Annotated in this window: 56 protein-coding genes, 5 tRNA genes and 1 pseudogene (2 of these 62 only partly in view); 25 read left to right on the forward strand and 37 right to left on the reverse strand. The window is 68.0% G+C overall.

Annotation, left to right across the window (positions count from 1 at the left end; all coding sequences use genetic code 11):
- The 10 genes from EV137_RS32130 to EV137_RS41810 form a co-directional block, all read left to right on the forward strand.
- A tRNA-Leu gene (locus tag EV137_RS32130) sits at nt 1-42 on the forward strand (it extends 32 nt beyond the left edge of the window).
- A 72-nt stretch (nt 43-114) separates the two neighbouring features.
- Complete coding sequence (locus EV137_RS32135) at nt 115-561, forward strand: HNH endonuclease (RefSeq protein WP_134131857.1); 447 nt, start codon at nt 115-117, stop codon at nt 559-561.
- Between the two features lie 33 nt (nt 562-594).
- Nucleotides 595-667: transfer RNA gene (locus EV137_RS40850), tRNA-Gln, on the forward strand.
- Nucleotides 668-679: 12 nt separating this feature from the next.
- Nucleotides 680-772, forward strand: a tRNA-Ser gene (locus tag EV137_RS40855).
- A gap of 1 nt (nt 773) precedes the next feature.
- The gene (locus EV137_RS32140; protein WP_238175680.1) at nt 774-1,997 is read left to right on the forward strand and encodes an RtcB family protein; all 1,224 of its coding nucleotides are present in this window, start codon (nt 774-776) and stop codon (nt 1,995-1,997) included.
- Nucleotides 1,998-2,037: 40 nt separating this feature from the next.
- Nucleotides 2,038-2,126, forward strand: a tRNA-Ser gene (locus EV137_RS32145).
- 134 nt (nt 2,127-2,260) lie between these two features.
- Nucleotides 2,261-3,088, forward strand: coding sequence for an alpha/beta fold hydrolase (locus tag EV137_RS32150; RefSeq protein ID WP_166680066.1), 828 nt, complete (start codon nt 2,261-2,263; stop codon nt 3,086-3,088).
- A gap of 62 nt (nt 3,089-3,150) precedes the next feature.
- The gene (locus EV137_RS42090) at nt 3,151-3,507 is read left to right on the forward strand and encodes a methyltransferase family protein (protein ID WP_375372043.1); all 357 of its coding nucleotides are present in this window, start codon (nt 3,151-3,153) and stop codon (nt 3,505-3,507) included.
- Nucleotides 3,508-3,590, forward strand: a tRNA-Tyr gene (locus EV137_RS32160).
- A gap of 111 nt (nt 3,591-3,701) precedes the next feature.
- Nucleotides 3,702-3,824 carry a hypothetical protein gene (locus tag EV137_RS41810; RefSeq protein WP_255512188.1) on the forward strand — a complete coding sequence of 41 codons (123 nt, stop codon included), beginning with the start codon at nt 3,702-3,704 and terminating at the stop codon, nt 3,822-3,824.
- A 177-nt stretch (nt 3,825-4,001) separates the two neighbouring features.
- Here the strand turns inward: EV137_RS41810 and EV137_RS32170 are convergent, their stop codons facing one another.
- The 8 genes from EV137_RS32170 to EV137_RS32205 form a co-directional block, all read right to left on the reverse strand.
- Complete coding sequence (locus EV137_RS32170) at nt 4,002-5,279, reverse strand: alpha-L-fucosidase (RefSeq protein WP_134131859.1); 1,278 nt, start codon at nt 5,277-5,279, stop codon at nt 4,002-4,004.
- A complete protein-coding gene (locus EV137_RS32175; RefSeq protein ID WP_238175681.1) occupies nt 5,276-6,634 on the reverse strand; it encodes an FAD-binding oxidoreductase in 1,359 nt (452 codons plus the stop codon). Before EV137_RS32175 ends, EV137_RS32170 begins: the two co-directional genes overlap by 4 nt.
- 4 nt (nt 6,635-6,638) lie before the next feature.
- Nucleotides 6,639-7,505 carry a U32 family peptidase gene (locus EV137_RS32180; protein ID WP_134012311.1) on the reverse strand — a complete coding sequence of 289 codons (867 nt, stop codon included), beginning with the start codon at nt 7,503-7,505 and terminating at the stop codon, nt 6,639-6,641.
- A complete protein-coding gene (locus tag EV137_RS32185) occupies nt 7,502-8,746 on the reverse strand; it encodes a nickel pincer cofactor-dependent isomerase, group 22 (RefSeq protein WP_238175682.1) in 1,245 nt (414 codons plus the stop codon). Before EV137_RS32185 ends, EV137_RS32180 begins: the two co-directional genes overlap by 4 nt.
- A 127-nt stretch (nt 8,747-8,873) precedes the next feature.
- Nucleotides 8,874-10,694 (reverse strand): IlvD/Edd family dehydratase, encoded by a 1,821-nt coding sequence (locus EV137_RS32190; RefSeq protein WP_134131862.1) that lies wholly within the window; start codon nt 10,692-10,694, stop codon nt 8,874-8,876.
- A complete protein-coding gene (locus EV137_RS32195) occupies nt 10,691-12,145 on the reverse strand; it encodes an aldehyde dehydrogenase (NADP(+)) (protein WP_134131863.1) in 1,455 nt (484 codons plus the stop codon). Before EV137_RS32195 ends, EV137_RS32190 begins: the two co-directional genes overlap by 4 nt.
- A complete protein-coding gene (locus tag EV137_RS32200; protein WP_238175683.1) occupies nt 12,142-12,948 on the reverse strand; it encodes a fumarylacetoacetate hydrolase family protein in 807 nt (268 codons plus the stop codon). Before EV137_RS32200 ends, EV137_RS32195 begins: the two co-directional genes overlap by 4 nt.
- 114 nt (nt 12,949-13,062) lie before the next feature.
- Nucleotides 13,063-15,777, reverse strand: coding sequence for a UxaA family hydrolase (locus EV137_RS32205; protein ID WP_238175684.1), 2,715 nt, complete (start codon nt 15,775-15,777; stop codon nt 13,063-13,065).
- Nucleotides 15,778-15,898: 121 nt separating this feature from the next.
- On the opposite strand from EV137_RS32205, the gene EV137_RS32210 reads away from it, so the two are divergent.
- Together EV137_RS32210 and EV137_RS32215 are read left to right on the forward strand one after the other, a co-directional pair.
- Nucleotides 15,899-16,579, forward strand: coding sequence for a GntR family transcriptional regulator (locus EV137_RS32210; protein ID WP_133785924.1), 681 nt, complete (start codon nt 15,899-15,901; stop codon nt 16,577-16,579).
- A complete protein-coding gene (locus EV137_RS32215) occupies nt 16,576-16,983 on the forward strand; it encodes a ParB N-terminal domain-containing protein (RefSeq protein WP_134131866.1) in 408 nt (135 codons plus the stop codon). The genes EV137_RS32210 and EV137_RS32215 overlap by 4 nt, the downstream gene beginning before the upstream one ends.
- Nucleotides 16,984-16,985: 2 nt before the next feature.
- On the opposite strand, the gene EV137_RS32220 is transcribed toward EV137_RS32215, so the two are convergent.
- The 16 genes from EV137_RS32220 to EV137_RS32295 form a co-directional block, all read right to left on the reverse strand.
- Nucleotides 16,986-17,324: a VOC family protein gene (locus EV137_RS32220; protein ID WP_134131867.1), complete on the reverse strand. Its 339-nt coding sequence runs from the start codon at nt 17,322-17,324 to the stop codon at nt 16,986-16,988.
- Between the two features lie 22 nt (nt 17,325-17,346).
- Nucleotides 17,347-18,543, reverse strand: coding sequence for a Gfo/Idh/MocA family protein (locus EV137_RS32225; RefSeq protein WP_134131868.1), 1,197 nt, complete (start codon nt 18,541-18,543; stop codon nt 17,347-17,349).
- A 157-nt stretch (nt 18,544-18,700) separates the two neighbouring features.
- Entirely contained in the window at nt 18,701-19,375 is a 675-nt protein-coding gene (locus EV137_RS32230; RefSeq protein WP_134131869.1) for a glycerophosphodiester phosphodiesterase, read from the reverse strand.
- The gene (locus tag EV137_RS32235) at nt 19,372-20,691 is read right to left on the reverse strand and encodes an ABC transporter substrate-binding protein (RefSeq protein ID WP_166680067.1); all 1,320 of its coding nucleotides are present in this window, start codon (nt 20,689-20,691) and stop codon (nt 19,372-19,374) included. Before EV137_RS32235 ends, EV137_RS32230 begins: the two co-directional genes overlap by 4 nt.
- A gap of 2 nt (nt 20,692-20,693) precedes the next feature.
- A complete protein-coding gene (locus EV137_RS32240) occupies nt 20,694-21,506 on the reverse strand; it encodes a carbohydrate ABC transporter permease (protein ID WP_130387921.1) in 813 nt (270 codons plus the stop codon).
- A complete protein-coding gene (locus EV137_RS32245) occupies nt 21,503-22,453 on the reverse strand; it encodes a carbohydrate ABC transporter permease (RefSeq protein ID WP_238175685.1) in 951 nt (316 codons plus the stop codon). The genes EV137_RS32240 and EV137_RS32245 overlap by 4 nt, the downstream gene beginning before the upstream one ends.
- A gap of 76 nt (nt 22,454-22,529) precedes the next feature.
- Nucleotides 22,530-23,324 carry an inositol monophosphatase family protein gene (locus EV137_RS32250; RefSeq protein ID WP_134131871.1) on the reverse strand — a complete coding sequence of 265 codons (795 nt, stop codon included), beginning with the start codon at nt 23,322-23,324 and terminating at the stop codon, nt 22,530-22,532.
- A gap of 77 nt (nt 23,325-23,401) precedes the next feature.
- The gene (locus EV137_RS32255; protein WP_133785931.1) at nt 23,402-24,097 is read right to left on the reverse strand and encodes an MgtC/SapB family protein; all 696 of its coding nucleotides are present in this window, start codon (nt 24,095-24,097) and stop codon (nt 23,402-23,404) included.
- Between the two features lie 20 nt (nt 24,098-24,117).
- Entirely contained in the window at nt 24,118-25,137 is a 1,020-nt protein-coding gene (locus EV137_RS32260; protein ID WP_134131872.1) for a 2-hydroxyacid dehydrogenase, read from the reverse strand.
- Nucleotides 25,134-26,594, reverse strand: a complete 1,461-nt coding sequence (locus EV137_RS32265) for an FGGY family carbohydrate kinase (protein WP_134131873.1) — start codon at nt 26,592-26,594, stop codon at nt 25,134-25,136. Before EV137_RS32265 ends, EV137_RS32260 begins: the two co-directional genes overlap by 4 nt.
- A gap of 25 nt (nt 26,595-26,619) precedes the next feature.
- The gene (locus EV137_RS32270) at nt 26,620-27,420 is read right to left on the reverse strand and encodes a DeoR/GlpR family DNA-binding transcription regulator (protein ID WP_131335817.1); all 801 of its coding nucleotides are present in this window, start codon (nt 27,418-27,420) and stop codon (nt 26,620-26,622) included.
- Nucleotides 27,417-28,034, reverse strand: a complete 618-nt coding sequence (locus EV137_RS32275; RefSeq protein WP_134131874.1) for a histidine phosphatase family protein — start codon at nt 28,032-28,034, stop codon at nt 27,417-27,419. The genes EV137_RS32270 and EV137_RS32275 overlap by 4 nt, the downstream gene beginning before the upstream one ends.
- The gene (locus EV137_RS32280) at nt 28,031-29,365 is read right to left on the reverse strand and encodes an FGGY-family carbohydrate kinase (RefSeq protein ID WP_134131875.1); all 1,335 of its coding nucleotides are present in this window, start codon (nt 29,363-29,365) and stop codon (nt 28,031-28,033) included. The genes EV137_RS32275 and EV137_RS32280 overlap by 4 nt, the downstream gene beginning before the upstream one ends.
- 135 nt (nt 29,366-29,500) lie before the next feature.
- Nucleotides 29,501-29,734, reverse strand: a complete 234-nt coding sequence (locus EV137_RS32285) for a hypothetical protein (protein WP_134012278.1) — start codon at nt 29,732-29,734, stop codon at nt 29,501-29,503.
- 308 nt (nt 29,735-30,042) lie between these two features.
- A complete protein-coding gene (locus EV137_RS41170) occupies nt 30,043-30,687 on the reverse strand; it encodes an excalibur calcium-binding domain-containing protein (RefSeq protein ID WP_238175686.1) in 645 nt (214 codons plus the stop codon).
- A gap of 69 nt (nt 30,688-30,756) precedes the next feature.
- A complete protein-coding gene (locus tag EV137_RS32295; RefSeq protein WP_238175687.1) occupies nt 30,757-31,005 on the reverse strand; it encodes a hypothetical protein in 249 nt (82 codons plus the stop codon).
- Nucleotides 31,006-31,152: 147 nt separating this feature from the next.
- On the opposite strand from EV137_RS32295, the gene EV137_RS32300 reads away from it, so the two are divergent.
- The gene (locus tag EV137_RS32300) at nt 31,153-32,565 is read left to right on the forward strand and encodes a family 43 glycosylhydrolase (RefSeq protein ID WP_134131876.1); all 1,413 of its coding nucleotides are present in this window, start codon (nt 31,153-31,155) and stop codon (nt 32,563-32,565) included.
- Here EV137_RS32300 and EV137_RS41175 read toward each other — a convergent pair.
- The 6 genes from EV137_RS41175 to EV137_RS32330 form a co-directional block, all read right to left on the reverse strand.
- Nucleotides 32,562-33,299: a hypothetical protein gene (locus EV137_RS41175; protein WP_202871214.1), complete on the reverse strand. Its 738-nt coding sequence runs from the start codon at nt 33,297-33,299 to the stop codon at nt 32,562-32,564. The genes EV137_RS32300 and EV137_RS41175 overlap by 4 nt on opposite strands.
- A gap of 75 nt (nt 33,300-33,374) precedes the next feature.
- Nucleotides 33,375-34,145, reverse strand: a complete 771-nt coding sequence (locus EV137_RS32310) for a hypothetical protein (protein WP_134131877.1) — start codon at nt 34,143-34,145, stop codon at nt 33,375-33,377.
- 29 nt (nt 34,146-34,174) lie between these two features.
- Complete coding sequence (locus EV137_RS32315) at nt 34,175-34,945, reverse strand: hypothetical protein (protein ID WP_134131878.1); 771 nt, start codon at nt 34,943-34,945, stop codon at nt 34,175-34,177.
- Between the two features lie 51 nt (nt 34,946-34,996).
- Nucleotides 34,997-35,818 (reverse strand): carbohydrate ABC transporter permease, encoded by an 822-nt coding sequence (locus EV137_RS32320; RefSeq protein WP_134131879.1) that lies wholly within the window; start codon nt 35,816-35,818, stop codon nt 34,997-34,999.
- Nucleotides 35,815-36,747, reverse strand: coding sequence for a carbohydrate ABC transporter permease (locus EV137_RS32325; protein WP_134131880.1), 933 nt, complete (start codon nt 36,745-36,747; stop codon nt 35,815-35,817). The genes EV137_RS32320 and EV137_RS32325 overlap by 4 nt, the downstream gene beginning before the upstream one ends.
- On the reverse strand, nt 36,744-38,039 hold the full coding sequence (locus EV137_RS32330) for an ABC transporter substrate-binding protein (RefSeq protein WP_134012268.1): 1,296 nt from the start codon (nt 38,037-38,039) through the stop codon (nt 36,744-36,746). The genes EV137_RS32325 and EV137_RS32330 overlap by 4 nt, the downstream gene beginning before the upstream one ends.
- Nucleotides 38,040-38,234: 195 nt before the next feature.
- On the opposite strand from EV137_RS32330, the gene EV137_RS32335 reads away from it, so the two are divergent.
- Both EV137_RS32335 and EV137_RS32340 read left to right on the forward strand, forming a co-directional pair.
- Nucleotides 38,235-38,957 carry a hypothetical protein gene (locus tag EV137_RS32335; protein WP_166680068.1) on the forward strand — a complete coding sequence of 241 codons (723 nt, stop codon included), beginning with the start codon at nt 38,235-38,237 and terminating at the stop codon, nt 38,955-38,957.
- An 85-nt stretch (nt 38,958-39,042) separates the two neighbouring features.
- Nucleotides 39,043-39,771, forward strand: a complete 729-nt coding sequence (locus EV137_RS32340) for a hypothetical protein (RefSeq protein ID WP_134131882.1) — start codon at nt 39,043-39,045, stop codon at nt 39,769-39,771.
- Here EV137_RS32340 and EV137_RS32345 read toward each other — a convergent pair.
- Nucleotides 39,768-40,496 carry an ArsR/SmtB family transcription factor gene (locus tag EV137_RS32345; RefSeq protein ID WP_134012262.1) on the reverse strand — a complete coding sequence of 243 codons (729 nt, stop codon included), beginning with the start codon at nt 40,494-40,496 and terminating at the stop codon, nt 39,768-39,770. The two genes, EV137_RS32340 and EV137_RS32345, sit on opposite strands and share 4 nt — an antisense overlap.
- Nucleotides 40,497-40,562: 66 nt before the next feature.
- Here EV137_RS32345 and EV137_RS32350 point away from each other — a divergent pair, with 66 nt between their 5' ends.
- Together EV137_RS32350 and EV137_RS32355 are read left to right on the forward strand one after the other, a co-directional pair.
- Nucleotides 40,563-41,705 carry an MFS transporter gene (locus EV137_RS32350; RefSeq protein ID WP_134131883.1) on the forward strand — a complete coding sequence of 381 codons (1,143 nt, stop codon included), beginning with the start codon at nt 40,563-40,565 and terminating at the stop codon, nt 41,703-41,705.
- Between the two features lie 2 nt (nt 41,706-41,707).
- Complete coding sequence (locus EV137_RS32355) at nt 41,708-42,487, forward strand: endonuclease/exonuclease/phosphatase family protein (protein WP_134012258.1); 780 nt, start codon at nt 41,708-41,710, stop codon at nt 42,485-42,487.
- On the opposite strand, the gene EV137_RS32360 is transcribed toward EV137_RS32355, so the two are convergent.
- Together EV137_RS32360 and EV137_RS32365 are read right to left on the reverse strand one after the other, a co-directional pair.
- Complete coding sequence (locus tag EV137_RS32360; RefSeq protein ID WP_134131884.1) at nt 42,461-43,318, reverse strand: alpha/beta fold hydrolase; 858 nt, start codon at nt 43,316-43,318, stop codon at nt 42,461-42,463. The two genes, EV137_RS32355 and EV137_RS32360, sit on opposite strands and share 27 nt — an antisense overlap.
- Before the next feature lie 154 nt (nt 43,319-43,472).
- The gene (locus EV137_RS32365; protein ID WP_166680069.1) at nt 43,473-44,996 is read right to left on the reverse strand and encodes a serine/threonine-protein kinase; all 1,524 of its coding nucleotides are present in this window, start codon (nt 44,994-44,996) and stop codon (nt 43,473-43,475) included.
- Nucleotides 44,997-45,090: 94 nt separating this feature from the next.
- Between EV137_RS32365 and EV137_RS32370 the strand changes: the two genes are divergently transcribed.
- The 5 genes and pseudogenes from EV137_RS32370 to EV137_RS32385 all read left to right on the forward strand — a co-directional run bounded on the left by EV137_RS32370 (nt 45,091) and on the right by EV137_RS32385 (nt 49,650).
- Nucleotides 45,091-45,651 carry an RNA polymerase sigma factor gene (locus EV137_RS32370; protein WP_133785948.1) on the forward strand — a complete coding sequence of 187 codons (561 nt, stop codon included), beginning with the start codon at nt 45,091-45,093 and terminating at the stop codon, nt 45,649-45,651.
- 47 nt (nt 45,652-45,698) lie between these two features.
- Nucleotides 45,699-46,703: a dihydroxyacetone kinase subunit DhaK gene (gene dhaK, locus EV137_RS32375; protein WP_134131886.1), complete on the forward strand. Its 1,005-nt coding sequence runs from the start codon at nt 45,699-45,701 to the stop codon at nt 46,701-46,703.
- A gap of 2 nt (nt 46,704-46,705) precedes the next feature.
- Nucleotides 46,706-47,326: a dihydroxyacetone kinase subunit DhaL gene (dhaL, locus tag EV137_RS32380; protein ID WP_134132013.1), complete on the forward strand. Its 621-nt coding sequence runs from the start codon at nt 46,706-46,708 to the stop codon at nt 47,324-47,326.
- Nucleotides 47,323-47,724: pseudogene (gene dhaM / locus EV137_RS41915) on the forward strand (dihydroxyacetone kinase phosphoryl donor subunit DhaM); the annotation flags it as partial. The gene dhaL and the pseudogene dhaM, both read left to right, overlap by 4 nt.
- A 54-nt stretch (nt 47,725-47,778) precedes the next feature.
- Nucleotides 47,779-49,650, forward strand: coding sequence for an HPr family phosphocarrier protein (locus EV137_RS32385; protein ID WP_311136392.1), 1,872 nt, complete (start codon nt 47,779-47,781; stop codon nt 49,648-49,650).
- On the opposite strand, the gene EV137_RS32390 is transcribed toward EV137_RS32385, so the two are convergent.
- From EV137_RS32390 to EV137_RS32400, 3 genes are read right to left on the reverse strand one after another with little or no spacing between them, the layout of a single operon-like run.
- Nucleotides 49,629-50,285 carry a cupin domain-containing protein gene (locus EV137_RS32390; RefSeq protein ID WP_134131888.1) on the reverse strand — a complete coding sequence of 219 codons (657 nt, stop codon included), beginning with the start codon at nt 50,283-50,285 and terminating at the stop codon, nt 49,629-49,631. The two genes, EV137_RS32385 and EV137_RS32390, sit on opposite strands and share 22 nt — an antisense overlap.
- Complete coding sequence (locus EV137_RS32395; protein ID WP_238175688.1) at nt 50,282-50,824, reverse strand: GNAT family N-acetyltransferase; 543 nt, start codon at nt 50,822-50,824, stop codon at nt 50,282-50,284. The genes EV137_RS32390 and EV137_RS32395 overlap by 4 nt, the downstream gene beginning before the upstream one ends.
- Before the next feature lie 15 nt (nt 50,825-50,839).
- Nucleotides 50,840-51,571, reverse strand: a complete 732-nt coding sequence (locus EV137_RS32400) for a MarR family transcriptional regulator (RefSeq protein ID WP_238175689.1) — start codon at nt 51,569-51,571, stop codon at nt 50,840-50,842.
- Between the two features lie 197 nt (nt 51,572-51,768).
- Between EV137_RS32400 and EV137_RS32405 the strand changes: the two genes are divergently transcribed.
- Together EV137_RS32405 and EV137_RS32410 are read left to right on the forward strand one after the other, a co-directional pair.
- Nucleotides 51,769-52,359: an RNA polymerase sigma factor gene (locus EV137_RS32405; protein WP_238175690.1), complete on the forward strand. Its 591-nt coding sequence runs from the start codon at nt 51,769-51,771 to the stop codon at nt 52,357-52,359.
- Nucleotides 52,346-53,179 carry a hypothetical protein gene (locus EV137_RS32410; RefSeq protein WP_134131891.1) on the forward strand — a complete coding sequence of 278 codons (834 nt, stop codon included), beginning with the start codon at nt 52,346-52,348 and terminating at the stop codon, nt 53,177-53,179. The genes EV137_RS32405 and EV137_RS32410 overlap by 14 nt, the downstream gene beginning before the upstream one ends.
- Here the strand turns inward: EV137_RS32410 and EV137_RS32415 are convergent.
- A complete protein-coding gene (locus EV137_RS32415; protein WP_134131892.1) occupies nt 53,172-55,577 on the reverse strand; it encodes a beta-L-arabinofuranosidase domain-containing protein in 2,406 nt (801 codons plus the stop codon). The genes EV137_RS32410 and EV137_RS32415 overlap by 8 nt on opposite strands.
- Before the next feature lie 199 nt (nt 55,578-55,776).
- Here EV137_RS32415 and EV137_RS32420 point away from each other — a divergent pair, with 199 nt between their 5' ends.
- On the forward strand, nt 55,777-56,019 hold the beginning of the coding sequence (locus EV137_RS32420; protein ID WP_134131893.1) for a LacI family DNA-binding transcriptional regulator. The gene runs 741 nt beyond the window's last position; only the first 243 of its 984 coding nucleotides appear in the window; it begins with the start codon at nt 55,777-55,779; its stop codon lies off the right edge, out of view.

The following is a 56,019-nucleotide window of genomic DNA, read 5'->3' on the forward strand; positions in this document are numbered from 1 at the left end:
CTTAGAACCAGGAGGTTCAGGGTTCGAATCCCTGGGGCCGCACGCACCGACCGACACCGAATTCGCCGACCTGCTGACCGCGGGTCGGGCACACTGGAAGGGAGGAGGAACCACATGAGCGGTGTGATCGTGCTGAACGCGTCGTACGAGCAGCTGCACGTCGTGTCGATCCCGCACGCCATCCGGATGCTCGTCCGGGAGGTCGCCGTCGTCGAGGAAGCGCACGACGGCGCCAGCATCGGACCGTTCCCCCTCCCCCGCGTCCTGCGTCTCGTCCGGTACGTCGTGATGAAGTGGCGCTACGCCTCCGGCCGGCTGCAGTACACGCGGGCCAGCGTACTGAAGCGCGACAAGTACACCTGCGCGTACTGCGGCAAGCTCGGCGCCACCACGATGGACCACGTGATCCCACGATCACGAGGCGGTCGAGGCGAGTGGCTGAACGCCGTCGCCGCGCACGCGGAGTGCAACGAGAAGAAGGGCTCGCGAACACCGGAAGAGGCCGGCATGCCGCTGCTGTGGCAGCCGTGGGTCCCTTCCCGTGCCGAGATAGCGCTCTGACGCGACACCCACCGGTGCCGCCGAGGAGCGCGATGCCAGGTGGGCGCCGGTGACCCACCCTCGGTTCTGACCCGAGGCCCCGCAGGTTCGAGCCCTGCCCTGGCAGCTGCACAACCCTGGTGAGATAAGCCGAGTGTCAGGCCTAGCGGCAGCCGTCTCGAAAACGGCAGGTCCTTCAACGGACGTCTGGGTTCGAGTCCCAGTCTCACCGCATGTACACGATCGAGGAGAGTGGGGAGATGAACGTGGAGCTTCCGGTTGAGCTGAGTGGGGCCAAGAGCTCCACGCTCATGTGGGCGCAGGAGTACGACGTCGACGCGAAGGCGCTGCAGCAGCTGCGGAACATTGCGGCGCTGCCGTGGGTGCACGGCGTCCGGGTGATGCCGGACGTGCACCTCGGTAAGGGCGCGACCGTCGGGTCTGTGATCGCGATGAACCAGGCGGTGTCGCCGGCCGCGGTCGGGGTCGACATCGGGTGTGGGATGGAAGGTGTCCTGACCTCGCTGACGGCCTCGGACCTTCCGGACGACCTGTCGGCGATCCGTTCGCGGATCGAGGCCGCCGTACCTGTGGGTTTCCGGGCCCACGAGGATCAGGTCGGCGTACGACGGCTCGGGCTGGACCCGCGTCCGTGGGACAAGCTGTGGGGCGAGTTCACGAGTCTGCACGACGGAGTGCAGGACCGCGAGCGCAAGGCCAAGCAACAGATGGGGTCGCTGGGCGGGGGCAACCACTTCATCGAGGTGTGCCTCGACGACGAGGACCGCGTGTGGCTGATGCTGCACTCCGGTAGCCGGAACATCGGCAAGGAGCTCGCGGAGCGGCACATGCGGATCGCCCGGGACCTGCCGCACAACGCGGATCTCCCGGACCGTGACCTGGCGGTGTTCCTGTCCGGTACGCCGGAGATGGACGCGTACCGTCGCGACCTCACCTGGGCCCAGGAGTACGCCGCCCGGAACCGGGCCGTCATGCTCGCGCTGGTGATGCAGGCGGTGCGGGAGTCGTTCGAGGTCGACGTACGGTTCGAGCAGCCGATCTCGTGCCACCACAACTACGTGGCCGAGGAGCACATCGACGGGCTCGACCTGCTCGTCACCCGCAAGGGTGCGATCCGGGCGGGGCGCGGGGACCTCGGGCTGATCCCGGGGTCGATGGGAACCGGTTCGTACGTCGTGCGCGGGCTCGGCTCGGAGCGCTCGTTCTACTCGGCCTCACACGGGGCAGGCCGGCGGATGAGCCGCAACGAGGCGAAGCGCCGGTTCACCGTCGACGATCTGGTCGCTCAGACGACCGGTGTCGAGTCCCGCAAGGACGCCGGCGTGATCGACGAGATTCCGGCCGCGTACAAGGACATCGACTCGGTCATCGCCGCCCAGTCCGACCTGGTCGAGGTCGTGGCTCATCTGAAGCAGGTCATCTGCGTCAAGGGCTGAACAGGTCCTGCCGTGGTCAGGGGACACGGCAGGGCCTGTTGGTGAGGTCCGCCTGTTGGCAGGGGCAGCGGTTTGCTAAACCGTCGGTCGGCTTCGGTCGGCTCGCGAGTTCGAATCTCGCTCTCACCGCTGGGCGGCCGGGAACGACCGGCCGCCCTGCCAAGCCGAGTCCAGCTGGTACGTGGTTGTTCGCAGTTCCGCGTGGAGCGGTTTGGGTAGTTCTTCCGAAGCGGATGTACGTCGCCGAGTCCTACGTTGACCTCATGATCGAGCGTGAGCGGCTGCTGAAAGGGCTGCCTGTGGACGAACGGCGGATCGACGTCAACGACGTGTCGACAGTCGTTCTCCAAGGCGGGGACGGTCCGCCGCTCGTTCTCCTGCACGGTGGTATCGAGTGTGGCGGGGCCTACTGGGCGCCGGTGATTCCACGGCTCGCGGAGCAGTACCAGCTCGTCGTACCTGATGTGCCGGGGCTCGGTCAGTCCGATCCGGTCGCTCGGTTGGACCAGGCGACGTTCGACGGCTGGCTGAATGCGCTGCTCGAGCTGACCTGCGATCAGCCGCCGGCCTTGATCGCGCACTCGCTGGTCGGGACGTTGGCCGCACGGTTCGCGGCGACTCATGGCGAGCAACTGCAGCGGTTGGTGCTGTACGGCGTACCGGGGGTTGGGCCGTACCGGATGCCGATCGGGCTGCAAGTGATCGCTGTCCGGTTCGCGCTGCGCCCCTCCGAGGCGAACATGGAGCGCTTCGAACGGTGGGCGTTCGCCGATCTCGATGCCGTACGACGTCGCGCCCCGGACTGGATGCACGCCTTCAGCACCTATACGCGGAGCCGCGCCCACGTGCCGCACGTCAAGCGGACGATGCGCTACCTGGTCACCACCTGCACCAAACAGGTCCATGACCAGATCGATGTCCCCACGACGCTGCTCTGGGGCGCGAAGGACCGATTCGTACCGCTGCGCCTCGCCGAGGAGGCAGGCGCCAGGCTTGGCTGGCCGTTACAGGTGATCGGCGACGCCGGGCACGTCCCGCACATCGAGCGGCCCGCCGCCTTTGTCGAGGAAGTCATACGGACACGCGGCTGACGAACATCCCGATCCCCGAAGCCAGCCTGGCCGGGATCGCGGTCGGCTTCGCGCTCGAGCAGGTGCGACCGTGGCGAGTCGGAAGACGACCTGCCGGATGGTCGCTCGTCGCCGCCGGAGGCTTGGTCATCGCGGGCTCGTTGCGAGCGGCACGTACCACCGATCTGTCCAGCCCGGACAGGCTCGTCACCAGCGGGCCGTACGCACTGAGCCGGAATCCGATGTACGTCGGATGGGCGCTCGCGCACCTGGGCATCGGACTGGCGACCGGGTCGGGGTGGACTTTGGCGACCCTGCCGGCCGTTGGCCTGTGGATCCACCGGGATGTTGTCCGGGAGGAAAACCGGCTGCAAGCGAGTTTCGGGGACGAGTACGAGCGCTACTCGGAAAGAGTCGGTCGCTATCTCCCCAGGCGATGAGCAGAAGCGCCGCCGTTGGAGAGGCGGGGCGGGCTGTAAACCCGTTGCCACGCGCTGAGCAGGTTCGAATCCTGCCTTCTGCACGCAGGACGAACAGATAGGACAAGAGAGGAGGACCGGCCATGGCCGACCTCAGGAACAGGAAACGAGTGCCTGGCGGCAGGACCGGTGCTCCGGTCCAGCAGGGGCACTCGATGCGACGCGTGCTGCTTGCCTGCGGGCATGTGCAGCGCGACCGGATCGCACACCGCGGGGATCACGTGTGGTGCGAGGCCGAATGCTCCGACTGGACCCGCGTGGTCTCGGTCCAGGAGTAGTGCACACAAGGACAGGTAGTGTCCGGCAACGACCTAGTGCACCTGAGCGTGAAGACGTTCGTGCGTACGGCGTCTCACCGGTGCACTACCTGTCCTTACGCACACATCCCCCTGGTGACGGAATCTCACCGGGCCCTCCGAAGGCTCGGCTCCTGGTTCGACTCCGGGCAGGGGGACTCAGGACAGCAGCGGGTCGAAGTGGACGGCCAGCGAGACAGCCGCCTCGGCTCGGGTGGCGAGAATCCGGACGCGTACGTCGTCAACGTGGATCGGCGTGCTCAACGGCAGCAGTCGGCGATGGCCGATCGTCGTACCGCGGGCGATCTCGGTCCACTCGTCGTCGACGAAACCGTCCACGGCGAACGATTCGACCTGCTGGCCGGCCGTGATGTCCTCGCGCAGGTCGAGCACGTTGACCTGCCCCGGCAGCGCGACCGCGGTGTCGTAGTACTCCCGCACCGCCGCACCAAATGCGGCCAACGCCTCCACATCAGGATCCGCGAACAACCCTCGCCGATCCGGCGGAATGTTCAGCAGCAGTACGGCGTTCCGCCCGACCGACTTGCGATAGATGTCCAGGAGCTCCGGCAGAGACTTCACCGACGCGTCCTCGGACGCGTGGTAGAACCACCCTGGCCGGATCGACACGTCGACTTCAGCCGGATACCACCGCAACTCGTCAGCCTGGGCCAACTCGTCAGGCCCAGCCACGGAAGCCGCCGTCTGTGCGGCCACCATCCGCCCGTCAACGAACGGCACGACGCTCCACTCCGTCTCCCGTGCGAACCCGTCCTCGTTGCCGACCCACCGCACATCCGGCCCACCGATCGCGATCGTCGCGTCCGGAGCGAGCCGCCGGATCAGGTCGAACCACGCGTCGTACGCATAGCTCTGCGCACTGCTGGTCGGATTGGCGCCGTCGAGCCAGACCTCGGCGATCGGCCCGTACGACGTGAGCAGTTCATGCAACTGCTGAAGGTAGAACCGGTTGTAGTCGTCCACGACGTACGAGAACTCACCGATCCGCGAGGCCACAGCGGGACTGCCGTTCCCGTAGTACCCGCCCGGCGCCTTCTCCTGATAGAGATCCGCCGGCGACAGATACACCCCGAACCCGAGCCCGCCCGCCTGGCAAGCGGCCGACAGCTCCGCGACGACATCGCCCCGATACGGCGACGCGGCAACGGTATGCGGCAGGTACTTGCTCGGCCACAAACAGAATCCGTCATGATGCTTGGCCGTCAGGATCACGCTCTTGAACCCGGCGGAGACCAACGCAGCAACCCATTGTGTGCAGTCCAGCGCCGAAGGATCGAACACCGCCGGATCGTCGACACCGGTCCCCCACTCGAGGTCGGTGAACGTGTTCGGCCCGAAGTGCACGAACGCGGTCAGCTCCTGCCGCTGCCACGCGACCTGTCGAGGCGACGGGCGGACTGCGGAGGCATCGATCACAGCAGCACCTTTCCAGGATTGAACAAATTCCCAGGATCGAACGCGGCCTTGATCCGCCTATGCAGGTCGAGCCCGATCGGCCCGAGCTCGGTCTCCAGCCAGCGCGCCTTCAACGTCCCGATCCCGTGCTCGCCGGTGATCGTCCCGCCGAGCCGCAGTCCCAGCTGCATCACCGCACCGAACGCCTCCAGCGCCCGCGCCTCGGCCGCCGCGTCGGCGGGGTCGAAGACCACGGTCGGGTGCATGTTTCCGTCACCTACATGCCCAGGGCAACAAATCAGTACGTCGTACTTCGCGCCGATCTCCGCGATCCCGCGCAGCAGCGTGACCAGCTGCGACCGCGGTACGGCGACGTCGTCGATCAGCGTCGTACCCAACGGCTCCAGCGCGGAGTTCACCAGCCGGCGCGCCTCGAGCAGCATGCGGGACTCTTCCGCGTCGGACGCCTCGGCGACGTCGACCGCGCCGTGTGCCGTGCAGATCTCCGCGATCCGCGCGACGTCGTCCGCAGCGCGCAATCCCCGGTCGGACTGCGCGAGCAGCATCGAGCCGACGTCTTCCGGGAGACCCATGTCCCGGTAGTCCTGGATCGCCCGCAGTGTCGGCTGATCCAGGAACTCGAGCAATGACGGACGCAGACCCGACGCCATCACGGCGGCAGCGGCCGCGATCCCGTCCTCGATGGAGAGGAAGGTCGCCGCCGCGGTCAACGCTGCCTCGGGCGCCGGGCGCAACGCGAGCGTCGCCTCGGTCACCACCCCGAGCGTGCCCTCGGACCCGACGATCAGCCGCGTGAGGTCGTATCCGGCGACGCCCTTCGCCGACCGCCGCCCGGTGCGCACCACCTCTCCGGACGCCAGCACGACTTCTAGTCCGCGCACGAAGTCCGCGGTCACGCCGTACTTCACGCAGCACAACCCGCCCGCGTTCGTCGCGATGTTCCCACCGATCGTGGACTGCTCCCAGGAGGAAGGATCCGGCGGGTAGAACAGCCCCTGCTCGAGGACAGCGCGCGACAACTGAGCATTCACCACGCCCGGCTGGACCACGGCAACCTGGTCCTCGGCCGAGACCTCCAGGATCTGCGTCATCCGCGTAGTCGACAGCAGCAAGCACCCGTCGATCGCGTTCGCCGCACCCGAAAGCCCCGTCCGCGCGCCCTGCGTCACGATCGGGACGCCGAGCTCACCGGCAGCCCGAACCACCTCGACGACCTCTGCGGTCGACGACGGACGCACGAGCGCCCGAGGCATTCCGGCCGTGCAGAACTTCGCGTGATCGTTGCGATGGCTGTCCAGTACGTCGGGATCGTCGACGACAGCGTCATCTCCGAGGACCGACCGCAGCCGGTCCACGAGCTCATCCCTCATCTTGCTCGGCGAGCAACCGCAGGATCAGTTCCGCCCGCCGGACACGCTCCCGTCCGAGGGCTTCCGCCGTACCGGCCAGATGCGCCCCGACCGGGTAGATGTTCGGTGCGTTCCGCAGGCCCATCTTCAGATAGACGGGCGCCGCGGTCCGGACGATCTCCGGTACGTCGTAGAAGCGGACGTGGCCGCCCTGGTCGTCGGGAACCTCGATGTACATGTCGATCGGCACAGTCGTCACCGACCGGATCTCCGCGAGCACCGGCACCGGAAGGTCCGTCGACACGTTCAAGCTGGTCGCGCCGAGCCGCTCGTACAGCCGGGCGGTCGGTGCGTTCGGCAACGGCATCAACACCGACGTCTTCAGCACCAGATCTGCCGGCAGTTCGCCCTCGATCTTCAACTGGCCCAGGATCTCGAGTACGCCGATGTCGCCGACCAGCAGGCTCCGTACGCCGAGCTCGACCGCGCGGAACGCGTCACACAACGACGCCGCCACCTGTTCGTTGCCCCGCGCAACACCACCGACCGCGGCCGACACCTTCGCCTGACCTCCGATGTCCCACGCGCCCCGCGGACCGAGAAACAGGCACACCTCGACTCCCGCGGAGGCGCCCAAAGACAGCATCTCCTCGATCTCGCCGTCGGTCAGCATCATCACGCCGCTGCCCTGCGACACCCGGTCGATCGTGATGCCGCGGGACTTGGCCTCCTCCAGTACCGCGGTCATCACCCGCGGCCCTTCACAGGAAGGGATCTCGACCTTGTACGGCGATCCGTCGGGGAAGGTACGGGTCGACGTCTCGCCCGGCCGGAAGCCGCGGTCGGCCAGCAGGGCACGTGCTTCGCGAAGGTTCATGTCTCGCTCCAAGGTCCGAGTCGACCGGCCTGCGTCAGGTCCCTCGCCGTACCGGTGATCTCCAGGTCGAACCGTTCGGCCGCCTCGGTCAGCAGGGCCGGTGTCACCATCAACTCGTTCGGTGACAGGGTGTCCTTGATCCGGGCCAGCCGAAGCTCCGACCAGTGCCGTCGTCCGCACATCGTCACGGCGGCGAGTACGGCGGCCTCGTCGTCCTCCATCACCATCGGCAACCGCGAACGGCGGGCACCGCCGGCGCCCGAGGTCAGCGCGTTCACGTAGCTCGCCCGCAGGTCGATCTGGTCCAGAAGCCGCGCCGGGATCACGTCCGCGAGGCCGAGTCCGGAGGCGTTGCCGTGCGAGGCCGGCGACAGCGAGTGCACGCTGATCGCGGCGATCGACGGCGACTCGAACTCCGGGATCCCGTGCACCCAGCACCGGCCGATCACGTTGGTGTCCATGCCGGCGCCGGACTTGTCCTTGCCCAGCTCGTCGACGACCAGGACGTCCAGCTCGTCGAACGGCAGTCGTCCGAGCAGGCTGGAAGCCCTTTGCAGCAAGGCGTTCTCGGCTGCCCCGGCGATCCCGTCGGACGCGAGCAGCTCGACCGAGGCGGTCTGCTCGCGCGCGTTCTCGAGAATCGCCAGGCCGCCGAGGATCTTGCCTTGTGCAACCACCATCCGGGCGGCGGCCTCGATGTTGGCGCCGAGCGACGGGATGCCGCCGGCGTGCAGGGAGGCCGCGCCGAGATGGTTACCGAGTCCGATCGCGAGGATCTTCGCGATCCCGCTCTCGATCGGGCCGCGGAAGTCGGTGTGCGGTTTGACCCGGTTCACGAGCAGTACGCCGTCGGCCTTGGCGGCGATCGCGTCGTGGTGGACCTCGGTGCCGTCCGGGAGCCTGCCGACGACGACGGTCTCCATTGTTGCCTCGATGGGGCAGCCAACGGTTTCCGGGGTGATTCCGAGGCCTTCGAGCATCTCCCGCTGGCCGTCGGCGGTCGCGCCGCCGTGTGATCCCATCGCGGGGATCACGAACGGCGCGGCGCCGGCGTCCCGGAGCCAGTCCACGGCCGCCTTCACCACCGGGACCAGATCGTGAATGCCCCGGCTGCCCGCGGTCACCGCTATCCGGGCATCCGGCACGATCCGTCCCCGGAGCGGTTCGAGCGCCGCACGCGCGTCGGCGTACGGGTCGGCCGACACCGGCAGATCCGAGAGGATCCGCCGGATCGGCGTCACCTGCGGGAGCGTCCCCGACGGCCTCAATCCCCGGACCGCTTCGAACGGACCCCAACCGCGCCTCGCTTCGCTCGGCGGGTTGGAGGAAGACGGGCTGGAGGAGGAAGGCGAAGGTGAGGTGGTCATATCAGTGACTCTGGCGGCCGACAGCGGAGCCGGTGCGGCCTACGAGGAAGTCGAGGTCGCAGCCTTGGTTGGCTTGGGTTACGTGGTCGACGTACAGCCTGGCCCATCCGCGGTCCGTCGGCGGCGCCGGCGGCTGCCAGTCGGCGCGTCGCTTCTCCAGCTCCTCGTCCGGTACGTCGAGATGCAGCCGCCGCGCCGGTACGTCGAGCTCGATCCAGTCCCCCGTCCGCACCAGCGCCAACGGCCCACCGACGGCAGCCTCCGGCGTGACATGCAGTACGACGGTGCCGTACGCCGTGCCGCTCATCCGCGCGTCCGAGATTCGCACCATGTCGTCGACGCCGATCTCGGCGAGCTTGCGCGGGATCGTCATGTTGCCGACCTCGGGCATCCCCGGGTACCCGCGCGGCCCGGCGTTCTGCAGCACCAGCACGGTGTCCTCGTCGACGTCGAGATCCGGGTCCTCGACCGCCTTGTCGTACTCCTCGATGCTGCTGAACACGAGCGCCTTGCCACGGTGCCGCGACAGCCGCTCGGACGCGGCCGATTGCTTGATGACCGCGCCGTCCGGGGCGAGATTCCCCTTCAGTACGGCGGTTCCCGCACCACTACCGAGCGGATCGCCGACCGGGCGAATCACGGCGTACGTCTCGCTGCCGGGAGCGCCACCGGGGTACGTCGCCTCGATCCGCTCCGCGTTCGCGACATTCTCGCCGATCGTCTTGCCGGTGACCGTGATCGCGTCGGTCTTGAGCAGCGGGAGGATCTCCTTGAGCACCGCGGGCAGACCGCCGGCGTAGTAGAAGTCCTCCATCAGGTACTTGCCCGACGGCTGCAGGTCGACCAGCCACGGGACGCCGCGCGCCCACTCGTCGATGTCGTCGAGCGTCACGTCGACGCCGACCCGGCCGGCGATCGCGAGCAGGTGGATGACGAAGTTCGTCGAGCCGCCGATCGCCGCGTTCGCGCGGACCGCGTTCGCGAAGGCGTCGCGGGTGAGGATGTCGCTGATCTTCAGGTCTTCCTTGACCATCTCGACGATCCGTTGCCCGGTCTTCTGCGCGATCACGTACCGGCGCGAGTCGACGGCTGGGATCGCCGCGCCGCCGGTCAGCTGCAGACCGAGTGACTCGGCCATACAGGCCATCGTCGACGCCGTGCCCATCGTCATGCAGTGCCCGTTGCTGCGGGACTGCCCGCCCTCGGCCGCCGCGAAGTCCTCGGCCGACATCCGGCCCGCGTTGAGGTCCTGCGTGAAGCGCCAGACCGCCGTACCGGAGCCGATGTCGCAGCCGCGGAACTTGCCGTTCAACATGGGACCGCCGGTGACGACCATGGTCGGCAGGTCGACGCTGGCGGCGCCCATGATGGAGCCGGGCGTCGTCTTGTCGCAGCCGGTCAGCAGGACGACGCCGTCGATCGGATTACCGCGCAGCGACTCCTCGACGTCCATGCTGAGCAGGTTGCGGAACAGCATCGCGGTCGGCCGCAGCAGCGTCTCGCCGAGCGACATCACCGGGAACTCCAGCGGGAACCCGCCGGCCTGCCAGACGCCGCGCTTCACCGAGTCGGCGAGCCGGCGCAGGTGCGCGTTGCACGGGGTGAGCTCGGACCAGGTGTTGCAGATCCCGATCACCGGGCGCCCGTCGAACGCCTCCTCGGAGAAGCCCTGCGACTTCATCCAGGACCGGTGGATGAAGCCGTTGCGGCCGTGCTCACCGAACCAGTGGTCGAAACTCCGCCGTCCGGTCGACGCGGGAGCCGATTCACCGGCGAGGACGTCGCCCTCGGCCGGGTCGTTGGTCGGAGGTACATCAGTCATCGCGACACCTCGTCCGTAGTCACGGTTCCGTTCACCCGGCGGGCGATCCCGGCCGGGTTCGAGTCCTTCAGTACGTCGGGCAGCACCGCATCAGGAGCGTCCTGGTACACAACCGGACGCTGGAACCGCCGCGCCGCCGTCACCCCGACACTGGTGTGGATCGAACCGACCGTCGACGGGAACGGCCCGCCGTGATGCTGGGCCCACGACACCGCGACCCCGGTCGGCCAGCCGTTCCACAGCACGCGCCCTGCACGGGCGGTCAGCAGCGGGAGCAGGTCGCGCGCGAGCTCGGCGTCGGAGTCTTCCGCGTGCAGCGTCGCGGTCAGGTTGCCGTCGAAAGCCTCGACCGCTGCGCGCAGCTCGTCGACCGAGGAGTACTCGACGACGATCGAGACCGGGCCGAAGCACTCCTCGAGGATCTCGCCGCGGCGGGCGAGCAGCTCGGTCACCGTGGTCTGCAGAAGGGTCGCGCCGCCGGAGGCCCAGACGCGTACGCCGTCGACCTTCTCCAGGCGGTCGAGACCGGAGCTGAACCCGTCCTTGATCCGATCGTTCAGCATCGGCGCCTCGGCGACGGCACCGGTCGCCTCGGACAGCTGCTCCTGCAAGCCGTGGCCGGACGGGAGGAAGAGCAGGCCGGGCTTGGTGCAGAACTGCCCGACGCCGAGGGTGAACGAACCGACGTACCCGCTCGCGATGTCCTTGCCGCGGGCATCGATCGCTGCTTGCGTGACGAAGACCGGGTTCAGGCTGCCGAGCTCGCCGTAGAACGGGATCGGCTCCGGCCGCGTCACCGCGATCTCGTGCAGTGCCTTGCCGGCGGGGACCGAACCGGTGAAGCCGGCGGCGGTGATCCGCGGGTCCTTGAGGGCCGTGACGCCGACGTCGAAGCCCGCGATCAGACCGAACGTCCCGTCCGGCGCACCGGCTGCCTTCAAGGCCTCGATCATCACCTCGGCGGTCCGGGCAGACAGCTCCGGGTGACCCGGGTGCGCCTTGACGATCACCGGGCAACCGGCCGCGAGCGCGGACGCGGTGTCACCGCCGCAGACGCTGAACGCGAACGGGAAGTTGCTGGCGGCAAACACCAGCACCGGTCCGAGCGGGACGAGGACGCGGCGGAGATCGGGGCGCGGGACCGGTTTGGCCTGCGGGTCCAAGGTGTCGATGACGACTTCCAGCAGCGAACCCTCTTCGAGCGCGTCCGCGAACATCCGCAGCTGTCCGGTGCTGCGGGCGACCTCGCCGGTCAGACGCGCCTGCGGCAGGGAGCTCTCACGCATCGCGATCGGCACCAGCTCGTCCGAGGCCGCGTCGAGCGCATCCGCGACGGCGCGGATCCACCCGGCCCGGACCGACGGCTCGGAGGCCCCGAAGGCGGGCGCGGCCGCAGCGGCGGCGGCGAGCGCCTGCTCCAGCTGAGCGGGGGTGGTGTCGGAGCCGGTCATCGGATTCCCTCCAGGTTGTCGGTTGCCAGGAACGCGAACGGTTCCCGGCCTGCGGCCACGGTATTCGTGAGGGTGCCGACCTCGTCGATGGTGATCGTGATGACGTCGCCCCCGGCGAGTGCGAAGTCCAGCTCGGGGACGATCCCGGTGCCGGTCGCGAGGATCACGCCGTCCGGGAAGTCGTTCGGCAGGAACAGTACGTCGATGAGGTCCTGGAGCTCGCGCACCAGCTTCTCGGTGGACGTCGTACCGCTGAACACCTCCTCGCCCGCACGACGGATCACCAGGTTGATCTCGAGCTTCTTGGGGTCCGGGACCTCCCAGACCGGCCGGATCCCCGACGCCAGCGCACAACCGCCGGCGAACAGCTTCGCCTGCGGCACGTACAGCGGGTTGACGCCTTCGATCGACCGCGAGCTCATGTCGTTGCAGACCGTGAACCCGACGATCTCACCGTGACTGTTGGCCACGACCGCAAGCTCCGGCTCAGGTACGTCGTGACCGGAGTCGGACCGGATCCCGACCGGCTCGCCGTCGACGACCACGCGCCAGGCGGGCGCCTTCTGGAACAGCTCGGGCCGGTCAGCGGTGTAGACCTTGTCGTAGACCGACTGCTCGCTGCTCTCCTCCATCCGGGCGCCGCGCGAGCGCTCGTACGTCACGCCCGCGCACCACACCTCGCCGCGACCGTCGATCGGCGGGAGAAACGTCAGCCCTTGGACCGGCAACGCCTCACCGGCCTTGTCGACCTCCGCCTGCAGCTCCTCGCGGGTGAGCCGGAGCAGTTCGGCGAAACTGTTCACCCCCGGCAGCGGAGCCACCGTCTCCCCGGTGCGTACACCGGGGACAGGACGACCGTCGACGGGAGACAGATAACGGACCAAGTGCATGGCAAGGCCTTCCCTTAACAGACACAGCTACATTGACGTACCGAGCAGACCACGGGTGATCTGGAAACCGACGTTGCCGGAGGCAACCGCCTTGGGGACGAGCCGGCGACTCGCGACCGCGGCGACGACGTCCAGCCCGATCCGCGCCTGTTCGGCGGCGTCACCGGTGGCCACCGCGTCCAGGTCGTCGCCGTACGTCGCAACCGTCTCCGGGTCGTTGCTGAACTCGACGACCGGGACGAACCGCTGCGCCGACAAGGTGCCGCCCGCGACATGCGCGAGGATCTGCTGAACGCCCGTCGCGCCGAAGCCGGTCGCGGTCTCCATCCAGTCCGTCCCCGGCATCCGCATCACGTGCCACCCCGGCTCCGCGAACCGCTGCCCGTGCGCGATCGTCGGGCCCACCGGGTCCGCCGAACCGAACGCCGCGGTACGGAATCCGTCGTGCGCCAGCAACGCGCCACGTGACGACAGTACGACGGATCCGCCGGAGCCGACGATCTCGCGGCCGATCAGCGCGAGCGCCTCGGCGGTTTCGACCGAGAACGGACCGCGTGCCTCCAACCCGATCGTCAGCGCGCCGAGATCACCGGACTGCGCGACCGGAGCGGGCAGGTCGAAGCTGCCGAACCACTCCTTGACCTTGTTGCCGACAGCGTCGAGACCGCCGTCCGCCTGGATGCTGGCCCAGCCGAAGCGGGACGGATCCTTGCCCGCCTCGACCAGCCGGGACCGGAAGTAGTCGTTGTGCGTCTTCTCGCAGCCGTGCTCGAGCAGCAGAGCCATCCGCGTGTTCGGGTGCAGGAGGTAGCCGAGCATGATCCGCGCGAACGTCTCCTCGGACGCGCCGCCGCTGCTGCCACAACCCTCGGTGTGCGGGAGGGCGACCATCCGGGTGACGGCGTCACCTGCCCACCTCTCCAGCTCTGCTTGTGCGGCGATCCGCAGCGCGATCATGCCCGAGCAGAGGCTGGTCGGCAGGATCAGGCCGACTGCCTCGGGCACCAACCGGTCGTCGACACGCAACAAGTCCGTGGGGGTCCGGCTCTCGGCGGTCAGGCCGCGGTGCGGGACCCCGTCGAGCGGCGCGTCGCGGTCCTCGGTCGGGAGGTCGGCGAGCTTGCGGCTCATCCGGCCGTCGGTGGTGATCGAGATGCCCTCGCGCGGGCCGGTCTGCTTCCAGTTCCGCCAGATCGACACCTGGCTGTGGCCGGCCCGTTCGCCCGCACTCTTCTCACCGGATGCGACGCGGACCACGAGATCGAAGGTCTCCGCGGTCAGGTCCGCCATCGACGTACCGGTCAGGTACTTGCCGGCGTCGACGTCCATCTCGGCCCGCAACCGCTCGTACCGCGCGCTCGTCGTGACGAACTTCAGCGTCGGGACGAACGGGAAGTTGGTGATCGATCCGTTGCCGGTGGTGAAGAAGATCAGGTTGCAGCCGCTGCCGATCTGGCCGGCCACCGACTCGAGGTCGTTGCCGGGGCTGTCCATGAAGATGTAGCCGTTGCCGGGCAGCGGCTCGCCGTAGTCGATGACGTGGTCCAGGCGGACCTCGCGCGGAAGTTTGCGGGCGGCGCCGATCGACTTCAGCACGATGTTGTAGAGCCCGCGGTACACGTTGCCGCCGGACGGGTTGCCCTCGGCCGTGTGCCCGTGCCAGCCGACACGTTCCTTGAACGACTTGATGGTGGCCAGGAAGCGCTTGGCGGTGGCGAGGTCGCGCACGTTCTTCAGCACGTACGGCTCGGCGCCGATCAGTTCGTCGGTCTCCGCGAGCACCGCCGTACCACCATGCCGGATAACCTCCGCGCTGACCTGGCCGGCGAGCGGGTTGGCCGAGATCCCGGAGAACGCGTCGGATCCGCCGCACTGCAGGGCGATCCTGAGGTCCGCGAGCGGGACCTCCTCGCGCTGCTGCGCGTCGACGACCGGCAGCCACGGCTCGATCAGCGCGCCGGCGGCCGTCAGGTCGTGCTCGAAGCCGCCTTTCCGGGTGAAGTACGCGTGCGGCACCTTGATCGACGGATAGCCGTTCTCGGCCAGGAAGTTCTTGATCGCCTCGCCGGAGACCACGTCCCCCTCGGTGTCGACGATCAGGACGGCGCCGACGTTCGGGTTGAGTGTGAAGCCGCCGAGCGTGGCGAGCAGGAAGTGCAGGTTGTTCGGGACCTCGTCCTCGCCGCCTTCGGTGTGCGCCACCGGTACGACGCCGTCGCCCGCGGCTGCGCCGTCGAAACGCCGGGCCAACTCCGTGACGAACCCACTGCTCCGCGAACTGGTTGCCAGCAGTACGACGTGATTCCGCGTCCCGGCCGGGCCCTGTTCACGGGGATAGCCGAGGAAGGTGCCGGGCTGCTCGACACTGGTCACCTGGGAGCCGAAGTGCAGCGCCGACTCGTCCAACTCGAACGGGTCGAGCGGCTCGTTGGTCGCACTCGGCACCTCGGGCAGGCCGTCCACACCGCGGGCAGTGACCGCGGCGAGGCTGGTCGGCGTACAGACGTAGTCGCCGGGGACCAGGTCACGGGAGGCGCGTGCGAACGGGGTGTTCCACGAGGTCAGCGCATCGCCGGTCGCGACCGGAACGACCACGAAGCGGTGCCCTTCGAGCACGGTGTGCGGCAGCGTGATCGTCGTACCGTCGAGCTCGACCTCGGTGCCGGCGTCCAGCCGCCGGGAGGCGATCGCGACGTTGTCGCCGGGCTCGGGCAGGACGCCGATCTGTTCGAACCTCACCATCGTTCGCGACCTTCCCATAGCTTGCTCTCACCCGAATCGTGCATGATGCATGATTACCAGTGTTACCCTGCCGAAACCGAACGGTGGGGTCAACCCCGCGACCAGATTCCGGAGACACCTCATGAGCGAGCCAGTGGCACCGGTGGACCGGCGGCTGCTCCGGCGGCAGATGCTCGCCGACGACGTGTACGAGGCCATCAAGACGATGCTGATGGACCACGTCATCCGGCCCGGGGCGCGGATCTCGATCGACGGGCTCGCGCGGGAGTTCCAGGTGTCGTCGACGCCGGTGCGGGAGGCGCTGGCCCGGCTGGAGTCGGAAGGGCTGGCGGTCAAGGAGCCGCTCAAGGGTTACCGCGCGACTCCGCTCCTCTCGCTCGAGGAGTTCGACGATCTGTACCGGTTCCGGCTCCTGCTCGAGCCTTGGGCGGCCCGGCGGGCGGCCGAGCTGATCTCCCCCGAGGGTGTGAAGCTCTTGCGCGCTGAGCTGGCGAACGCAGTCGAGCCGACTTCGATCGACTACGCCGGGTACAAGTCGCTGACCGTGCACGACAACCGGTTCCATTCGCTGATCGCGTCGCTGTCCGGGAGCGAACAGGTTCGATCGGCCTTCGAGCGGACCCACTGCCACCTGCACATCTTCCGGTTGCACTACGACCGCGACATCGGTCCCGAGGTCCTCACCGAACACCGCATGCTCGTCGAGGCGATCACCTCGGGCGATCCGGCCGCCGCCGAGTCCGCGATGACCCAGCACATCGAGAACTCGATGACGCTCCGGTTGCGCCGCATCTACGAATGACCCGGCGCCCTTTCCCGCTGACGGTGCCACCGGAACTCACGGCGTACATCCTCGACTTCCACTGGGACCTCGAACGGCTGCACGCCCTCGACCTACCGACGGTCGAGCTGCCGATCGGCGACCTGACCCACCATCTCGACCTACCGTTCTGGGCGCACGACGACCGGCCCTTTCAGGTCACGCCCCGCCAGGTCGCCGCGGATCCGGTCACGTACCAGGCGCAGTACGAACGCACCCTCGCCGCCGACCTCCGCCATCCCATCGACGTCGTCCACCGCCCCGACGACCGCATCACCATCCTGGACGGCGTGCACCGGCTGCTGCGGGCAGAACTTGAACACCATCCGACCATCAGCGCGCGAGTTCTGCAGTGGTCCGAGCTGGACCACATCGCCGTACCGTGACGTCACGCCACCGGCGCGCCGCCGTACGAGACCTCGTTGCCGTCCGGGTCGTAGAAGGTCGCATGCCGTACGCCGTTCTCGTACGTCTCCCGGTCGGCGGGCTCGAGGCCGCGCTCGGCGATCGCACCGAGCGCGGCGTCGAAGTCCTCGACGAACAACGTGTGCTGCGCGTGGCCGGCGTGCTCCGGAACGACCTCGATGTAGAGGTACCGGTGCTCGCCGATCTCCCACACCGCCTCGATGTCGTTGGGCAGGAAACTCGGCGGCGCCCCCAGCAACTTCTCGTACCAGGCGACCGCGATGTCGTAGTCCCGAACAGAAATCCCGGCGAACAGATCCATACCGGATCTTATCGGCAGGAGGTCACTCCGGGGCGTCGCCGTGGTCGGGGATCTCGAGCTGTACGCCGCCTTGCAGGGCGGACTGGTGCGCGTAGATGCCGGGGAGGGTGTAGCGGGCGGAGACCCACGCGTTGATCGGCGGCAGGGTCTTGTCGGCGACCGCGCGGACGAAGTCGTCGGCGAGGAAGTGGTGCGAGCCCTCGTGCCCGTTGTGCAGACCGTCGAACTCCTTCGGCAGCCGCGAGCGGTCGTGCACCGGGGACAGCCCGGACCGGAACGCGTCCCGCAGCGCGGGGTCGACGTTCGCCAGGTCGGCGTCGTCCCCGGAACCGCTCGGCTTCGTCTCCATCAAGTGGCTGACGTCCTCGACGCCTTGCTTGTTCTGCCACAGCGTCGTGGTGGCGAGCTGCTCGAAGCTGCCCTCGGTGCCGAACACCCGCAGCCGGGACTCGCGGATGTGCGACGGGTACCCGACCCGGCGCATCTCGTTCGTCCGCATGATCCCGCCGTCGGCGAGCTTGAACAGCGCGGTCGCATTCGAGAAGTCGTTGTCGAACTGGCTGATCTCCTTGTCGAAGACGCCGTCACCGCGGTCGTCCTTGACGCCGATCGCCGACACGTGGGTAGCGTGCTGACCGGTCACCGAGAGGACGTTGCCGACGGCATGCGTCGGGTAGAGCAGCGGCGGGAACGACGCGGTCTTCTTCCAGTCGTCGCCGCCGGAGTACTGGTACGCGGCGTAGAACCCGAGGTCCATGTCGTGGACGTAGTCGCCCTCGCTGTAGAACACCCGGCCGAACGCGCCCTCGGCGAGCTTCTGCCGGCAGTAGACCGAGGACGGGTAGTAGAAGCTGGTCTCACCCATCATGTAGGTGAGCCCGGTCTCCTTCACGAGCTCGATGATGCGCGCGATCTGGTCCGCCTCGATTGCCATCGGGACCGTGGAGTACACGTGCTTGCCGGCCTCGAGCGCCTTGATCGCCATCTCGCCGTGCAGCCACCGCTGCGTGAAGATCGCGACCGCGTCCACGTCCGACTCGAGCATCTCCTCGAACGACGCATGCGTCACCGTGATCCCTTGCTTGGCGGCCATCTCCGCGGTCCGTTCCGGGATGACGTCGGTCAGTCGCACGTCGGACACGTCCGGATGCGCGGACCACAACCGCAGGAACGAAGGGGCGAACTGTCCGGCTCCGGCCACACCGATGCTGATTCCCATACGGAAGAGCCAATCACACATTTATGTTCCACGGAAGAACAAATTCGCACGTCGAAACGTGTGACCCAGCCCACACCACCCACCCGCCCGAGGCACTTTGAGAACCCACCAACCATTCTCAGGGCGTCGAAACGGTTGGTGGGTTCTCAAAGTTGGGTCAGAGGTGCTGGAGGAGGTGGGGGTTGTCGGTGGTGATGCCGTCTGCGGCTAGGGCGGTGGCCTTGGTGAGGGTTTCGGAGTCGGGGACGGGCCAGGCGGTGACGGAGAGGCCGGCGGCGTGGAGGTCGGCGACGGCGTCGGGGGTGAGGCCGGCGATTCCGCAGAGGGACCAGGTCGCGCCGGCTGCGCGGGTGCGGGTGATGATCTCGGCGGTGTCCGGCGTACGGCCGAAGATGTGGCCGGTCGTCACGTCCGGGAACGCCTCGCGGACGGCGAGCAGGATCTCCGGGTGGAACGACGTCACCAGGGTCCGCTCGGCCAGCGCCCGGTCCGACTTCAGCGACTGGGCGAGCAGCGGTACGGCGGCCTCGGCCTTGACCTCTGCCTGGAACCGTACGTCGATCGCCGCGACCGTCTCGGTCCACGTCGGCACCTGTTCCCCGAGACCGGCATCCAACGCCCGCAGCTCCGCCAGCGTCAGCTCCTCGACCGCGCCCGATCCCGACGTGGTGCGGTCGACGGTGGCGTCGTGCATGATCACGAGCTCGCCGTCCGCGCTGACCCGCAGGTCGAGCTCGATCTCGTCGCAGCCGTCCGCGACCGCCCGCCGGAACGAGCGCAGCGTGTTCTCCGGTTCGGTCCCGAGTGCGCCCCGGTGGCCGGTGATGATCACAGAACTTTCTCCTCGTAGAGACGTTTGACCTCGTCGCCGATCACCTCGAGCCGGCGCGCGACGGAGGCGAACACCTTCTTCGGCTGCGCGTTGTCGGCGTAGATCTGCTGCAGCCCGGTGTAGATCTGCACGTTCGCGTTCCGCCCGTACAGCCGGATCGCGTCCTGCCGGCGCGCGTTCTCCAGCTGCGCGATCGCGACGCCGTAGTTCGGCTGCTCCGCGATCAGCTTCTTCAGCTCGGCGTCCTCGCGGGCCTTGTTCACCACCGGAAGGTAGCCGGTCTGCGTCGTCCACCAGGCCGAGTTCTCCGGCAGGGCGAGGAACTGCAGGAATGTCGCCGCGGCCTGTTTCCGCTCGGTCGAGATGTTCCGCAGCATCCCGATCCCGCCACCGCCGGTGGCGATCCCGGCCGCGACCTCCGACGGGATGAACCCGGCCCCGACCTTGAACTTCGCCTTGGACCCGATGGTCTTCATCGCACCGGTCGACTCCTGGATCACCCCGACCAGCCCGTTCGCGAAGTCCGTGCTCGGGCTGCTCGCCATGTACGCCGCCCCGAGCTCGTGCACCATCTCCCGCTGCCACTCACCGGCCGCGACCGCACCGGCCTCGTCGATGGTGACGTCGAGCCCCTTGGAGTACGCGCCGCCGAACTGCCACACATTGCCCTGGAACTGCCAGTCGCCGTCGATCTTGGCGAACGCGATCGTCCGCAACGACCGGCCGCCGGACTGCACCTTCGCGAGCTCGGGCACCCACGACCGCAGCTCGCTCCAGGTCCGCGGCACCCGGTCCGGCAGCCCGGCCTTCGCAAACGCGTCCCGGTTGTAGTACATGATCGGCGTACTGCGGGCGAACGGAACGGCCCAGCTCTGCCCCTTCACGACGTACTCCCCGAACAGCTTCTCCTGATACACGCCAGGACCGAAACCGTCGGTGAAGTAGCCGTTCAACGGTTCGAGCGCGTCGTTCAGGAAGAACCGTTCCCAGGTGACGTCCGACAGTACGGCGAGATCGGGCGCCTGCTTCGCGACCAGCGCGGCCGCGACCTTCTGCGCCACGTCGTCGTAGCTGCCCTGGAACTGCACCTCGACGTACACGTCGTGCTGCGAGTCGTTGAACTTGGCAACGAGCTTGTCGACCGCCTTCCCGTTCACGCCGCCGTACGGCGACCAGAACACGACCCGGGTGCGGTTGGCGTACTGCTTCGGCACGGACCCGGCCGGCTGCGAGTAGATCGCGTCGACGGAACGGTAGCCGCAGCCCGCCAGCGTGGCGCCGGCCGCGAGCCCCAGGAACATCCTGCGCTTGAGCATGCTCATCCCTTCAGAGCTCCGGCCGTGATCCCACCGACGATGTAGCGCTGGGCGATCAGGAAGATCAGCAGCATCGGTGCGAGCACCAGCAGCGTGCCGGCCATGATCGTTCCCCAGGCCGCGAGACCTTCCTCGTCCTTGAGGATCAGCAGCCCGACGGGCAGCGTCCGCATCGAGGCGGTGTTGGTGACGATCAGCGGCCAGACGAAGTTGTTCCATTCCTCGACGGCGGTGATCACCACGACCGTGATCAGCATCGGCCGCGACATCGGGAGAACGACGCGCCACAAGGTGCGCAGGTGTCCGGCGCCATCGACAGCGGCCGCGTCCGTCACCTCTGTGGGCAGGGTGAGGAAGTGCTGCCGCATCAGGAACGTCGCGAACGCGGACCCGATGCCGGGGATGATCAGGCCGGCGTAGGTGTTGATCCAGCCGAGGGTCGCCACGGTCAGGTAGTTCGGCAGCAACGTCACGTGGCCGGGCACCATCATCGCGCCGAGCACCGCGAAGAACAGGATCTTCTTGAACGGGAACCGCAGGTAGGCGAAGGCGTACGCCGTCAGCACGGCGTTCACCACCTTCAACGCGGTCCCGATCACGGTGATGATCGTGGAGTTCAGGAAGAACCGGTCGAACGGCGCGGCCTTCCACGCCAGGCTGAAGTTCTCCCAGGTCAGGTGCGGCCACCAGGCGGGCGGCCACTGGTAGATCTGAGTCGGCTGCTTGAACGCGGTGGACAGCAACCAGTACAGCGGTCCGAGGAACACGGCCGCCACACCGATCAGTACGACGTACTGGATCGCGCGTGTCTTCATCGGTAGTGCACCCGCCTCTCCATCACCCGGGCCTGCACCGTGGTGACGACCAGCAGGATGACGAACATGATGATCGACAGCGTCGCCGCGCGGCCCGCGTTGAACGCCTGGAAGCCTTCGTTGTAGATCGACCAGCTCAGCGTGGTGGTGGCATCACCAGGGCCGCCACCGGTCATCACCGCGATCACGTCGAACGCCTGGAAGGTGCCGATCACCGTGGTGATCAGCAGGAAGAAGGTGATCGGGGCAAGCAGCGGGAGCTTGATCGACCGGAACCGCGTCCAGGTCGACGCGCCGTCGATCGCGGCCGCCTCGTCGAGCTCCTTCGGCAGGCCCTGCAGGCCGGCCAGGTAGATCAGCGCGGCGAACCCGACGTTCTTCCACAGGTAGACGATGACCAGACCCGGCAGCGCCCAGTCGGAGTTGTTCATCCAGTCCGGCGGCTCGGCGCCGAACGGTTCGATCAGCGCCCGCATCAGGCCGTAGCCGGGGTCGAAGATGAACGCCCAGATGGTCGCGACCGCGGCACCGGACAGGATGTGCGGAGCGAACGCGATCGTCCGGACCGCGCCGCGGCCCTTCAGCGGCAGGTTGAACAGGAACGCCAGCGCCAGCCCGATCACCAGGCTGCCGACCACGATCAGACCGGTGAACACCACCGTGATCCACAGCGTCTTGTGGAACGCGGGGTCGGTCAGCGTCCGGCCGTAGTTGGCCAGGCCCACGAACTTCGGGCGGGCCGCGATCATGTTCCAGTCGGTCAGGCTGAGGAACGCGTTGTAGATGATCGGCCAGTACGCGAAGACCGCGATCACCAGCAGGTTCGGCGCGACCAGCAACGCGAACAGCCCGTACTCGCGCCGTCGCCGGCGCTTCCGCTGATCATTGCCGTCAGCAATCGTTCGTTCGTCCGGATGGGTCCGGGCCGGCAGGTCAACTATGCTCATCCACGTCCTCGCTTCGCTCCGGGCGCGGATGAGACACGAGCCGAGCTGTGCTTGATGATGACCTCGCTTCGCTCGGTCATGCCGACCTCCTCGTGAGTAACTCTTGTAGTGGGGCGGCCACCGAGGGGGCGGCGGCCAGAATGCCTTGGGGGAAAACGGGTCCGCGGACGACGACGGCGCCGACCTCGCGGGCGATCAGCGCACCGGCGGCGACGTCCCAGGGCTGGATCAGGTGCTCGTAGTACGCGTCCGCCGTACGGTCGGCGACCGAGCACAGGTCGAGCGCCGCCGATCCACCGCGGCGGATGTCGCGGACGACCGGCAGCAAGTCCTGCAGTAGCGCAGCCTGTTCGGCCCGGCGATCCGGGAGATACGAGAAGCCGGTAGCCACCAGAGCCGACTCCAGTGGAGTGTGTCGTAGCGACCCGAGGCGCTGATCGTCACGGAACGCGCCGGCATCGCGTACGGCGGACCACGTCGTACCGGTGCGCGGTTGGTGAACCACGCCGACGAGCGCACCGTTCTCGTCCTCGACGGCGATCGACACGCTCCAGTCGAGACGGCCGTAGAGGTAGTTGACCGTGCCGTCCAGGGGGTCGATCACCCACGTCAAACCGGTGCTCGAAACTCGCGAAGCACCTTCTTCACCGAGGAGTCCGTCACCCGGACGGGCCGCGGTCAGGCCGTCGACGATCAGCTTCTCGGACGCGCGGTCGGCCGCGCTGACGGGATCGTTGGCCGAGCTCTTGGTCTCGACACCGGCCGCGTCGATCGACAGACTCCGCTGACGGGCCAGAAGTTCCTCGCCCGCCGCGATCGCCAGCCGGACGGCCAGTTCGCGCAGGTCAACGAGGTTCGAAGCAGCGGGCATGCCGGTGAAATTATCACCGAACGATGGTTAGGTATAGAGAATCAGTGTGATTTTCTCACCGAAATCACATTCGTAGCTCAATCGTCATCGTCGTTGCGCAGCCGTACGCCGGTAACGCCGTCGAGGTCGTCCAGCGCGAGCACCAGGTTCTGCAGCGGCGCGCGCCCGGAGAACCGCATCGCCGCCCGTACCTGCGGGCGTGCGCCGTCCCGGTGCACCTCGGTCCCGAGCACCGACGCCTCGAATCCCATGGACGTAGCGGTTGCCAGGATCGCCCGCAGTACGCCGGCTCCGTCGTCGTACCGCACCGTGACGATCCGCCGGCGGTCCGGTGACGGCAGGAACCGGGCGAGCCGAGCGAACGGGCCGACGGCAACCAAGTGCAGCACGGTCGCCGCGAGCGCGAGGACCGGCATCCCGGCACCACAGGCCATGCCGATCGCGGCGGTCATCCAGATCGTGGCCGCCGTGGTCAGCCCGCGGACCACGTCCCGGCGCATGAAGATCACGCCGGCGCCGAGGAAGCCGACGCCGGACACGATCTGCGCCGCGATCCGGGACGGGTCGAGATTGACGTCGGTCCCGAGGACGGCGCTGAAGCCGAACCCGGACACCAGGGTGAACAGTGCCGCCCCGGTGCCGACGAGCGTGTGCGTACGCATGCCGGCGCTCTTCTGCCGGATCTGACGCTCGATGCCGATGACCATCGACAGCACGAACGCGATCAGCAGCAGGAGGAGCTCGGTCCAGGTAGTAGAGGTCGCTAGCTTCATGATCCTGTCCTGTGCCCCGCCTAAGCGGACACCAGTCCAGCGGGGTCCTTTCCGTTGAGGAAGGCGGCGACGGCCTCTGCCGCGATCGAGCCTGCACGGTGAGCGGTCTGTCGCGTGGCGCCGGCAAGGTGCGGTGTCATCACGATGTTGGGCGCTGTGAGCAACCGCGATCCCGCGGGTACCGGCTCGGACGGGAACACGTCGAACGCCGCCGCTCCCAACTGCCCCGACTCCAACGCGTCCACCGTCGCGTCGTAGTCGAGCAAACCACCACGCGCCGTGTTCACCAGTACGGCGCCGCGCGGCATCGCAGCGATCTGCTGCGCGCCGATCATCCCGCGGGTCTGATCGGTCAGCCGCGCATGCAGGCTGACCACATCCGACTGCCGCAGCAACTCGTCCAGTTCGACGAGTTCGATGCCCTCGGGCGCTTGTTCGACGTACGGATCGGCGACCAGGACGCGGGCGCCGAACGCCAGCATCACCCGGGCGACCCGTTGCCCGATCGCGCCGTACCCGACCAGGCCGACTGTCGACCCGTCGAGCTCGAGCCCGCACTCGTCGTATGCGTAGAGATCGGAGCGCCACTCCCCCTGCTCCAGCGTCCGCTGCAAGCGTGGAAGGTTGCGCAAGGCAGCCATCATCAACGCGACCGCGTGCTCGGCGGCCGCCACCGCGTTCCGTCCGGGCGTCGAGGCCACGGCGATCCCCCGCTGGGCCGCCGCGGCCACGTTCACGTTCACCGGACCGCCACGACACACGACCAGGAAGCGCAGGTCGGGTGCGGCGTCCAGCACCCGCTCGGTGAACGGCCCCATCTGCGTGACCGCGAGCTGGACCCCGGCCAGCGCCTCGATCAGCTGGTCCTCCGCGTCACTCGCCTCGTCCACCTCGGCAACCCGTCCGTACGGCGTCAGCGGCCAGGGCAGCGTGACCTCACGAAACTCGAACGCAACGTCCGGAATCGTGGACAGCGCCGCGGCCAGCAGGTCGTTCCGCACGAAATAGTCGCCGGCGAGCAACGTCTTAACGGTTCTCATCGATCTCCTGTGAACGTAGGTGCTGGGTCGGACCAGCGTGGGCGGGTCGACTCGATGCGGCGCAGGTAGTGGGCGTAGCCCTCGGCGTAGAAGGCGGCGCGGGCCGGGTCCGGGTCGACCTGGCGGGTTTCCGCGATCCATTCCGCGCCGGCGCTGTCCGGGTCGACGGCACGACGCGCGCAGATGACCGCTCCCCGGGCGGCGACCTGCTCGGCCTCGGCGGTGTGCAACGGCGCGTTCAGTACGTCGGCGAGGATCTGGGTCCACTCGCTACTCCGGGCGCCACCGCCGCACACGGTGACGCGACCGGTCCAGCCGGCCGCATCGAGGCAGTGGCGGGCGGCGTACGCGATGCCTTCGCAGGTCGCACGGACCAGGTCGGCCGTCGTCGTGGACAGCGAGATGCCGTCGATCGTGCCGCGGGCGCGGGTGTCGACGAACGGGGCACGTTCGCCCGCCTCCGACAGGTAGGGCAGGACGGTGACGCCGGACGCGCCGGGCGGGCTGTCCGCGAGCAGCGACGGCAGTTGATCGGTGGTGACGCCAACGAGCGCGAGCACCCGGTCGAGGGCCGCCGTACCGACCATCGCGGGCATCGCGCGGAGCCAGACTCCCGGCGTCCACGTCCCGAGGAACAGGCCGGCGGGCTCGCCGTCTACGGGCAGTTCGCGGGTGATGACTTGGCAGGCCAACGTGGTGCCGACGGTCAGCAGAGCGTCGCCTGGTTCTGTCACGCCGGCGCCTGCCGCGGCGGCCGGGAGATCGTACGGACCGGCGGAGACGCGGGTCCCGGGCGCCATACCGGTCGAGTCGTCGCGCAGCTCACCGACCGGTCCGGCAGCGGCGACCGGCGCAAGGAGATGGCGCACCTCGGACAGGCCTGTGGCCGTCAGCGCCTGATCGTCGTAGCCACCGGTCCGTGGGTCGAGGAACGGCGCCGACGCGTCCGATACGTCCGTCGCACGGACGCCGGTCAGCGCCTGCATCACGACGTCCTTGCAGTACGCCGCCGTACCGGCCCGCTCGACCACCTCGGGTTCTTCCGCGAGTACGGCGGACAGCAGCGGGCCCGATGCACCGGGAAACATGCGGTTTCCGGAACGCCGGAACACGTGTTCCGCGACGCCGTCCGCGGTCCACCGGTCGAGGATCGCGCTGCTGCGCGCATCCAGCCACGAGATCGCCGGGCGGACCGCCGTACCGTCCGGATCGACCAGCCACAGGCCGTCGCCCTGCGCGGTGATCGCGAGGACATCGGGACGGGTTCCGACCGTGGCCGCCAGCTCCCCCACCACCTCGTTGACCGAAGCAACGATCTCGGCGGTCTCGTGCTCGAACCGCCCCACACCGGGACGAACCAGGCGCGTCGGTCGAGATGCTTCGGCCACCGGCCGGCCGTCGGCGTCGAACGCGACGGCCTTCGTGACGGTCGTACCTACGTCAACTCCGACGTCCATGCCCATGAATACGCACTGCCCCCTCCTAGAGTTTGGCGACCTCCACGGTGGCGCCGTGGTCGCGCAGCGGTTGGATCAGGTCCTTCGGGGTCTTCTCGTCGACGATCACCACGTCGAAGTCGGTCAGCGGAGCGAGCCGGTGCAGGGCGGTGCGCTGCAGCTTGGCGTGATCGACCAGCAGCACCTTGGTCCGCGCCGAGCGCAGCATCGCGCGTTTGACCAGGACGATCTCCTCCTCCTGGTGGAACGCGTGCGTCGACGACACCGCGGACACCGAGCAGAACAGCAGGTCGGCGTGCAGCGCCTCGACGGCCTCCGCACACGGCATGCCGCCGAACGAGTCGTGGGTCGCCGAGTAGATCCCGCCGAGCGCCAGCAGCGTGACGTCCCGCAGCTGCGCCAGCTTGGTGATCGCCGGCAGGAAGTTCGTTGCCACCGTCAACGGAGCGATGTCCTCGAACAGGTCGACCAGGGCCAGCGCGCTGGTCGAGTCGTCGAGCATCACCGACATCCCCGGCTCGATCATCGCCCGCGCGTGCCGGGCGATCGCGGCCTTCTCCGCGTGCGCGGTGTTCAGTCGGTACGCGACGTTGCTCTCGAACACACTGGTCGGCTGCGCACTGACCCCGCCGCGGTACTTCCGGACCACACCTTGCCGCTCGAGCTCGTCCAGGTCGCGGTGCACGGTCATCACGCTCACGCCGAACGCCTCGACGAGGTCGTTCGCCGAGACCGAGCCGTGTTTCACGACGTACGCCGCGATCTCGGCCTGCCGGCGCGCGGGACGACTCAGTTCGGTGGTGTCGCCGTCGACATCCGTTGTCATGCCAGGGTCTCCATTCGCACAGGAGGAACGTTGTACGCCTCGAGACCCACTGTGCCGTCCTGCCACCGGAAACGCACCAGCGCCGCGGGACCGAGCGCAGGTAGCAGTCTGCGGTAGTCGCTCAGTCGCAGATCGAGCACCCTGCACACGAGCAGCCGGATGAGTGTGTTGTGCGCGACCACGAGGACCTTCTGGCCCTGGTGCCGCTGCCCGATCTCGTCGAAGACCTCACGGACCCGATCGGCCGCCGCGGCCGGATCCTCGCCGCCCGGGAAGTGGTCCCGCACCGGGTCGAGCTCGAACGCCTTGCCCACCGCCGGCGGCAGCTCACTCAGCATCTTGCCCTCGGCCGAACCGAAGTCGACCTCGCGCAACCGGCCGTCCAGGGTGGGCGTCAGGCCGAGCAGTTCCGCCGTCGGCGTGATGGTCTGCCGCGCGCGCAGCATCGGCGACGCCCACAGCGCATCCGGCGCGTACTCCGCTGCCCAGTCCTTGAGTTGCTGCGCCTGCTGTACGCCGACCTCGTCGATCGGGAGGTCCGTGGAACCGGTGTACCGGTTGCCATGGTGCCATTCGGTCCGGCCGTGGCGGGCCAGCACGATCGTCGTTCTCATCCCCGGTACCCCCGGCGGTCGAGTTCGGCGACGAACTCGCCGTACAGGTCGTCGAGTCGTTCGCCGCGCGGTTCGAGGACGCGATCGACGCGGACCATCCGTCGCGCCGTCCCGGTGAGATCGGTCCCGCCGGACGCGGCCAGGACGGCCATTCCGTACGCCGGGTCCGGGACGGCTGGAAGCTCTACCGGTACGCCGAGGACGTCGGCGCGGAGCTGGTTCCAATACTCGGCGCGGGTGGCGCCGCCGGTGAGCGAGACCGAGCGGACCGGGTCGGCACCGAGTGTCTGCAGGTGCTCGAACGCGAGCCGCTCGATGAACGCGACACCTTGCAGGACAGCGGCGTACGTCTGCAGGTCGTCGGAGGTGGTCCCGAGCGTGAACCGTTCGGCTTGCGGTGCCACGAAGGGGAATCGCTCGCCGGTTTTGGTGAGGGGATAGATGACCGCGTCGATCGGGTGGGCGGCACGATCCAGCGCGTCGAGGTCGGCACCAGGAAGCAGTTCGGTGAGTACGCCGGCACCGGTGCTGGACGCGCCGCCCGGAAGCCAGCCGCCGTCGGGGTGACGGTGGCTGTAGACAGCTCCGGTGGGGTCGGTCAGCAGCTCGGTGCTGACGCCTTTGAGGACGAGCGTCGTGCCGAGGACCGAGTTCCACGCGCCAGGAGCGAGGGCGCCGGCGGCGATCTGGGCCGCGCAGCCGTCCGTCATACCTGCGTAAACGGGCACGCCGTCCGGGGTGCGACCGAGCTCGGTGCCGGGACGGACAACCTCGGGGAACGCCGCGAGCGGGAGACCGAGTTTGTCGAACGCGGCAGCCGGCCAGGCGTCGGCGATCAGGTCGTAACCGGTCTTGAGGGCGTGACTGGTGTCGGTCGCGACCGGATGTCCGACGAGGTGCGCAGCGACGAAGTCGGCGCTGTGGACGACGCGACGGTCGGTCAGGTCGAGATCGAGGATCTTCGGGAGCGCCCAGGTGGGTTGCATGCTGGTCGCCCAGCGATCCGGGTCGGCGTCCACGATCTGGTCGCGACGGGCGGCCGCGCGGGCGTCGTCGTACATCAAGGCCGGTGTGACGGGGCGGCCGGCGCGGTCGGTCAGCAGGAAGGTGCCAGAGGTCGAGCAGATCGCGATGCCGTCGAGGTCGGTGGCCCCGACCTCCGCGAGGACCGCGTCGACGGCGGTCAGCCAGGCCTGCGGGTCCTGCTCGTGACGGGTGCCGTCACGATGGCTGGCGAGCGGACGCGTTGCACGGGACAGAACGTGACCCTTGGCATCGGCCAGCACGGCGCGCACACTTTGCGTGCCGAGGTCGAGCCCGATCCAGCCCACGAAACGCCTCCCAAGTGAGTGTTATCTACCTTGATAACATAACACCAGAAGGCGATAAGAACGCACCAGCCCTTGACCGAAGGCGGACATGAAACGGCTCCCACAGGTCAGCCTGCGGGAGCCGGCAGTGTTCGATCAGGAGTGCATCAGAAGTAGGGCGGGATCGGCCGTGGCCAGCTCGAGCCGGCCGGCGTCGACAGCGCCGTACGCGCCGATCGGTCCGCTGCTGCGGCGACCGTTCCGGTTGAGCCAGAAGCGCCAGCCCGCGGGAGCCGCGGGCCAGGTCGGGTCAGGCTTCCAGCCGACCGGCGGACGCCAGCCGGCCGTCGGCGGCTGCGGCCACTGCGGTGGCGGGTTGAACTTGTGCACGAGCGGTCCCTCCGGATTCCCCAGCGATCCACTGAGCGCGAACTGTCTGACAGATCAACGACCTGGCACACCGAATGTCACGGATAAATCTTCGTAAAGTTTCAGCGGCGTACGGGGACCCATCTCAGCACCGAAACAGCACCGCGGCAACCGTTCTCTCAACCACCGGACTGCACGTGCATCGGCAACGGAATTAGTTGCCTCGCCCACAGCCGATCCCCCGGTTGTCCACAGCAACCGCCTATATATCCACAACTCTGCTGCGTTATCCACAAGCCGAGCTGTGGACACAGCGCGTGGCGATCGACTCACTCACAGGCCACGCCATCGTTGTCGCGATCCAAGTGCGCCGCGTAACCAGGCTGACCTCGGTACAGCGGTGCCTTCCCCGCCGCACGCACCTCGGAGCAGTTGGCGTAGTACACCTCGGCCGGCGCGGCCGTCGTCCTCGTCGGACGCGGGCTCTGCGGCCGGGCCAACGGGACCGGCGCAGTCGTACTGGTGCTCGCCCGCGGCGCCCCGACCGTCACGGTCCGGGCCGGCAACGGCGGTTGCGTGATCGTGGTTATAGGCCCTGGAACGGTCTGCTGCACCGTGACCGCCGGCCCGGACACAGTCACGGTCGGACCGGCCACCGTAGTCGTCGGCCCCGGTACGGTCACCGTCGCGCCCGGCGTTGACGAGACTGCGGCTGGACTGCTCGCCCCACCGATCGCGGCGAGGATGACGATGAACGCGAACGCCCCGGCCACCCATCCCGCGATCAACTTCACCGGCGGCTCGGCGCCGTACCGGCCACTGGGTCCGCGCGTCCGCAGGCCGCGGGCGTTCAGCCAGAACGCCCAACCGGGCGGCGCCGGCGGCCAGGACGGGTCCGGTTGCCAGCCGGACGGTGGTTGCCAGTCAGGCGCCGGTGGAGCCGGCCAGCCCGGTGGTGAATTGAAAATTGCCATGGTGAGTCCCCCCTCGGGGGTTACATCCCGTCACCGTGACAATGTGTTACAGATCTTCAGCGTGTATCGCTACGCGGCGGTCAGGCGCGACTCGCTGATGCGGGTCGGTACGTTGCCGGCCGCGATCGCCTGGTCGAGTGCGGCGAGCTCGGTGCAGGCTAGGGCGATCGCCTCGGCCTGGGTGCGGCAGCCGTCGGCGTACCAGAACGGGTCGTCGGGCTGCCGGTCGTCGGCGTCGTCGATGTCGGCGTACCAGCAATCGTGCCGGTAGTGCACGACCCGGACCTTGAGCTTCATGACCGGTGAGACGCCACCCATCGGCACAAGGTTCCGGCAACAGGCCTTTCGCCGTACGTCGAAATAGCTGCCTGAGAACCATTCAACCACTGTTGAACGGTTTACAACGTTGGCAAGCTCGTTCTACAACCAGGGAGATGGTCCGCCCACACCCCGGAGGTGTCCGTCATGAGGTTCGTCCGCCCCGTCCTCTGCACGCTGCTCGCCGTACTCATGACCGGATCCGTCGCCGGTCCCGCTCCCGCCGTCGAACGCGAGGAGAATGCTGTGACGTCGCAGACGTTCCGGAACCCGGTGAATCCGTCCGCGGATCCGTCGCTGATGTTCTACAACGGCAGGTACTACGTCGCGACCACCCGCGGCGACCGGATCGGTATCTGGTCGTCGACCAGCCTCGCGACGCTGCTCGTGCAACCGGAACAGGTGGTGTGGCGGGACTCGAACACCAGCCGCAACACACAGATGTGGGCGCCGGCGTTCCGGCATGTCGGAAACCGCTGGTACATCTACTACACGGCCTCCGACGGCGTGGACGCCAACCACCGGATGTACGTGCTCGAGTCGGCCGGCGACGACCCGCTCGGCCCGTACAGCTTCAAGGCGAAGATCGCGGACTTCGGTGGGTACGCGATCGACGGCGAGCCGATCACGGTCAACGGGCAGCAGTACTTCGTCTGGACCGGCCCGGGCCGCGGACAGGGCGGACCGGCGCAGCTGTACATCGTCCGGATGAGCAACCCGTGGACCGCGACCGGCGGCCGCGTCGCGATCCCGGCCGACGGCGGGTGCACCGAAGTACGGGAAGGGCCGACCCCGCTGTACGGCGCGACGCGCACCTTCCTGACCTACTCGACGTGCGACACCGGCAAGCCGGACTACCAGCTGTGGATGAAGAGCATCGCGAACGGCGCCGACCCGATGGTCGCGGCGAACTGGGTGCAGCACCCCGGCCCGGTCTTCTCCCGCAACGACGCGACCGGCGTGTGGGGTCCCGGGCACCACTCGTTCTTCAAGTCACCGGACGGGACCGAGGACTGGATCGCGTACCACGGCAAGAACACCAGCACCTACACGTACTCGTACCGCACGACGCGCGTCCAGAAGATCACCTGGAACGCCGACGGTACGCCGAACCTCGGCCGGCCGCTCGCCGCGGGCGCGACCCAGAACCTGCCGTCCGGCGACCCGGGTTCACCGAACTACTGGATCAACGACACCGACGCGGCCGTCGCCTACACCGGTGCGTGGAGCTCCGGTGCCGGCTGCGGCAACCAGTGCTTCTGGGGCAACGACCACTGGAGCTGGGAGCCGAACGCGACCGCGACGATCCGGTTCACCGGCACCCGCGTGGCCCTGCTGAGTGTGGCGGACACCGGCAACGGCATCGCCGCCATCTCGGTCGACGGCGGACCCGAGCAACGGATCGACTACTACAGCTCGATCCGCGTCGGCGAGCAGCTGATGTACATCAGCCCGGCCTTGCCGTCCGGCCCGCACACCCTGAAGGTGCGCGTGACCGGCGACAAGAACCCCGCGTCGACCAGCGCGGTCATCAGCCTCGACCGCACCGAGGTCTACTAGACAAACGTCTTCACGATGGTGCGGCCGTTGACCATGAGGAGGTGGCCGTCGTCGGTGAGCTGGAGGACGCTGCCGGGGCGGCGGGTCTCGTACATCCAGGTGATGTCACCGAAGTCATTGAAGTTGTAGAACGTGCCGTCCGGTCCGACCGACCCGTACGACTCCGGCGAGGTCTTCTTCCCGGTGCTCCACAGGACGGTGGTGCCGTTCCTGTACAGCACCAGATTGCCGGTGGTCAGGAACTTGAGCGTGTAGATCCGGTTGACGGAGTACATGATCACTTCACGTCCTTCCGGGTCCGGGGCATGGATCTGGCTCTGCGGCATCAGCGTGCCGATCACCATGTGCCGGTTCCAGTTGGCCTTGCCGCGGGTGTTGTAGATCGCGAGGTTCCCGTTGTCCGGCAGCACCAGCTTCGCGCCGGCGCTCTTGATGCTCATCGACCAGAACTTCGTCCGGCCGTAGATCATCTGCAGCGTCCCGTCCGTGCCCATGACCAGCACGGAGCCCGCGCGCCAGGTCCCGGAGCTCCACAACCGCCACGACACCCCGCGCTGGTACAGCTTCGCCTCCCCACGCGTATCCATGATCAACGTGTAGACCCCGTTGCGCGACCGGATGTACTGCCCGGCCATCAACTTCTGACCCGGCAGCAGCGTGTCCGAGACCGCCACCGTCGTCGCCTCGGCCGGTCCGCTTCCGACCAGCACGGCCCCACCCAGTAGCGTCCCCACGGCCAGAACCCCAGCCAACAGCCGACGTACCATTCATGCCCCCTCGGTTCGATTGTGAATGCTCAGTGGCACAGGCTAGACGAACATCTTCACGACGGTGCGGCCGTTGATCAGCAGGAAGTGGCCGTCGTTGCGGATCTGGACGACGGTGCCCGGCCTGTGGGTCGCGAAGTCCCACGTGCCTTCGCCGTCACGGTTGTAGGTGCCGAAGGTGCCGTTCGGGTCGATGTTCGCGAACGACTCCGGGTACTGGGTCTTGCCGGTGCTCCACAGCACGGTCGTGCCGTTCTTCTGGAAGACCATGTTCCCGTTCGTCAGCACCTTCAGCGTGTAGATGTGGTCCAGGGAGTACATCGTCACGTCGCGGCCGAGTGCGTCCGGTGCGTGCAGCATGGCACCCACCATCAGCGTGCCGATCACCATGTGCCGGTTCCAGACCGCCTTGCCGCGGGTGTTGTAGATCGCCAGCAGACCGGTGTTCGGCAGCACCAGCTTCGCCTGCGGGCTGGCCGCACCCATCGACCAGATCTGCGTCCGCCCGTAGATGATCCGCATCGTGCCGTCGGCCGCCATCACCAGCACCGACCCCGGCCGGTAGGTTCCGGACGTCCACAGCGGCTGCGCCACGCCGCGCTGGAACAGGGTCACGTTCCCGCTGCGCTGCATGGTCAGCGTGAACACACCACTCGCCGACTTGATCGACTGCAGTGTCATCAACTTCTGACCCGGTAGCAGCGTGTCCGAGACTGCTGCCGTCTTCGCCTCGGCCGGTCCGCTTCCCACCAGCACGGCCCCACCCAACAGTGCCCCGACGGCCAGGACCCCGGCCACCAGTCGACGTACCATCCCGCACCCCTAGTTCGCTCAGTGTCTTGTCAGTAGAAGATCTTGACGACGGTCTTCCCGTTGACCATCCGAAGGTGGCCGTCGTCGGTCAGCTGGAGGACGCTACCGTCGCGACGGGTCTGGTAGAAGAAGGTCAGGTCCCCGAAACCGTTCACGGTGCCGAACGAGCCGTCCGGGTTGACCCAGCCGTACGCGCCCGGGGCATTCTTCACGCCGGTGCTCCACAGGACGGTGGTGCCGTCCTTGTACAGCACCAGATTGCCGGTCGTCAGGAACTTCAGCGTGTAGATCCGGTTGACGGAGTACATGATGACCTCGTCCCAGGTCGCGTCCGGGCCGGCGAGCTTGCTCTGCGGCATCAACGTCCCGACGACCATGTGACGGTTCCAGTTCGCCTTGCCGCGAGTGTTGTAGATCGCCAGGTTCCCGGTGTCCGGCAGCACCAGCTTCGCGCCGGCGCTCTTGATGCTCATCGACCAGATCTTCGTCCGGCCGTAAATCACCTGCAACGTCCCGTCCGTGCCCATCACCAGCACCGAGTTCCGCCGCCAGGTGCCCGAGGCCCACAGCGGATTCTTCACTCCGCGCTGGTACAGCTTGACGTCGCCGGCCGGCTGCATGATCAACGTGTAGACCCCGCTGTGCGAGCGGATGTACTGCCCAGCCAGCAGCTTCTGACCCGGCAACAGGGTGTCCGATACCGCCACCGCCTTCGCTTCGGCCTGGGTGCTCCCCACGACCGCGACCCCGCCCAGGAGCGCTCCGACTGCCAGAACTCCGACCCACAACCGACGTACCATGCCGATCCCCCTCTGTTCGTTTGTGAGTGCTCAGTGTCCTGGGCGAAGAGGTCATCCCTTCAATCCGGAGGCGAATCCGCGGATCACGTACCGCTGCAGGACGAGGAAGAGCAGCAGGATCGGGAGCGCTGCGAGGACCAGTCCGGCGGCCACCAGCCCGTAGTTCGACGTGTACTCGTTGACGAAGGCGAAGACCCGGACCGGGACCGTCTCGCGGCCGGATCCACCCAGGTACAGCAGCGGGGTGAAGAAGTCGTTCCAGATGTGTACGGCGTTGAGGATGAGCACCGTGCCCGTGATCGGCCGCAGCAGCGGGAAGATCACGTGCGCGAACGCCTGCAGATGGGACGCGCCGTCGATCAGCGCCGCGTTGGTGTAGTCGGCCGGCAGCGAGCGGATGAACCCGGTGTAGAGGAACACCGTGAACGGCAGTTGGATGCCGGTGTAGAACAGGATCATCCCCTGGTAGGTGCCGAGCAGGCCCAGGTCGTTGACCATCTGGTAGAGCGGGATCATCCCGAGCTGGAACGGCAGGATGATGCCGACCAGGAACAGGATGTAGAGCGTGTAGCCCAGGCGTGTCGCCGTACGGGCCAGGAAGTACGCCGCCAGCGAGCCCAGGACGATCAGCACGAGGACACTGCTCACCGTGATCAGGGTGCTGTTCAGCAGCGCCGAGCCGAGTGATGCCGACTGCCACGCTTCACCGAAGCTTCCCACCGACGGCGGATCGGGCAGCGACAGCGGCTTGTTGGCGATCTGGCCGGGATCCTTGAAGGCCAATGTCACCAGGGCGTAGACCGGGAAGAGGAAGGCGATGGCGGCCGCCACCATGACGACTTCCAGCACGAAAGTACGGGGCTTGTATTTCATGCCGCGGTCTCCCTCGAGCGCAGGTACCCGATCTGGATGAAGGACACGGCCGCGACGAAGATCGCCAGTACCAGCGCCACCGCGGTGCTGTAGCCGAACTTCCCGAAGACGAAGGCCTGCTTGTAGAGGACCGTCGACAACGTGTCGGTCGCGTACCCGGGGCCGCCGTTCGTCATCGCGATGATCTGGGTGAACAACGTCAGGCCACCGACCGTGGACAGCATCAGGTTGATCGTCACGGCCGGTGCGAGCAACGGCCAGGTGATGTGCCGGAACCGGGCCACGGTGCCCGCGCCGTCGACCATCGCGGACTCGTGCAGCTCCTGCGGTACGCCTTCCAGACCGGCCAGGAAGATGACCATCGAGTACCCGGCGCACTGCCAGATCACGGTGAAGGCAACCGACCACAACGCGATCGACGGATTGCCCAGCCAGTCCTGCCGCAGCCCGCCGAGACCGATCGCCCCGAGGGCCGCGTTCAACCCGGCGTCCGGCGCCGGGTTGTACACGTACTTCCACAGGAACGACACCATCACCGGACTCACCACGACGGGCGCGAAGAAGACCACCCGCAGCACCATCCGGCTCTTGATCCCGGTGTGTACGCCGAGCGCCAGCAGCAACCCGATCCCGTTCTGTACGACGACGATCGCCACCGTCAGCAGCAACGTGTTGCGCAACGCGCCGAGCGCCTGGTCGTCGTGGAACAACTGCTGGAAGTTGTCCAGCCCCACGAACGACCGCTGCGCCCCCACCCCGGACCAGTCGGTGAACGCCGACCCGGCCCCGGAAAACGCCGGATACAAGACAACCAACGCATAGATCAGCAACGCCGGCACCGCGAACAACCACGGCGGCGCGATCCCGCCGCCGCGGCGCCGCGGTGCCTTGACAGCGTCCCGGCGTACCGCCTGAGCTGTGACCGTCATGCCGTCTTCCGGTAGGCCTCGTCCATCTTCTTCAGGGCGGCCGGGACCGTGCTCTTGCCGCCGAGGAGCTCCTGTACGACGGCGAAGTGGGTCGGCTGTACTTCGGCGTTCGGCCAGCGCTGGTCCATGAACGGAACCGCCTTGTTGTCCTTGAGGTACGGGAGGAACGGCTTCAGCACCGGGTCGACCTTGGCGTCGCCCTCGGAGTACAGCGGGACGCACGCGACGGCTTCGGCCCAGGCGTTGACGACCTCGGGCTGACCGCAGTACTCGATGAACTTCTTCGCCTGCTCGGCCTTCTTGCTCTTCGCGCTGACCGCGATACCGACCACCACGCCGCCGGGGATCCAGTTGTCGGCGGCGACATCCGTGGCCGGGAACGGGAACATGCCCAGGTCGTCCGGCGTCGGCGACGCCTGGCGGAAGGCCTGCAGGACCGCGGACACCTGGACGGCCATCGCGGCCTTGCCGGTGCCGACCATCGAGGTGGCCTGCTCGTACGTCGTCCCGTTCGGGTTGTCGTTGAAGAAGCCCTTCTTCTGCAGCTCGAGGTACTTGTTCATCGCGTCCGCCCAGCCCGAGTCCGCGAAGGACGCGCTGCCGGCGGTCATCTTGTCGTCGAAGTCCGGCGTCTTGGCGTAGACCGTTCCCGGGACGAGCGCGTAGTCGATGAGCTGCGTGACCCACGGGGTCTGGGCGCCGAGCGCGATCGGCACGATGCCCTTCTTCTTCAGCTTGTCGCACACCGACAGCAGCTCCGACCAGGTGGTCGGTACGTCGACGCCCGCGGTCGCGAACGCCTTCTTGTTGTAGATCGCGCCGAGCACGCTGGTGCCGGGCGAGAAGATGAACGTCTTGCCGTCGTTCTGGAACGCGCCCTTGAAGCCGGTCGGGATCTTCTGGGTCCAGGACTGGCTGCTGAGGTCCGTGAGCAGGTTCGCCTTGCTCAGCTGGACCATCGACATCGCACTGCCGTTGCCCGGGTAGACCGCGTGCAGGTCCGGGGCGTTACCGGCCGCGAGCTGCGCCCGGAGCGCGGTCTGCAGCTGGTCGGCCGGCGAGAACGAGAGGTTGAAGTCGAAGTCCGAATGCGCCTTCTTGTAGTCGTCGAGCGCCTTCCGCAGACCGGCCTCCTGGCTGCCGGCGCCGATCACCTTGAGAGGACCGCCGGACGACGAGCTGCCGTTGCCGCCGCCGCAGGCCGACAACGCACCGGCCAGACCGGCGGTGACGGTCGCCCCGCCGACGAGTTGAAGGAGCCGCCTTCGGCTGACGGACCGTTCGAGTGCCATGGTTCCTCCTGAGCGCCGAAGTACCGGCCAAGAATGTGAAGTAACCGCAGGATCGTGTTACTTTTGTCACGGGGACGGTACGTACGGCCCGGGAGAGTGTCAAGACCTCGTTGAAAGGATTCAGTCGGACCGGTGTGAAAAGGCCTCCACCGGTGTTTTGGGGCCCGGCCCACCTCGCCTGAGAAGATGGCCCACGTGCGCGTGAGACGAGTCCTCCTGGCCGGCCTCCTGCTGCTGGCCCTGGCTCTCGGCGCCGGCAGTGGCTACTACGCGGGCGACTACTTCGACGGTCCGGAACCCACTGCCTCCGGCACCGCCGGCCCACTCGGCGACATCTCCCCATCCCCCACGCCGACACCGACCGAGCCCCCGCTCCCGGTGAAGACCCCGGTCCCGAGCACCGTGGAGCCTCTCGAGACCGGGCTGGACTACACCAACCGCACCTTCACCGTGACCCCGAAGGACGCGGAGCCGGTCCAGCTCTCGATCGAGACACCACAGGGCTGGAAGATCGCACCCAGGGACCCGAAACGCCCCGGCGAGGTCAAGTACCTCGACAAACTCAGAGAACGCGGCGTCCGCGTCGAAGCAGTCGCGCCGGCCGCACAGAGTCCTGCCGCCGAGATGGCCCAGCTCATCGTGGACCTCAAGAAGAGCCAGCCGCCGGAGAACGACGTACGCATCGCCAGCCACACCACCGACGTGATCACCGGCGACGACGGCGAATCCCGGTCGGTCGCCACGCTGATCTACACCTTCATCCCGGGCGAGACCCTGCGCTACGTGATCGTCCGCTGGGTCGCGATCAACGGCGAGCTCACCAACGTGGAGATGAGCATCACCGGCCTCCCCCAGGACGCCCAAGCCCTCGACGAGGTCCTACAACGAGCAACCGCCTCGGTCAGCGAGGTCGGCTGACCCTTTTCACAGAATCGTTACTTATCCGGTGCAACCTCTGCGGGGGCTGAGGTGTCTTCTGTTAGTAGACCTGGGGAGGTGGGGCATGGCGGGGACGGTGAGTAGGCGGGCGATGCTCGGCGCCGGTCTGCTGACGCTTGCGGGCGTGGGCGGAGCGGGAGGCTACGGCGTCGGCCTGTTCCTCACCAAGGAACCAAGCCTCGCCGGCACGGCGGCACCGCTCGCCGTGGGGTCCACGCCAAGTACGACGCCTACCCCGACGCCAACACCGACCGGACCGCCACGCAAGGTCACGTACGACAAGTCGCCCGCCCTCGAGGTCGACGACCTGGACTACGAGGCCCGGACGTTCACGGTGACCGACATGTTCAAGTCGCGGATCTCGGTCCGCGTGCCGTCGGACTGGGCGTACACCAAGCAGGATCCGCCGAAGAGCGGCCGGTTCACCGACCGGACGAAGAAGCGCTGGATCAGGATCGAAGCCGGCTTCACGATCACGCGGCCGCCCGCCGACTCGCTGGAAGCCCGGCTCAAGCAGCTCGCCGGCATCTCGGCGAGCCAGATGGTGAAGGTCCTGTCACGGACCGTGGAAGCGAACTACGCGACGCTCGCCTACACCTACGTGCCGGACGAGGAACTCTCCCCCGAAGGCGTTTTGCGTTATGTCATCGTGCGTTGGGTCGCGGATGACAGTGGCAACTGCGCTGTCGAGATGAGCTCCACTGGGCTCCCCCAGGATAAGGACGCTCTGCTGGATGTCCTCGACCACGCCACCGACAGCGTCGAACGCCGGGACACTCCGCTGTCGGGTTAGAGCAGTTGGGCGAGACCGTGGCGGCCTGCTTCGGACAGGTGTACGGCGCGTTGGCGGGGGCGGCGGTGGAGCCAGTTGCGGTTCAGTAGCGCCTCGGTGATCGCGGCACCGAGCTGCCCGGACAGGTGGTGGCGTTGTTCACTCCAGTCGACGCAGAACCTCAGGAGCGGACGTCGGGACGGCTGACTGGCGATGTCGACTCCTAGCTCAGTAAGGACCTCTGTGGCGTTGGGTCCGAGCGCATACGGGCCGTCCGGGAGCTGCTGGGCCAGGGGGTCGCTCGGACGGCGCTCTGTGCCTCTGCCGCCGTCGGTGCGCGTCAGGGCATCACGGCGTACCAGGCCTTCCAGGAGGGCCACGCCGAGACGACCGGCCAAGTGGTCGTAGCAGGTGCGAGCCTCGCGGAGCGCTGCGGCCCGAGTGCTCTGCCTCAGTGACCTGATCGGCTGTGGCTTGGCTATGCGCGCCAACGCTTCCACAGCGGCGGCCACCTCAGGCCCAGAGAGTCCGTAGTACCTGTGCCGACCGGACTGCTCGACCGTGACCAGGCCGCCCTCCAGCAGCTTGCGCAGGTGCGCGCTGACTGTCTGCGGCGACACTCCGGCCTCCGTGGCCAGCAGCGAGGCGGGAAGAGCGCGGCCGTCCGCCAGCGCCATCAGGACCTTCGCCCGGGCGGGCTCGGCCATCAGACCGGCGACCTGGGCCACGTCGGCATCTCCGTCCATGCTTCCCATACTCACACCGTCACATTTCGACGTGACCCGAAGTGTTGCGGTGGGAACGTGGAAAGCATGCTTCTCGCGTTGCTGTGTATCGGAATCTTCCTGGTCCAGCTGGACGTGACCGTGGTGAATGTCGCGCTGCCGGCCATCCGGACCGGCCTTGATACCAGTGCGGCCGGCCAGCAGTGGGTCGTGAGCGGGTACATGATCGTGCTTGCCGCGCTCCTGCTCGTCTGCGGAGCGCTGGGCGACCGGATCGGTCACCGGCGGATCGTGCTCGCGGGGCTGGCAGTGTTCGGTGGTGCGTCGCTGGTGTGCGGCACAGCCCCCGGCATCGAGCTCCTGGTCGCGGCCCGGGCGATCCAAGGTGTCGGCGCGGCCCTCCTGCTGCCAGGCACGTTGGCCGTCATCACCGATCAGTACACCGACAAAGCCGCCAGAGCACGTGCTGTCGGGATTTGGGCCGGTGCCGGTGCGCTTGCCCTCGTTGCGGGTCCCACGCTCGGCGGGGTGCTGGTCAGCGATCTCGGCTGGCGTTCCGTGTTCCTGATCAACCTGCCGATCATCGCGGTCGCGCTACCGGTTGCCTGGCGCATTGTGCCGCGGCGCCAGGTCGCCCAGCGCGAGACCACGCGCAGGCTACACATCGGCGCGGACTTCATCGGCGCCAATGTGGTCGCAGGCTTGATGAATCTGGTCGGTCTGGGCACGCTGCTCGCGCTGACGCTCTACTTGCAGGAACACCTCCACCACAGCGCGCTGCGCGCCGGGCTGGAACTGATTCCGGTTCTGCTGCCGTTGGCGGTCCTGGGGCCGGTCTCCGGACGGGTCACGGCCCGGTACGGCCCGCGACTTCCGATGTCGTTCGGACTGGCGCTGGGCGCCGTCGGGTCCTTCTGTCTGCTGGCCGTACAGCCCACCAGCCGGTACGCCGCAGTTGTCCCGGTCGAGCTCTGCCTCGGCATCGGCATGGGTTTCCTCACCGCAGCCGTGGTCAACGCCGCCGTCGCCGCGCTTCCTCCGGACCGCGCCGGTCTGGCCAGCGGAGTCAACAACACGGCACGGCAAGGCGTCGGCGCGGTCGGCGTGGGCCTCTACAGCACCATCCTCAGCCACTCCACGCCGTTCACCACCGGCCTCCACACGTTGGCCTGGTTGGGCGGCGCACTGTGGGTACTGGGCCTGGGAATCACCTGGCTCACAGTGGAGTAGACATGCGACTGGCAACGCTGAACGTCTGGGGCGTCCGCGGCGACTGGCCGGCCCGACTCGCCCTGTTCCGGAAGGGCTTCCAACAGCTGAATGCCGATGTACTCACGTTGCAGGAGACGGTGTTCAACGCCGACGTCGATCAGGTCATGGAGATGCTGGGGCCGGAGTACCACGTGGTGCACTCGTCGGAGCGTGAGTACGACGGATCCGGCATCAGCACTGCGAGCCGCTGGCCGATCGGCGACGTACTCGAGCTCGACCTGAACGTCACCGACCGGACCGGAGACTTCGCGTGTACGGCGCTGCTCACCGAGGTGCTCGCGCCGTTCGGACGGGTCTGGGTGGCGAATCACTTCCCGGACTACCAGGTCGATCACGAGCGCGAACGGTGCGCGCAGACGGTCCTTGTCGCGCGCAAGCTCGAGCAGCTGGTTTCAGACTCCCCCGGGCACGTCGTCGTCGCCGGAGACCTGGATGCTGACGACGCTGCGGACAGTCTGCGTTTCTGGACCGGGCGTCACGTCGTCGACAACCTGAGCGTCTGCTACCGCAGCGCCTGGCAGGCGACACACCCGCACGAGCCCTTGGAGACCTTCGTGCCGGAGAACCCGCTGTTCGTCGACGGCGATTGGCCGTACCGCGGACTCGACCACATCCTGGTCCGCTGCGGCGCCGACGGCCGCCCGACGCTACCGATCCAGAGCTGCCGCCGTACGTTCGACCAGCCTGGCGAGATTCCCAGCGACCACTACGGCCTAGCTGCCGACTTTGAGGAACGGTAGGAGCCAGGCGAGGGTCTCGTCCGGGGCCTCCTCGGGCAGGAAATGGCCGGAGGCGACCGGGCCGCCGGTGACGTCGTCGGCCCAGTTGCGCCAGATGTCGATCGGGTCGCCGTACCAGCGTCCGACCGAGCCGTCCTGCTCCCAGAGGACCAGCGTCGGACACGTGATACGGCGCACACCCCGGTCGGCCGCGTCGTGTTCGCAGTCGATCGTGGCGGCCGCGCGGTACTCCTCGCACATCGTGTGGACGACCTCCGGGTCGCGGAAGTGACGGATGTACTCGGCCCGGATCTCCGGCGGGAACGCGTCGCCACCGGACCAGGTATCGAGGAGGTGGTTCACGAACGAGTCGGGCGCCCGGCCGATCAAGGTCTCGGCGATCGGGGCGGCCATGAACGTCCAGACCCAGTAGCCGAGGGCAAAGTCCCTGTCGGCGCGGTCGAAGGCGTCGCCCGTCGGTACGACGTCCAGTACGGCGAGCTTCGTCACCACATCGGGATGATCGAGCGCCATCCGGTAGGCACAGCGGGCGCCACGGTCGTGGCCGACCACGGCGAAGTCGTCGTACTCCAGCTGTTGCATTGCCTCGACCTGGAGCCTCGCGAGTTCTCGCATCGACTGGTCGCCGGAGGAAGTGCTGTCACCGAATCCGCTGAGGTCGGTCGCGACCACACTGAACTCCCGGGCCAGCACCGGCGCGATCCGGTGCCACATGACGTGCGATTCCGGGAAGCCGTGCAGGAGCAGGAGCGGCGGTCCGTCACCACCGCGGCTGCCGTGGATGACAGCGCCGGACACCGGTACGTCGAACTCGCGGAAGGACTCGATCACGCAGTACGACGTACCCAGCCGGCCGGTGGGTCAGTCGGCCGGCCAGATGGTGCGGAAGATGGTGAAGCGGAGGCGGTAGAACCTGCGGCGGGCGGACTGGAGCAGCGCCGGCGACGGTCGGAACCGTTCGGTCGATAGATGCATGGGGACTTCCTCAGTCGAAGTACTGCACCGAATCGGCGATCTCCGTGGCTCGGAGGACATCCGATCCGGGTACGACCACCTGTACGAGTAGCGAGCCGCCGTCCCCGTGATCGACGACCCGTTGGAGCAACACGATATCGGCACCGAAGCAGTCAGCGGACACCCGGTCGGTTACCGAGAGTTCACGGACCATGTGCGGCTGCAGAGTGCCTTCGTTGCTGCACTGCTTGCCGTCCGGGACCGCCAGCTTCGACTTCGACACACCGACGAACACACCCGGAGTCTTCCCCGACCAGTCCGGGTCGCGGCTGACGCGGAACGCCGGGGCACTCCCGGTGCTGCCAGGCGCGGTCCAGACCGACTGGGCCATCGACTGCGCCCAGGCCTCTGGCAGGGTGACGGAGAATTGGCCCTCCGAGACCTGAATCATTTTGCGGCTCGAGAGGTACCAGTGGCCGCCGTACCCGACACCGCCGCCGACCAGCAGCGCCAGCAGAGCAGCCACCACCCATCGCCCGCGGCGCCGCTTCCTGGGCGCCGCCGTCTCAACCGAGGCGGTCTCAGCCTCAGCGGTAGCGGGCTCCACCGCAGCACTCTCGAGTGCGACGGTCTCTGAGTCCGCCGTCACGCTCTCCGACGGCTCGGCGGGTTTCACGATCGTCGGCTGGTTCTCGTCGCTGAGCGCCGTCTTCGCGTCCAGGTCCTCGGACGCAACGGTCACCGTCTCGCGGGTCGACAGCGGGAAGTCACGCGTGGTCTCGTCGAGCGCGCCCACGAGTTGCCGCGTGAACGACTGCACGTCCGGCCAGCGCTTCTCCCGGTCCGGATCCAGCGCCCGGACGATCGCCGCGTCGACCTGCTCCGGCAGCTCGAACCCGAGCGAGCTCGGCGGCGCCGCCACCTTCACCCGGCTCGCGGCGCCCAGGCCGTCGACCTGGTGCGGGGACCGCCCGGTCAGAGCGGCGTACGCGACCGCGCCCAGCGAGTACTGGTCGGCGCGCTGATCCAGCCGCTCACCGAGCGCCTGCTCAGGAGCGACGTACGACGGGGTGCCGCCGGGCATCGTGATGCGGGAGATCTCGTCGAGGGACTTGCCCAGCCCGAGGTCGGACAGCACCGCCCGCTCGCCGTCGTCGGTGCTGCGGAACAGGACGTTCGCCGGTTTCACGTCGCGGTGCAGCAGGCCGCGCCGGTGCAGCGCCTGCAGGCCGCGACCGACCTGGACGACCACGTCGACGGCCTCGGGCAGCTCCAGCGGCGCCTTCTTCAGACGGTCGGCGAGCGTGCCGCGGTCGGCGTACGTCAGCACCAGGAACGGCCGGCCGTCCTCGAGCTCGCCGACGTCGTGCACCTGGACGACGTGCTCTGACTCGACGCGGCGCAGGAACCGGCCCTCCTCGAGGAACCGCTGCCGGACCGAGTCGTCGTGCCCCCAGTTGTCGGCGAGCACCTTGATCGCCACCTCGGCGTCGAGCTGCTCGTCGTGAGCCAGCCACACCGTGGCGAAACCGCCCGAGCCCAGGCGTCGGCGCACGACGTATCGACCGAGTCTGGTTGGGACCCCCATACAGGGCATTATGGGTCATTGGAGTGTCCCTTACGGGGGCCGATCGAGAGCAAAGGCGCAGATGAGCGACAGCACCAGTCCGGCCGACGACCTCGCCACCCTCGCGGAGCAGGCGCAGGCCGGCGACAAGAACGCGATGGACGACCTGCTGCGGCAGGTGTATCCGCGCGTCCTGCGGATCTGCCGCAGCGTCCTGCCGTACTCCGCCGACGCGGAGGACGCGGCCCAGGAGGCACTGCTCAACATCGCCACCAAGATCAACTCGTTCTCCGGCCGCAGCAGCTTCTCGACCTGGGTCCACTCCGTCGCGGCGAACTCCGCGCGCTCGACGTACCGCAAGCTGAAGCGCACCGCGCAGGCCGCGCACAACCCCGAGCAGATGGAGAAGCCGGACCCGCGCACCACGAGCGTGATCGCCGGCACCCGCCTGGACCTCCTGGAGGCCCTGGAGACCCTGGAGCGGGACCGCCCGCAGATGGTCACGCCGCTGGTCCTGCGGGACGTCTACGGCCTGTCGTACGAGGAGATCGCCGCCGAGGTCGGTGCCCCGCTCGGCACCGTCAAGTCCCGGATCCACGACGCCCGCGAGGTCGTCCGCCCCCTCCTCCGCCCGAAAGACTGATTTCGGGCCCCTCCCGCAGGCGGCCCGGGTGTGCTCAGATGGGGGGCATGAAGAAGCTCATCAACGACCCGGCCGATGTTGTGAGTGAAGCGCTGCAGGGGATGGCGGCGGCGCATCCGGACCGGCTCCGGGTGGACCTGGAGAACCGGATCGTCTATCGCAAGGACGCGCCGAGACCCGGCAAGGTCGGGCTGATCTCCGGTGGCGGGTCGGGGCACGAGCCGATGCACGGCGGGTTCGTCGGGCTCGGGATGCTGGACGCGGCCTGCGCGGGTGAGGTGTTCACCTCCCCGGTGCCGGACCAGATGATGGCCGCCACCAAGGCGGTCGACGCGGGCGCCGGCGTACTGCACATCGTGAAGAACTACACCGGCGACGTGATGAACTTCGAGATGGCCGCCGAACTGGCCGCTGCCGACGCCGGCACCGAGGTGCTGTCGGTCGTGACGAACGACGACGTCGCCGTCCAGGACAGCCTCTACACGGCCGGTCGCCGCGGCGTCGGCGTGACCGTACTGCTGGAGAAGATCGTCGGCGCTGCCGCCGAGGAGGGCCGCCCGCTGCAGGAGGTCGCGGACCTCGCGAAGAAGGTCAACGACAACGGCCGCAGCATGGGTATGGCGCTGACGTCGTGCACCGTCCCGGCCGCGGGCAAGCCGACCTTCGAGCTGGCCGAGAACGAGATGGAGGTCGGGATCGGCATCCACGGCGAGCCCGGCCGGCAGCGGCTGCCGCTGGCTCCGGCGCGCGACATCGCCGCGATGCTCGTCGACCCGGTGGTCTCGGATCTTCCTTACCAGCAAGGCGATTCGGTGATCGCCTTCGTCAACAGCATGGGCGGTACGCCGCTGCTCGAGCTCTACCTGATGTACAACGAGGTCGCCCAACTCCTCGACCGCGCGGGCATCACGGTCGCCCGCTCGCTGGTCGGCAACTACATCACCTCGCTGGAGATGGCCGGCTGCTCGGTCACCCTCCTGAAGGCGGACGACGAACTGGTACGTCTCTGGGACGCCCCGGTGAACACCCCCGGCCTACGCTGGGGCGCGTGAGCATGGGAGTCGATTCTTTCGTCAGCTGGCTGCGTGATGTCGCCGGTTCGCTGCACGACAACGCGGCGTACCTGACCGAGCTGGACTCGGCGATCGGGGATGCCGATCACGGTGCGAACATGGATCGCGGGTTCCAGGCGGTGGTCGGATTGCTGGACGAGACGTCGTTCGACAGCGCCGACGAACTGCTGAAGAAGGCCGGGATGACGTTGGTCAGCAAGGTCGGCGGGGCGAGCGGGCCGCTGTACGGGACGTTCTTCCTGCGGTTCGGGACCGCGCTCGCCGGGGTCGACCTGACGCCCGAGACGATCGGGAAGGGGCTGCACGCCGGGGTCGAAGGAGTGCTTGCCCGCGGCAAGGCGGAGCTCGGCGACAAGACCATGTACGACGCCTGGGCGCCGGCGCTGGACGCGTACGACGCCGCGGTGGCGGGCGGATCGGAACTCGGTACGGCGTTGACCGCTGCTGCCGAGGCCGCCGCGAAGGGCCGGGACGCGACGATCCCGCTGGTCGCGCGGAAGGGCCGCGCGAGCTATCTGGGTGAACGCAGCGCCGGCCATCAGGATCCCGGCGCGACCAGCACGACGCTGATCTTGGAGTCCGCGGCCCGAACGCTGCCATGATCGGGATCGTGGTGGTGTCGCACAGCCGCGCGCTGGCCGAGGCGGCGGTTGGGCTCGCGGCGGAGATGGTTGCCGAGGACAAGCGTCCGGTGATCGCGATCGCCGCGGGACTGGACGCGACCACGTTCGGGACCGACGCGATGGCGGTCTCGGAAGCCCTTGGTGCGGCGGACAGTCCGGACGGCGTACTGGTGCTGCTCGATCTGGGTAGCGCGGTGCTGAGCGCCGAGATGGCGCTGGAGTTCGTTGACCCGGAGCTCGCCGCGCGGGTGCGGCTGACGAGTGCGCCGCTGGTCGAGGGCCTGGTGGCGGCGGTTGTCACCGCGTCGACCGATGCGTCCTTGGATGCGGTTGCCGCGGAGGCTGAGCGCGGGCTCGTCGGTAAGCAGGACCATCTCGGCGTCGCCGCCGCCTACGCTGCTCCGGTTGTTGAGGCCGATCGCACTGTCGAGCTGGTTGTCGGCAACGAGCACGGTTTGCATGCCCGGCCGGCGGCGCGGTTGGTGGGGCTGGTCAACGGCTTCGATGCGGTCGTGACACTCACCGATCTGGACAACGGCAAGGGGCCTGTCGACGCGGGCAGTTTGAGCATGGTCGCGACGCTGAACGCCCAGCAGGGGCATCGATTGCGGGTGGGTGCGAGCGGCCCGCAGGCAGCCGAGGCGCTGGCCGCAGTCGAGGAGCTGGCGAAACAGAACTTCGGGGATGGCCCGGGATCGGCGGAGCCCGCTCCGGCGGGGTCCCCGGCGGTTGGCTCAGCTCCTGGTGGGTCGGGGCTGGATGTGGCGATCGGACCGGCGGTCCTCGCGGGGGCTCAGATCGACCTCGGCGCTTATGTTGCCGGAGACAACGAGCATGGCCGGTTGGACGCGGCTCTCGCGACCGCGGGCGAGCAGCTCGACGAACTGCGGGACAACCACGGCGACATCTTCGCGGCCCATCTCGCCTTGCTGCGTGACGGCAAGGTGCTCGACGACGTACGAACTTCGATCGCGGCCGGCGCATCGGCCCCGGCCGCGTGGCGGCAGGTGTACGACCAGCTGGCGGCCGCCTTCGAAGGGCTTGACGACGCGTATCAGCGTGAGCGCGCGCAGGACGTCCGCTCGGTGCGGGATCGGGTACTGCGATTGCTCGTCGGAGTGACCGAGGAAGCGCCGACGGACGGCATCCTCGTCGTACCCGAGCTGGATGCGGCGACCGCTGCCACCCTCGACGCGACGCGGATCGTGGGGATCGCCGTCCGGGCAGCCGGGACGACCGGACACGGGGTGATCGTTGCACGGTCACGAGGGATCCCGTTGATCACCGGAATCGGGGACGTCGACGTGCCGCCGGGCGCGGTCGTCTCTTTCGACGCTCGTACTGGCTCGTTCGAGGTCGCGCCGGACGAGGAGCGGGTCCGCGCGACGATCACCGAACGCGAGGGCGAGCGGGCGCGGGCGATCGCAGACGCCGACCAACCGGCCACCACCCGCGACGGCCGGACGATCGACGTACTCGTGAACGTGGGCGTCGTCCAGGATGCCGTCGACGCGCGCGGTGCGGACGGCTCCGGGCTGGTGCGGACCGAGGTGCTCTTCGGTGATCGCCGTACGGCGCCGACCGTCGACGAACAGGTCGACGCCTTCCGCGCGATCGCACGAGCCCTCGGCGGCAAGCCGATCACGATCCGGACCTGGGACATCGGCGGCGACAAGCCGCTCCCGTTCCTCCCGCAGGACCGCGAGGCGAACCCGTTCCTCGGTGAACGGGGCCTCCGGGTCTTTCGCCGCCGCCCCGAACTGCTCCGCGATCAGCTCGAAGCGATCCGGCGTACGGCGGCCGAGACGCCGGTGCACGTGATATTCCCGATGGTGACGACCGCGGACGAGGTCGCGTGGGCGTTGCAGGAGCTCGGGCCGCGGGACGGTCTCGAGGTCGGCATCATGGTCGAGGTGCCCGCGGCGGCACTGCGCGTCGGCAGTCTCGCCACGGAGCTCGACTTCGTCAGCATCGGCACCAACGACCTGACGCAGTACACGACCGCCGCCGATCGGACCAACGCCGCGGTCGCACCGCTCGCCGACGGGCTCGATCCGGCCGTGCTCCAGCTGATCGACCATGTCGTCCGCAACGCCGGCGTACGCGTCGCAGTCTGCGGTGACCTGGCCAGCGACCCGCAGGCCGCCGTACTGCTTGCTGCCCTCGGTGTGAGCGAGCTCAGCGCCGTCGGACCGCAGGTGCCGTTGGTAAAGGCCCGCCTACGGCAGGCCGACCTCCGACGGGTCGACACTGCCGCTGTGCTGGCAGCTCGGGATGCGGCTCAGGTGCGCGGGCTGCTGTAGTAGCGCAGCTCCACCAGGTTGAAGCCGGAGGTGCGCTCTGGCTTGGCTGGGAGCGTGTAGCTCTCGCCGGGCTCGAGGTAGGTGACGTCCGGGCTGCCCAGGTCCAGGTCGACGACCAGGGCCGGGTAGGCGCCGGTGCGCCAGGTGTACGACTCGCCTGCCTCGGGGGTGACGTGCTGGACGCGTACGTCGTCCTCGTCGACGACTACCTTGCTGGGGATCTCACCGGCCTCTTCGAAGCCGGACTCGGCGGGGACACCGGCCACGCCGAAGTACGGGTCACCGGAGGCCTCTTCGCCCAGGTCGAGCACCTCGATGAGGCGGTTGAGGTACAGCGCGTCGCCGTCGTTGGTGAGCATGTGCACCGGCGACACCGGGCGGTAGACCGAGCCGCCGACGGTCTCGCTCAGCTGGCGCGCAGGGCTGCCGTCCAGCCAGTCCATGTGGCAGGGCGAGGTCGAGAGGCACAGGACGACGTACGGGTTGTGGTGCAGGTGCCAACCCTGGGCTTCACCTGGCTGCAGCGACACCTCCCAGACGCGGACGCGGGAGTTCTTCAGCAGCACGCGGGTCCCGATCTCACCAAGCACGACCTCGCTGCCGTCGGGGGCGGTGACAGTGGTGCCTGCAGTCATGCGGTCTCCTCAATCGGTCGTTCCATCGCGACACCGGCCAGGGTGATGCCGTCGGGCATCGGTAGCTGAGCGGGCTCCACCTCGGTGAAGCCGAAGGCCTTGTAGAGCGGTACGCCGGGCAGCGTCGACATCAGTGCGAGCCGGGTGAACCCCTCCGCGCGGGCCGCCTCGGTGCAAGCGGTCAGGATCGCCCGGCCGAGTCCACGCCGCGTCCAGTCCGCCCGGACGAACATCGCCCGGACCCGAGCCGGCTCGGTCGCAGGGTCCAGGAGCCGCTCGTCCGCTCCCGCCGTACTCGCATTGAACAGCTTGTTCCGCCGGCTCCACCCACCACAGGCGACGACCTCACCACCCGCCTCCAGGACGTAGTAGGTGCCGTCGTCAATCAATGCGGTGTCCAGCGTGGTGATGTGCTTGGCTGCGCTGGCCGTCTGTTCCGCGTCGTAGTACGCCGGGAACTGGGTCTCCACCGCGGCCCGACTCAGCTCAGCCACCGCGGGCCCGTCCGCCGCCACCGCCAACCGCAACACAGCCTCCACAACCCACAGGCTAGTTCACTCGGAACGGCGCTTCCTGGCCCAGGCTCGGTACGCGGAGAACATGTTGCCCGCCGTCACCACGAGCAGCACCAACAGCAACACCAGGCTGGGGTTCGTCAGGATGATGGCGACTGCGAAGACCACCCCGGCACCGAGGATCTTCGCCAGACTCACGACCAACTCGCGGTCCATCCGTGCCGGCGCAGCCGCGAACTTCGCCGCGGGCTCCGGGCGGGGCTGTGGACGTCGCCGTACCGCAGCTGCTGGTTGACCTCTCCTGCCACTTCCGCCGAACTTCCAGGCCAAGGCACCGACGGTAACGACGACGAACAGGACCGCAGTGGAGAGATCCGCGTCCCCGGACGCGATGGATCCACCGATGATCAAGCACACGATCAGAACCGGCAGCAGCATCCACCCGATCAGCCCCCAACCCGCACGCCGTGCCTCCCTCGAGTCCGCCGGCTGGTGTTGTCCGGGCCGGATCGTTTGGACGACGGTCGCGGCGAAGAGCTTTCCCATGGTCTTGAGTGGCGAGTTGGTGAGGTCCAGGAACACGCCCAGTCGGCCGGTACCGGCCTCGGTCAGTTCGTAGTCCTCGGGGCCGTCGTCCTGCGGCCGCCGTACGACGAACGCCTCGCGGACCAGCGTGTCCAGGGCAGCCTGGACCCGTTGGTTGCCCATACCGGTACGGCGGACCAGCTCCGCCCGGGTCAACGGCGCGAACCGCAGGTGCTCCAAGAGCACGTGTTCCAACCCCGGATCGTTCCCCACAGATGTCCCCCTCGACTGGCCCCGGTCCGATTCTCGCAGGTACTCGTGGTCATCGAACCCACACGGAAAGCTGCAGGAAGCTGCAATCTCGGCGGGGTGAAATGGGTGGACCGGCTGGTGGACATCCACCAGGTATGACGCTGATACCGATCGAGGCTCGGAGTGGGCCGGTGAGTGAGGGAGTTGTGCACGGCCCACCACCAGATGCGCGCCGGGAGCGGTTCGAGCAGGTCTTTGCGACGCATCGGGAGGCGGTGCTCGGGTACCTGCGCCGCCGGACCGACAGCGGCCACGACGCCGCGGACCTGCTCGCCGACACGTTCCTGGTCGCCTGGCGCCGGCTGGACGACGTACCACTCGACCCGCAGACCAGACCATGGCTGTACGGCGTAGCGCGCCGGGTGCTCGCCAACCACCGCCGCGGTGAGGGCCGCCGGCACGCACTGGCGACCAAGCTGCGTGGCGAGCTCAGTGACGCCGAACCGGTGCACCCGCTGCTGGACGACACTCCCGCGGCACGTGCCTTCCGCGCACTGCCGGAGCAGGACCGGGAGCTGCTGTCACTGGTTGCGTGGGAGGAACTGGACACAGGCCAGATAGCCACAGTCCTCGGCATCTCACGCAACGCCGTACGCATCAGGCTGCACCGCGCCCGGAAGCGGTTCGCCAAGCTGCTCACCGCCCCACTCGTGAACCGCACCGTGGTCGCTCTCAACACTGCGTCCACCCTGGAAGAAGGGGTTTCCCATGAAGACGCATGACATCGACGCCGCTGTCCGCGGCCTCGACCCGCACCAGTCCACCGACCGCGTCTCCGACAACGCCTGGGATGAGCTGGCCGACGCGGTCACCACGGACGAGTCAGCTCCGGTAGTACGCCCCCTGCGCCGCTCCCATCCGCGCCGGCTCGTCCTGGCCGCTGCCTGCACGTTGCTGATCGGCGGTGTGGTCGCGGCGACCGTGGTCAACCGCCCCGACCAGAGCCAGCCGCAGGCGCTGTCCTTCACCGAACGCGGCGACAAGCTGATTGTCCGGGTGGTCGACGCGAACGCGGACCCGAAGCGGTACAACGCCGAGTTCAAGAAGATGGGCCTGGACGTGACGGTCCTGAGCGTCCCGGTCAGCCCGCCGTGGGTCGGCAGGATGATCAGCTTCACCGGCCGCAACGACAAGGACATGAGCCAGCTCAGGATGCTGGAGCCGGGTGAACAGTGCAACGGAACGCTGAACGCCGCGGACCCGGGCTGCCAGGAGGGTGTCGAGCTGCCGAAGAACTACGACGGCAAGACCGAGATCCAGTTCGGCCGCGTGGCGAAGCAGGGCGAGCGCTACTTCCACACCTCGTCGTCGGCGACGGACAAGGGGGAGGTCTTGGCCGGGCTGACGGTGAAGAACAAGACCATCGACCAGGTGCTGCCGCTGGTCAGGTCCCGCGGTGTCCGCGAGATCGAGTACCTGACCAGCAACGGTTCCAACCAGGAGCCGGTGAAGTCCCCGCCCGGCAACTGGTACGTCAAGGACGCCTCCGCCTACGCAGAGGGCGAGGTCTCCTTGTACGTCAGCCCGACACCGGTCAAGTAACCAGGAGCTGCAACAAGCCTCCGGAGTGCGTCGGACGCAGTACGGCCTCCACCCGGACGTACTGCGTCCGCACCGGTGTGAACGTCGTCGTGTTGAGCCGGTCCACCGCTACGTCGTACGGCGTGGTGTTCTGGACCGGCCGCCACGTCTCACCGTCCAGCCACAGCACTTGCCACGACTGAGGGACACGACATTGACCGGAGCCGGTGTCGTCGAACCAGTACGCCGAGACCTCAGACAGCTCGCGTACCGAGCGCAGGTCGTACTCGATCCATTCCGTCGAACCGCGGCGGTCCCACCAGGTGAAGCGCGGAATCGACGTGTCTGCGGAGGATTCCGGCGTACGTCCGGAGTCCGGTGCCTCGAGCGAGTCACCGTCGTTCACGTGGGACGCGGTGATCCTGGTGCGGTAGCTCCACTCCTTGCCGTCTGCAGCGACCTGGGGGAACGACGTGACCCGCAGGCGGGCCGCACCCATCGGTATGAGGGTCACGGTCTCCACAGGCTCGTCCGACTTCGCCGGCCCCGGCTGAAGCAGTCCGACCACGTCCTCGGTGTCTGTCTCCCACTGCGGGATCCGCCGGGCCAGTGTGGTGAGTGCGAGCGGCACTCCGTCCGTGGTGAACGGGTTGTCGCCCGCCTCCCGTCGTACGACGTCGATCGGCGCATCAGCGACCAGACCGTAGTTCCACGGCGATTCCGGGTAGACGGAGAGTTCCGGCCACTCGTCGGTGCCGCCGATGCGCTCATAGCGTTCGTCGATCTGCAGCGAGTAGGTCAGTGGGCCGCGGTCGACGGACACCGAGTGCTGATTGTCGTCCCACACGCGCGTCGTGGTGCGCATCGGCAGGGTGAGTTCGACGCGATCACCTGTATGCCAGGTGCGGTCCAGCTTCATCCAGTCACCAGACGTCTGCACCTGTCGTCCGTTGACCTGCACAGTGACGTCGGCCGCCCAGCCAGGACGCCTTAGATAGAAGGGGAATCGGACCGGTCGTCGCGTCTGCACCGTGAACGTCATGGTGTCCGAGAACGGGTACTCCGTGTCCTGGACGACACTGACGGTCTCACCAGCTCCGACCGTCGCAGTCACCTTACTGGCGGCATACATCGATGCAGCGAGCCCGTTGTCCGTCGTGGCCAGCCAGAGCTCCTGCACGTAGTACGGCCAGCCCATGCCGTAGTTGTGCGGGCAGCAGCGGTACTGATGTACGCCGTACTTGTAGGCCTGCATCGGGAACGGGTTCTGGAACTGCCCGTGCTTCGGCCGGTCGTCGAGCTGCACGCTGTTGGCACAGGTGATGTAGTGCATAACCTGCTGCTGCGGGTCGTACGACGCCGGCAGCGAGTTGAACGCCAGCTCCTCACACCTGTCCGTCCACGCGACGTCACCGGTGAAGCGGGTGAGCAGCTCGCAGCTGTGCATCAGCTCGACGATCCCGCACGTCTCGAACCCCTGTCGCGGGTCACCGAACCCGGGCCGTGAGTTCTCGTCCCCAGCGAACCCGCCACCGGGGAACTGGCCGTACAACCCCATGACCGTCGCATAGTTCCGGTACGTCGCGTCTCGGTGCTTGGCGTCCCCGGACAGCAGCCAGTACTGCAGCGGCTCCCGGAAACCCTGCGCCAGGTTGACGTTGTGCCAGTTGGGAATGCCGCTGACGTAGTCCGCGGACCCGTTGTGCATCTTCGTCACCAGATCGAGCAACCACTGCTCTCCGGTGCGGTTGTAGAGCCAGTACGCGCTGTCGATGTTGTCGCCCCAGCGGAACGCACCCCACGACCGGTTGAACACCTCCGGCGGCTGCGTGTTCTGGAACCGCAGGTACTTCGTCATGAACGGAATGACCCGCTCGTCACCGGAGTACTCGTACCAGGACCGGAACGCGGCGAGCAGCGGCATACCCGGCCAGAAGTCCGGCCCGTTCTCCAAGGAGGTCCGCAACCGCTCCGGACCGAACCACCCGTCGTCTGCTTGTGTCGCGAGGATCCCGTCCATCCACCGCTGTGTCCGGGTCAGTACGCCGCTGTTGCCCGTGACGTAGCCGAGGTCGCCGAAGCCACGGAGCCAGTAGGGCAGCTCCTCCCAGGCTCCCTGTGCGGGGTCGACCCAGCCGTTGGTCTCGTACACCAGGAAGTCCGAGATCTCGTCGTACCGGCCGCAGAGCCCGTCGACCTGCAGGGCGAGTTGCTGCGCCAACCAGCCGCGCGGCTCGATCGCACCGGGCGGGAGCTTCTGGAACGGGACCGGCCGGAGCGGGACCCGCTGTGGGACGTAGTGCCCGCCGCGGCCGGCCGGCGGTCCGGAGGGTCGGGCGGCTTCGGCAGGAGCCGGGTCGAGGGCAGTCACGACTGCCGCCGCGGCGAGGGAGACAGCAAGGAAGTCACGTCGGGGCATTCCTTCTGGAGTGGGTTCAGGCATGGTGAGGCCTTTCGAGTGACGGGGGCGGACATCACTGCGACGGAAAGACCGCACACGTTTTCCGTCGTTGACAACGTAGGACTGCCAACGGTGCCGGTCAAGATCAAAGCGCAGGTCAGCAAGGCCTCCAGGGCAATCCTGATACGCTTCGCCCATTGACCGGAAGGAAACAAGGATGAAGAGGCCAGGTGTGCGGATGGTGGACGTTGCCGCGCTCGCCGGGGTGTCCGCCGGGACCGCGTCGAAGGCCCTCAGCAACACCGGCCAGCTGAGCCAGGAGACCAGAGACCGGGTACGTCGGGCCGCCGCGACGCTCGGGTTCACGCCAGATGCCCGCGGTCGTGCGCTCTCGTCCGGCCGGACGTACACCGTGGCACTGCTGACCACCGACAGCTCGGGTCGCTTCAGCATCCCGATC

Origin of the sequence: Kribbella pratensis (genome assembly GCF_004366075.1) — a bacterium.
Taxonomy (GTDB): domain Bacteria; phylum Actinomycetota; class Actinomycetes; order Propionibacteriales; family Kribbellaceae; genus Kribbella; species Kribbella pratensis.

Coding starts and splice junctions, on each gene's coding strand:
- EV137_RS32135 (WP_134131857.1), top strand. CDS start 115: ATGAGCGGTGTGATCGTGCTGAACGCGTCGTACGAGCAGCTGCACGTC.
- EV137_RS32140 (WP_238175680.1), top strand. CDS start 774: ATGTACACGATCGAGGAGAGTGGGGAGATGAACGTGGAGCTTCCGGTT.
- EV137_RS32150 (WP_166680066.1), top strand. CDS start 2,261: ATGATCGAGCGTGAGCGGCTGCTGAAAGGGCTGCCTGTGGACGAACGG.
- EV137_RS41810 (WP_255512188.1), top strand. CDS start 3,702: ATGCGACGCGTGCTGCTTGCCTGCGGGCATGTGCAGCGCGACCGGATC.
- EV137_RS32180 (WP_134012311.1), bottom strand. CDS start 7,505: ATGAACCTTCGCGAAGCACGTGCCCTGCTGGCCGACCGCGGCTTCCGG.
- EV137_RS32190 (WP_134131862.1), bottom strand. CDS start 10,694: ATGACTGATGTACCTCCGACCAACGACCCGGCCGAGGGCGACGTCCTC.
- EV137_RS32195 (WP_134131863.1), bottom strand. CDS start 12,145: ATGACCGGCTCCGACACCACCCCCGCTCAGCTGGAGCAGGCGCTCGCC.
- EV137_RS32205 (WP_238175684.1), bottom strand. CDS start 15,777: ATGGTGAGGTTCGAACAGATCGGCGTCCTGCCCGAGCCCGGCGACAAC.
- EV137_RS32210 (WP_133785924.1), top strand. CDS start 15,899: ATGAGCGAGCCAGTGGCACCGGTGGACCGGCGGCTGCTCCGGCGGCAG.
- EV137_RS32215 (WP_134131866.1), top strand. CDS start 16,576: ATGACCCGGCGCCCTTTCCCGCTGACGGTGCCACCGGAACTCACGGCG.
- EV137_RS32220 (WP_134131867.1), bottom strand. CDS start 17,324: ATGGATCTGTTCGCCGGGATTTCTGTTCGGGACTACGACATCGCGGTC.
- EV137_RS32225 (WP_134131868.1), bottom strand. CDS start 18,543: ATGGGAATCAGCATCGGTGTGGCCGGAGCCGGACAGTTCGCCCCTTCG.
- EV137_RS32235 (WP_166680067.1), bottom strand. CDS start 20,691: ATGCTCAAGCGCAGGATGTTCCTGGGGCTCGCGGCCGGCGCCACGCTG.
- EV137_RS32240 (WP_130387921.1), bottom strand. CDS start 21,506: ATGAAGACACGCGCGATCCAGTACGTCGTACTGATCGGTGTGGCGGCC.
- EV137_RS32245 (WP_238175685.1), bottom strand. CDS start 22,453: ATGAGCATAGTTGACCTGCCGGCCCGGACCCATCCGGACGAACGAACG.
- EV137_RS32250 (WP_134131871.1), bottom strand. CDS start 23,324: ATGCCCGCTGCTTCGAACCTCGTTGACCTGCGCGAACTGGCCGTCCGG.
- EV137_RS32255 (WP_133785931.1), bottom strand. CDS start 24,097: ATGAAGCTAGCGACCTCTACTACCTGGACCGAGCTCCTCCTGCTGCTG.
- EV137_RS32260 (WP_134131872.1), bottom strand. CDS start 25,137: ATGAGAACCGTTAAGACGTTGCTCGCCGGCGACTATTTCGTGCGGAAC.
- EV137_RS32265 (WP_134131873.1), bottom strand. CDS start 26,594: ATGGACGTCGGAGTTGACGTAGGTACGACCGTCACGAAGGCCGTCGCG.
- EV137_RS32270 (WP_131335817.1), bottom strand. CDS start 27,420: ATGACAACGGATGTCGACGGCGACACCACCGAACTGAGTCGTCCCGCG.
- EV137_RS32275 (WP_134131874.1), bottom strand. CDS start 28,034: ATGAGAACGACGATCGTGCTGGCCCGCCACGGCCGGACCGAATGGCAC.
- EV137_RS41170 (WP_238175686.1), bottom strand. CDS start 30,687: ATGGCAATTTTCAATTCACCACCGGGCTGGCCGGCTCCACCGGCGCCT.
- EV137_RS32295 (WP_238175687.1), bottom strand. CDS start 31,005: ATGGGTGGCGTCTCACCGGTCATGAAGCTCAAGGTCCGGGTCGTGCAC.
- EV137_RS32300 (WP_134131876.1), top strand. CDS start 31,153: ATGAGGTTCGTCCGCCCCGTCCTCTGCACGCTGCTCGCCGTACTCATG.
- EV137_RS32310 (WP_134131877.1), bottom strand. CDS start 34,145: ATGGTACGTCGACTGGTGGCCGGGGTCCTGGCCGTCGGGGCACTGTTG.
- EV137_RS32315 (WP_134131878.1), bottom strand. CDS start 34,945: ATGGTACGTCGGTTGTGGGTCGGAGTTCTGGCAGTCGGAGCGCTCCTG.
- EV137_RS32320 (WP_134131879.1), bottom strand. CDS start 35,818: ATGAAATACAAGCCCCGTACTTTCGTGCTGGAAGTCGTCATGGTGGCG.
- EV137_RS32325 (WP_134131880.1), bottom strand. CDS start 36,747: ATGACGGTCACAGCTCAGGCGGTACGCCGGGACGCTGTCAAGGCACCG.
- EV137_RS32330 (WP_134012268.1), bottom strand. CDS start 38,039: ATGGCACTCGAACGGTCCGTCAGCCGAAGGCGGCTCCTTCAACTCGTC.
- EV137_RS32340 (WP_134131882.1), top strand. CDS start 39,043: ATGGCGGGGACGGTGAGTAGGCGGGCGATGCTCGGCGCCGGTCTGCTG.
- EV137_RS32345 (WP_134012262.1), bottom strand. CDS start 40,496: ATGGACGGAGATGCCGACGTGGCCCAGGTCGCCGGTCTGATGGCCGAG.
- EV137_RS32350 (WP_134131883.1), top strand. CDS start 40,563: ATGCTTCTCGCGTTGCTGTGTATCGGAATCTTCCTGGTCCAGCTGGAC.
- EV137_RS32355 (WP_134012258.1), top strand. CDS start 41,708: ATGCGACTGGCAACGCTGAACGTCTGGGGCGTCCGCGGCGACTGGCCG.
- EV137_RS32370 (WP_133785948.1), top strand. CDS start 45,091: ATGAGCGACAGCACCAGTCCGGCCGACGACCTCGCCACCCTCGCGGAG.
- dhaK (WP_134131886.1), top strand. CDS start 45,699: ATGAAGAAGCTCATCAACGACCCGGCCGATGTTGTGAGTGAAGCGCTG.
- dhaL (WP_134132013.1), top strand. CDS start 46,706: ATGGGAGTCGATTCTTTCGTCAGCTGGCTGCGTGATGTCGCCGGTTCG.
- EV137_RS32390 (WP_134131888.1), bottom strand. CDS start 50,285: ATGACTGCAGGCACCACTGTCACCGCCCCCGACGGCAGCGAGGTCGTG.
- EV137_RS32410 (WP_134131891.1), top strand. CDS start 52,346: ATGAAGACGCATGACATCGACGCCGCTGTCCGCGGCCTCGACCCGCAC.
- EV137_RS32415 (WP_134131892.1), bottom strand. CDS start 55,577: ATGCCCCGACGTGACTTCCTTGCTGTCTCCCTCGCCGCGGCGGCAGTC.